This window comes from Pseudonocardia nigra (assembly GCF_019396355.1).
Lineage (GTDB): Bacteria > Actinomycetota > Actinomycetes > Mycobacteriales > Pseudonocardiaceae > Pseudonocardia > Pseudonocardia nigra.
Map to the genome: position 1 here is coordinate 1 of NZ_JAHKRK010000025.1, position 56,256 is coordinate 56,256.

General features: G+C 71.5%; 61 protein-coding genes and 4 tRNA genes. 47 read left to right on the forward strand and 18 right to left on the reverse strand.

Annotated elements, in window-relative coordinates:
* Positions 1–89: 89 nt before the first annotated feature.
* Together KME75_RS09155 and KME75_RS09160 are read right to left on the reverse strand one after the other, a co-directional pair.
* Entirely contained in the window at positions 90–845 is a 756-nt protein-coding gene (locus tag KME75_RS09155) for an NsdA family TPR-like regulatory protein (RefSeq protein WP_219414149.1), read from the reverse strand.
* A 136-nt stretch (positions 846–981) separates the two neighbouring features.
* A complete protein-coding gene (locus KME75_RS09160; protein WP_219414150.1) occupies positions 982–1,326 on the reverse strand; it encodes a helix-turn-helix domain-containing protein in 345 nt (114 codons plus the stop codon).
* 592 nt (positions 1,327–1,918) lie between these two features.
* Here KME75_RS09160 and KME75_RS09165 point away from each other — a divergent pair.
* From KME75_RS09165 to KME75_RS09260, 20 genes are all read left to right on the forward strand, one after another.
* A complete protein-coding gene (locus tag KME75_RS09165; protein ID WP_219414151.1) occupies positions 1,919–2,170 on the forward strand; it encodes a hypothetical protein in 252 nt (83 codons plus the stop codon).
* Positions 2,171–2,999: 829 nt separating this feature from the next.
* Positions 3,000–3,575, forward strand: coding sequence for a VldE C-terminal domain-containing protein (locus KME75_RS09170; RefSeq protein ID WP_219414152.1), 576 nt, complete (start codon positions 3,000–3,002; stop codon positions 3,573–3,575).
* A 140-nt stretch (positions 3,576–3,715) separates the two neighbouring features.
* Positions 3,716–3,940 carry a hypothetical protein gene (locus KME75_RS09175; RefSeq protein ID WP_219414153.1) on the forward strand — a complete coding sequence of 75 codons (225 nt, stop codon included), beginning with the start codon at positions 3,716–3,718 and terminating at the stop codon, positions 3,938–3,940.
* Between the two features lie 5 nt (positions 3,941–3,945).
* On the forward strand, positions 3,946–4,368 hold the full coding sequence (locus KME75_RS09180) for a hypothetical protein (protein WP_219414154.1): 423 nt from the start codon (positions 3,946–3,948) through the stop codon (positions 4,366–4,368).
* Positions 4,369–4,370: 2 nt separating this feature from the next.
* Positions 4,371–5,573 (forward strand): hypothetical protein, encoded by a 1,203-nt coding sequence (locus tag KME75_RS09185; protein WP_219414155.1) that lies wholly within the window; start codon positions 4,371–4,373, stop codon positions 5,571–5,573.
* A gap of 164 nt (positions 5,574–5,737) precedes the next feature.
* On the forward strand, positions 5,738–6,034 hold the full coding sequence (locus KME75_RS09190; protein ID WP_219414156.1) for a hypothetical protein: 297 nt from the start codon (positions 5,738–5,740) through the stop codon (positions 6,032–6,034).
* Positions 6,031–6,555 (forward strand): hypothetical protein, encoded by a 525-nt coding sequence (locus KME75_RS09195; protein WP_219414157.1) that lies wholly within the window; start codon positions 6,031–6,033, stop codon positions 6,553–6,555. Before KME75_RS09190 ends, KME75_RS09195 begins: the two co-directional genes overlap by 4 nt.
* Before the next feature lie 130 nt (positions 6,556–6,685).
* Positions 6,686–7,327 (forward strand): hypothetical protein, encoded by a 642-nt coding sequence (locus KME75_RS09200; protein ID WP_219414158.1) that lies wholly within the window; start codon positions 6,686–6,688, stop codon positions 7,325–7,327.
* 2 nt (positions 7,328–7,329) lie between these two features.
* A complete protein-coding gene (locus tag KME75_RS09205) occupies positions 7,330–8,841 on the forward strand; it encodes a hypothetical protein (protein ID WP_219414159.1) in 1,512 nt (503 codons plus the stop codon).
* A 40-nt stretch (positions 8,842–8,881) separates the two neighbouring features.
* Positions 8,882–9,202, forward strand: a complete 321-nt coding sequence (locus KME75_RS09210) for a hypothetical protein (RefSeq protein ID WP_219414160.1) — start codon at positions 8,882–8,884, stop codon at positions 9,200–9,202.
* 103 nt (positions 9,203–9,305) lie between these two features.
* Positions 9,306–10,166, forward strand: a complete 861-nt coding sequence (locus KME75_RS09215) for a hypothetical protein (protein WP_219414161.1) — start codon at positions 9,306–9,308, stop codon at positions 10,164–10,166.
* Positions 10,106–11,125, forward strand: coding sequence for an ATP-binding protein (locus KME75_RS09220; protein ID WP_219414162.1), 1,020 nt, complete (start codon positions 10,106–10,108; stop codon positions 11,123–11,125). The genes KME75_RS09215 and KME75_RS09220 overlap by 61 nt, the downstream gene beginning before the upstream one ends.
* A gap of 546 nt (positions 11,126–11,671) precedes the next feature.
* On the forward strand, positions 11,672–11,923 hold the full coding sequence (locus KME75_RS09225) for a hypothetical protein (RefSeq protein ID WP_219414163.1): 252 nt from the start codon (positions 11,672–11,674) through the stop codon (positions 11,921–11,923).
* Positions 11,920–13,107: a DNA polymerase III subunit beta gene (locus tag KME75_RS09230; RefSeq protein ID WP_219414164.1), complete on the forward strand. Its 1,188-nt coding sequence runs from the start codon at positions 11,920–11,922 to the stop codon at positions 13,105–13,107. The genes KME75_RS09225 and KME75_RS09230 overlap by 4 nt, the downstream gene beginning before the upstream one ends.
* An 82-nt stretch (positions 13,108–13,189) precedes the next feature.
* Positions 13,190–14,749 (forward strand): DNA cytosine methyltransferase, encoded by a 1,560-nt coding sequence (locus tag KME75_RS09235; protein ID WP_219414165.1) that lies wholly within the window; start codon positions 13,190–13,192, stop codon positions 14,747–14,749.
* On the forward strand, positions 14,746–15,039 hold the full coding sequence (locus tag KME75_RS09240; protein WP_219414166.1) for a hypothetical protein: 294 nt from the start codon (positions 14,746–14,748) through the stop codon (positions 15,037–15,039). Before KME75_RS09235 ends, KME75_RS09240 begins: the two co-directional genes overlap by 4 nt.
* Positions 15,036–16,034, forward strand: coding sequence for a bifunctional DNA primase/polymerase (locus tag KME75_RS09245; protein ID WP_246631770.1), 999 nt, complete (start codon positions 15,036–15,038; stop codon positions 16,032–16,034). The genes KME75_RS09240 and KME75_RS09245 overlap by 4 nt, the downstream gene beginning before the upstream one ends.
* Entirely contained in the window at positions 16,031–17,848 is a 1,818-nt protein-coding gene (locus KME75_RS09250) for a hypothetical protein (RefSeq protein WP_219414167.1), read from the forward strand. Before KME75_RS09245 ends, KME75_RS09250 begins: the two co-directional genes overlap by 4 nt.
* A 415-nt stretch (positions 17,849–18,263) precedes the next feature.
* Positions 18,264–18,437 carry a helix-turn-helix domain-containing protein gene (locus KME75_RS09255; protein WP_246631771.1) on the forward strand — a complete coding sequence of 58 codons (174 nt, stop codon included), beginning with the start codon at positions 18,264–18,266 and terminating at the stop codon, positions 18,435–18,437.
* On the forward strand, positions 18,434–19,777 hold the full coding sequence (locus KME75_RS09260; RefSeq protein WP_219414168.1) for a site-specific integrase: 1,344 nt from the start codon (positions 18,434–18,436) through the stop codon (positions 19,775–19,777). The genes KME75_RS09255 and KME75_RS09260 overlap by 4 nt, the downstream gene beginning before the upstream one ends.
* 121 nt (positions 19,778–19,898) lie before the next feature.
* On the opposite strand, the gene KME75_RS09265 is transcribed toward KME75_RS09260, so the two are convergent.
* The 4 genes from KME75_RS09265 to KME75_RS09280 all read right to left on the reverse strand — a co-directional run bounded on the left by KME75_RS09265 (position 19,899) and on the right by KME75_RS09280 (position 21,961).
* Positions 19,899–19,970, reverse strand: a tRNA-Val gene (locus KME75_RS09265).
* A 28-nt stretch (positions 19,971–19,998) separates the two neighbouring features.
* Positions 19,999–20,520, reverse strand: a complete 522-nt coding sequence (locus KME75_RS09270) for a TIGR02611 family protein (protein WP_308282662.1) — start codon at positions 20,518–20,520, stop codon at positions 19,999–20,001.
* Entirely contained in the window at positions 20,409–21,293 is an 885-nt protein-coding gene (locus KME75_RS09275) for an anti-sigma factor domain-containing protein (protein WP_219414169.1), read from the reverse strand. The genes KME75_RS09270 and KME75_RS09275 overlap by 112 nt, the downstream gene beginning before the upstream one ends.
* A complete protein-coding gene (locus KME75_RS09280; protein WP_219414170.1) occupies positions 21,290–21,961 on the reverse strand; it encodes an RNA polymerase sigma factor in 672 nt (223 codons plus the stop codon). Before KME75_RS09280 ends, KME75_RS09275 begins: the two co-directional genes overlap by 4 nt.
* A gap of 227 nt (positions 21,962–22,188) precedes the next feature.
* Between KME75_RS09280 and KME75_RS09285 the strand changes: the two genes are divergently transcribed.
* The 4 genes from KME75_RS09285 to KME75_RS09300 all read left to right on the forward strand — a co-directional run bounded on the left by KME75_RS09285 (position 22,189) and on the right by KME75_RS09300 (position 23,024).
* Positions 22,189–22,617 (forward strand): SsgA family sporulation/cell division regulator, encoded by a 429-nt coding sequence (locus tag KME75_RS09285; protein WP_219414171.1) that lies wholly within the window; start codon positions 22,189–22,191, stop codon positions 22,615–22,617.
* A gap of 103 nt (positions 22,618–22,720) precedes the next feature.
* A tRNA-Gly gene (locus KME75_RS09290) sits at positions 22,721–22,793 on the forward strand.
* Positions 22,794–22,876: 83 nt separating this feature from the next.
* Positions 22,877–22,948, forward strand: a tRNA-Cys gene (locus KME75_RS09295).
* A gap of 1 nt (position 22,949) precedes the next feature.
* A tRNA-Val gene (locus KME75_RS09300) sits at positions 22,950–23,024 on the forward strand.
* A 120-nt stretch (positions 23,025–23,144) separates the two neighbouring features.
* Here the strand turns inward: KME75_RS09300 and KME75_RS09305 are convergent.
* The 3 genes from KME75_RS09305 to KME75_RS44830 all read right to left on the reverse strand — a co-directional run bounded on the left by KME75_RS09305 (position 23,145) and on the right by KME75_RS44830 (position 25,453).
* On the reverse strand, positions 23,145–24,491 hold the full coding sequence (locus tag KME75_RS09305; RefSeq protein ID WP_219414172.1) for a site-specific integrase: 1,347 nt from the start codon (positions 24,489–24,491) through the stop codon (positions 23,145–23,147).
* Positions 24,488–24,667 carry a helix-turn-helix domain-containing protein gene (locus KME75_RS09310; RefSeq protein ID WP_308282660.1) on the reverse strand — a complete coding sequence of 60 codons (180 nt, stop codon included), beginning with the start codon at positions 24,665–24,667 and terminating at the stop codon, positions 24,488–24,490. The genes KME75_RS09305 and KME75_RS09310 overlap by 4 nt, the downstream gene beginning before the upstream one ends.
* A gap of 657 nt (positions 24,668–25,324) precedes the next feature.
* Positions 25,325–25,453 (reverse strand): hypothetical protein, encoded by a 129-nt coding sequence (locus tag KME75_RS44830; RefSeq protein ID WP_281424473.1) that lies wholly within the window; start codon positions 25,451–25,453, stop codon positions 25,325–25,327.
* A 1,126-nt stretch (positions 25,454–26,579) separates the two neighbouring features.
* On the opposite strand from KME75_RS44830, the gene KME75_RS09315 reads away from it, so the two are divergent.
* The 9 genes from KME75_RS09315 to KME75_RS09355 all read left to right on the forward strand — a co-directional run bounded on the left by KME75_RS09315 (position 26,580) and on the right by KME75_RS09355 (position 35,287).
* A complete protein-coding gene (locus KME75_RS09315; protein WP_219414173.1) occupies positions 26,580–26,897 on the forward strand; it encodes a hypothetical protein in 318 nt (105 codons plus the stop codon).
* Positions 26,894–27,163: a hypothetical protein gene (locus KME75_RS09320; protein WP_219414174.1), complete on the forward strand. Its 270-nt coding sequence runs from the start codon at positions 26,894–26,896 to the stop codon at positions 27,161–27,163. The genes KME75_RS09315 and KME75_RS09320 overlap by 4 nt, the downstream gene beginning before the upstream one ends.
* A complete protein-coding gene (locus tag KME75_RS09325) occupies positions 27,160–27,795 on the forward strand; it encodes a DUF8175 domain-containg protein (protein WP_219414175.1) in 636 nt (211 codons plus the stop codon). The genes KME75_RS09320 and KME75_RS09325 overlap by 4 nt, the downstream gene beginning before the upstream one ends.
* A complete protein-coding gene (locus KME75_RS09330; protein WP_219414176.1) occupies positions 27,783–28,910 on the forward strand; it encodes a TrbL/VirB6 family protein in 1,128 nt (375 codons plus the stop codon). The genes KME75_RS09325 and KME75_RS09330 overlap by 13 nt, the downstream gene beginning before the upstream one ends.
* Positions 28,907–30,394, forward strand: coding sequence for an SCO6880 family protein (locus KME75_RS09335; RefSeq protein ID WP_219414177.1), 1,488 nt, complete (start codon positions 28,907–28,909; stop codon positions 30,392–30,394). The genes KME75_RS09330 and KME75_RS09335 overlap by 4 nt, the downstream gene beginning before the upstream one ends.
* Positions 30,391–31,815, forward strand: coding sequence for a putative type IV secretion/conjugal transfer ATPase (locus KME75_RS09340; protein WP_219414178.1), 1,425 nt, complete (start codon positions 30,391–30,393; stop codon positions 31,813–31,815). The genes KME75_RS09335 and KME75_RS09340 overlap by 4 nt, the downstream gene beginning before the upstream one ends.
* A 95-nt stretch (positions 31,816–31,910) precedes the next feature.
* A complete protein-coding gene (locus KME75_RS09345; RefSeq protein ID WP_219414179.1) occupies positions 31,911–33,653 on the forward strand; it encodes a type IV secretory system conjugative DNA transfer family protein in 1,743 nt (580 codons plus the stop codon).
* Entirely contained in the window at positions 33,650–34,168 is a 519-nt protein-coding gene (locus tag KME75_RS45730; RefSeq protein WP_219414180.1) for a DUF4913 domain-containing protein, read from the forward strand. The genes KME75_RS09345 and KME75_RS45730 overlap by 4 nt, the downstream gene beginning before the upstream one ends.
* A 6-nt stretch (positions 34,169–34,174) precedes the next feature.
* On the forward strand, positions 34,175–35,287 hold the full coding sequence (locus KME75_RS09355; RefSeq protein ID WP_219414181.1) for a VldE C-terminal domain-containing protein: 1,113 nt from the start codon (positions 34,175–34,177) through the stop codon (positions 35,285–35,287).
* Between the two features lie 44 nt (positions 35,288–35,331).
* Here the strand turns inward: KME75_RS09355 and KME75_RS09360 are convergent, their stop codons facing one another.
* The 4 genes from KME75_RS09360 to KME75_RS09375 form a co-directional block, all read right to left on the reverse strand.
* Positions 35,332–35,856 carry a hypothetical protein gene (locus tag KME75_RS09360; RefSeq protein ID WP_219414182.1) on the reverse strand — a complete coding sequence of 175 codons (525 nt, stop codon included), beginning with the start codon at positions 35,854–35,856 and terminating at the stop codon, positions 35,332–35,334.
* A 521-nt stretch (positions 35,857–36,377) separates the two neighbouring features.
* Positions 36,378–36,566: a MerR family DNA-binding transcriptional regulator gene (locus KME75_RS09365; protein ID WP_219414183.1), complete on the reverse strand. Its 189-nt coding sequence runs from the start codon at positions 36,564–36,566 to the stop codon at positions 36,378–36,380.
* Between the two features lie 851 nt (positions 36,567–37,417).
* A complete protein-coding gene (locus KME75_RS09370) occupies positions 37,418–38,440 on the reverse strand; it encodes an ArdC-like ssDNA-binding domain-containing protein (protein ID WP_219414184.1) in 1,023 nt (340 codons plus the stop codon).
* A gap of 33 nt (positions 38,441–38,473) precedes the next feature.
* A complete protein-coding gene (locus tag KME75_RS09375) occupies positions 38,474–39,655 on the reverse strand; it encodes a bifunctional DNA primase/polymerase (protein WP_308282661.1) in 1,182 nt (393 codons plus the stop codon).
* A gap of 210 nt (positions 39,656–39,865) precedes the next feature.
* Here KME75_RS09375 and KME75_RS09380 point away from each other — a divergent pair, with 210 nt between their 5' ends.
* The 14 genes from KME75_RS09380 to KME75_RS09445 all read left to right on the forward strand — a co-directional run bounded on the left by KME75_RS09380 (position 39,866) and on the right by KME75_RS09445 (position 50,703).
* Positions 39,866–40,231 carry a hypothetical protein gene (locus tag KME75_RS09380; RefSeq protein WP_219414186.1) on the forward strand — a complete coding sequence of 122 codons (366 nt, stop codon included), beginning with the start codon at positions 39,866–39,868 and terminating at the stop codon, positions 40,229–40,231.
* Positions 40,225–41,088, forward strand: a complete 864-nt coding sequence (locus KME75_RS09385; protein ID WP_219414187.1) for a hypothetical protein — start codon at positions 40,225–40,227, stop codon at positions 41,086–41,088. Before KME75_RS09380 ends, KME75_RS09385 begins: the two co-directional genes overlap by 7 nt.
* Before the next feature lie 92 nt (positions 41,089–41,180).
* Entirely contained in the window at positions 41,181–41,711 is a 531-nt protein-coding gene (locus tag KME75_RS09390; protein ID WP_219414188.1) for an SAF domain-containing protein, read from the forward strand.
* A 4-nt stretch (positions 41,712–41,715) separates the two neighbouring features.
* On the forward strand, positions 41,716–42,462 hold the full coding sequence (locus tag KME75_RS09395) for a CpaE/TadZ family protein (RefSeq protein WP_219414189.1): 747 nt from the start codon (positions 41,716–41,718) through the stop codon (positions 42,460–42,462).
* Positions 42,459–43,847: a TadA family conjugal transfer-associated ATPase gene (locus KME75_RS09400; protein ID WP_219414190.1), complete on the forward strand. Its 1,389-nt coding sequence runs from the start codon at positions 42,459–42,461 to the stop codon at positions 43,845–43,847. Before KME75_RS09395 ends, KME75_RS09400 begins: the two co-directional genes overlap by 4 nt.
* Positions 43,844–44,737, forward strand: a complete 894-nt coding sequence (locus KME75_RS09405) for a type II secretion system F family protein (protein ID WP_219414191.1) — start codon at positions 43,844–43,846, stop codon at positions 44,735–44,737. Before KME75_RS09400 ends, KME75_RS09405 begins: the two co-directional genes overlap by 4 nt.
* Complete coding sequence (locus KME75_RS09410; RefSeq protein ID WP_219414192.1) at positions 44,734–45,603, forward strand: hypothetical protein; 870 nt, start codon at positions 44,734–44,736, stop codon at positions 45,601–45,603. The genes KME75_RS09405 and KME75_RS09410 overlap by 4 nt, the downstream gene beginning before the upstream one ends.
* A 25-nt stretch (positions 45,604–45,628) precedes the next feature.
* Positions 45,629–45,826 carry a hypothetical protein gene (locus tag KME75_RS09415; RefSeq protein WP_219414193.1) on the forward strand — a complete coding sequence of 66 codons (198 nt, stop codon included), beginning with the start codon at positions 45,629–45,631 and terminating at the stop codon, positions 45,824–45,826.
* 10 nt (positions 45,827–45,836) lie between these two features.
* On the forward strand, positions 45,837–46,226 hold the full coding sequence (locus KME75_RS09420; protein ID WP_219414194.1) for a hypothetical protein: 390 nt from the start codon (positions 45,837–45,839) through the stop codon (positions 46,224–46,226).
* The gene (locus KME75_RS09425; RefSeq protein WP_219414195.1) at positions 46,223–46,657 is read left to right on the forward strand and encodes a TadE/TadG family type IV pilus assembly protein; all 435 of its coding nucleotides are present in this window, start codon (positions 46,223–46,225) and stop codon (positions 46,655–46,657) included. Before KME75_RS09420 ends, KME75_RS09425 begins: the two co-directional genes overlap by 4 nt.
* Positions 46,654–47,073 carry a hypothetical protein gene (locus KME75_RS09430; RefSeq protein WP_219414196.1) on the forward strand — a complete coding sequence of 140 codons (420 nt, stop codon included), beginning with the start codon at positions 46,654–46,656 and terminating at the stop codon, positions 47,071–47,073. Before KME75_RS09425 ends, KME75_RS09430 begins: the two co-directional genes overlap by 4 nt.
* Entirely contained in the window at positions 47,070–47,876 is an 807-nt protein-coding gene (locus KME75_RS09435; protein WP_219414197.1) for a LysM peptidoglycan-binding domain-containing protein, read from the forward strand. Before KME75_RS09430 ends, KME75_RS09435 begins: the two co-directional genes overlap by 4 nt.
* Before the next feature lie 281 nt (positions 47,877–48,157).
* Positions 48,158–50,089 (forward strand): AfsR/SARP family transcriptional regulator, encoded by a 1,932-nt coding sequence (locus tag KME75_RS09440; protein ID WP_219414198.1) that lies wholly within the window; start codon positions 48,158–48,160, stop codon positions 50,087–50,089.
* 5 nt (positions 50,090–50,094) lie between these two features.
* Complete coding sequence (locus tag KME75_RS09445; RefSeq protein WP_219414199.1) at positions 50,095–50,703, forward strand: prepilin peptidase; 609 nt, start codon at positions 50,095–50,097, stop codon at positions 50,701–50,703.
* Here the strand turns inward: KME75_RS09445 and KME75_RS09450 are convergent.
* The 5 genes from KME75_RS09450 to KME75_RS09470 form a co-directional block, all read right to left on the reverse strand.
* A complete protein-coding gene (locus tag KME75_RS09450; RefSeq protein ID WP_219414200.1) occupies positions 50,649–51,428 on the reverse strand; it encodes a hypothetical protein in 780 nt (259 codons plus the stop codon). The genes KME75_RS09445 and KME75_RS09450 overlap by 55 nt on opposite strands.
* On the reverse strand, positions 51,425–52,039 hold the full coding sequence (locus KME75_RS09455; protein WP_219414201.1) for a hypothetical protein: 615 nt from the start codon (positions 52,037–52,039) through the stop codon (positions 51,425–51,427). The genes KME75_RS09450 and KME75_RS09455 overlap by 4 nt, the downstream gene beginning before the upstream one ends.
* 28 nt (positions 52,040–52,067) lie before the next feature.
* A complete protein-coding gene (locus tag KME75_RS09460; protein ID WP_219414202.1) occupies positions 52,068–53,513 on the reverse strand; it encodes a relaxase/mobilization nuclease domain-containing protein in 1,446 nt (481 codons plus the stop codon).
* Positions 53,514–53,521: 8 nt separating this feature from the next.
* Positions 53,522–53,971, reverse strand: a complete 450-nt coding sequence (locus tag KME75_RS09465; protein ID WP_219414203.1) for a hypothetical protein — start codon at positions 53,969–53,971, stop codon at positions 53,522–53,524.
* 703 nt (positions 53,972–54,674) lie between these two features.
* On the reverse strand, positions 54,675–56,108 hold the full coding sequence (locus tag KME75_RS09470) for a site-specific integrase (RefSeq protein WP_219414204.1): 1,434 nt from the start codon (positions 56,106–56,108) through the stop codon (positions 54,675–54,677).
* Positions 56,109–56,256 lie beyond the last annotated feature (148 nt).

The window sequence follows — 56,256 nt, forward strand, 5'->3', positions numbered from 1 at the left end:
GAGCTCCGCCACGGACGGCGGCAGCGAGTCCGACATCCGTCCATGATCGCGCCACCACGCCGACGATCAAGCCGCCACGCCGGGCCCGATCACGTCACCAACAGCTCCGGACGTACTGAATAGCTACCCTGCGCAAGGCCATGAATCCCTGCGTCATATGACATCCATGCAGCAAGCTGCGTAGCTTCGGCGGCTGCCGAGAACAGCGCGCGTCGCACGGTCTCGCTCGCGCCGGCCCGCAACAGTGTCGGCAGTTCGCCACGCAGGAACGTAATGAGGGCCTCGCGCGCATGTCCGCCCCCAAACTGATTGTCCATGCGGTCGAACATGTCGCGTGTCGAGCGAATCCGTATGACGTCAGACTTCCCGACTGCACCGACTGACTCAAGTCCGCGCCGCTGAGGCGACGATCCAACAATCCACGACAGCGACGCCTCGTTCCACGACGCAACATCGACGGGCGATGCAACGACGCTCCGATCAGAGCCCTGGTCCGCGGCGAGCTGCGACACCGTGTCGACTCCGCCCGTAGCGGTTCGCGGATAAGTCAGCCCAAGTTCCGGACCGACGTGTGAGCCGAGAGGAAATCCGACCTCATCTGCTGCGACCCGGCGACCAAGCCTCGTACTCAAGGCCGAGATGATGAACTGCCTGGTCTCTTCGCTGCGTGGGATCGAGCCGCCAAGCCATCGAGTGACGTAGGTGTGTGTGAACTCCTGTGTAGAGCCCCGCGCGCGGGCGGCACGTGTCACTGCACGCGCGAACTGCTTTCGTCCGCCGTCGCCGACTGGCCCCAGAAAGCCGGCATCGGTCATCAGAGCCGTCAGGCGCTCGTTCCCCGCCACGCGCGCTCACCTCCGTCGCGTCCCCCGAGTGCACAAGTGTGCCCCCGTCTGCGCCCTGTTGAGGCTGGATTCGAGAACCCAGTCTTGTTCTTGTGCAGCACGGCACCAGCGGATGGGAGGGCGAGGAGGTGACCGCTTACCGGCTCGCCGAGTCGCGATCGGCCTCCAGGGCTGACACGCGAGCCTGCAGGTCAAGAAGCTCGGCACGGATCGTTGCTAGGGAGTCTGCGTCCGCCGCTCCGTCGGGTCGGCTCGCCTGGCCCCGAAGAATCTCTCCCAAGTGCTCGGCCGGCCAGCCGAGCGCGACCGACAGGGCGGTGAGTGTACGAGGCTGGCGCCGCCGGGTGTTCAGCACATGGATGAGTTCACGAACCGTGGTCAGGGAGACCCCGGACCTCCCGGCGAGCTCCGTCATCGTCATGCCCCGCTCGTCGAGCCGGTTGGCGATCGCGGTCGCTACAGCCTGCCAGTCCTGGGTCAAGTCGCCTCCTGTCGGTGCTGACCTGCGGAGAGTCTAGCCAGGCAGGGCGAGGCCGCGCGTGGTTCGCGCTCAGACTGTTGACAACCTATCAATCTACGCTCAATCTGAGCGTGAAACCCTTACCGCGGAAGGACGAGATGAGCAACAGCAAATGGGACGGGGCCGAACTGGCGGACTGCGTGGCGTCTCTGGACGACGACGCCCGATCGGCAGTGCGTCGGCACTGGGAGCAGGTGATTCGAGAGGAGTGGGTTCCGCCGACGCGGCGGCCGCCCCGAGGTGCGTCCCTGGCCGAGCTGAACGAGCGCCGAGAGCGCCGTTCGGCACGTCAGGTGGTGGCTCGGGTCGCGGCGGTCCGTCAGATGGCGAGGCGGCTTCGTCCTGCACCGCAGGTTGGCGGCTCGCGCTGGTTCGGGCCAGGTGAGGCGGCATGAGCGGGTCAGGGCGGCGTAGCGCTTTCGGTTCGTGGTCGCATCCGCTGGCGGGAGTGGCCCGGCGGCGGTGTCGGAAGCTGCACCCGCGCACGGCTGCCGCTGTCGCTGTCGCGTGTGGGGCCTGCTGGGAGCGGGCGATCCGTGATGACGAGCGCGCGGTGGTGCTGTTCGGGTTGCCGCGGGAGATCGAGCCGGACCCGATCTACGTGGATGTGGTTGCGGTGGAGCTGGCGGTGGCCGGGCACCGACCGCGGCTGACACCTCCCGAGGAGGCCGAGGCGGTGGCGATCCTGCTTCGCCGAGGCTGGAGCGACACGCGGATCGCGGAGTGGCTGGGCATCCGGCCACATCGGGTCGTCGACCTCCGCTCCGAGGTCTCCGCGACCGGAGCCGGAACGGCAGTGGCGTGATGACTTATCACCGGGTCGCAACCAGCGACGGCGAGGCCTTTCACCTGAACGGCGAAGCCCTGTGCCTGATCCGCATGTGGGGCGGCCGCCCTCACCTCCACCGCCGGTGGTGGTGCGCGGTGAGCGCGGTTCGGGCCAGCCGGCACCGGCCGCGGCGTCAGCACCCGCGCTGCCCCTCGCGCGGCTACTTCGACGACCTCGACGACGCCCGCGAGGCCGCCGCCTGCGTTCGGCTCCGTCGCGGCGCCCTGCCGCCAGTGCGGCGGCTACCACCTCGAGCCGCCCCGGAAGGGAAGCCACCGATGAGCAGCACTGGCTACGTGTGCCCGGAGTGCGGAGAGCCGGCGCGCAACCGGCCACCGCGCTCGTGGACCCCGTCGTGGGGCCCGCGACCGCGGTGGTCGCACCTCGACGGCGAGCCACTGTGCCCGGTGATGGGCCACAGCGGCTACGAGCCGGCCGAGCCGGCCCGCGCCCGGAAAGCGGGACGTCGGTGACCAGCGACTACCCGCTCGCCCGCGACGAGCTGATCCGCCTCGTCCGGGTCCCGGCCGTGTCCTTGTTCCGCCGGGACCCGGCTTCCACACCCCGCCCAACCACCCGACCGAGGAGCGCAGCCCGCGCCCACCGAGTCCACCCCCTGACCTCCGAGTGAAGTGAGCAGCAGATGGCAACCACGACAGCTCGCCCGCCCACACCGGGCCGCGCCGTCGTTGTGCGCCCCGCCGCTCGTGTGCACGTCCGTCCAGCGCCCCGCCGACGCCCAGCACGGCGGCCGGCCCGTCGCCCGGCGTATCGCCGCCGCCACATCGGCAGGGTTCGCCAGCAGGTGCCGGGCTGGGTCATCGTCGCCGGGAGCCTGATCGTCCTACTGCTGCTCACGCGCGGCGTGGCCGAAGACCAGGACGTCACAGCGCCCGCCCCCGCGCCTCCCGCACCCGCCGCTGCGCCGTACACGGACGCCGCCAGCGGCTGCGTCCAGCCCGACCCAACCAGCAAAGGCTGCCTCACCGGCGCCACCCGCCACGCGCTCGACGAGATCGAACGCGTATTCGGCGGCTACCGCAAAGGCCCCAAGATCCGGTCCGCTGGGTGCTGGGACGAGCACGCCTGGAACCCGCGCAGCGACCACCCCAAGGGCCGCGCCTGCGACTTCTTCCCCACCCGCGCCGGGACATTCCCGGTCGGTGCCGAGCTCGACGCCGGGTGGGAGCTGGCGAACTGGCTCCGCACCAACGCCGGCGCGCTGCGGGTCCGCTACGTCATCTGGCAGGGCCGCATCTGGCAGTCCGGCCACGGCGACAGCGGCGGCTGGGGTCGCCGCTACACCGGCGGCGGGGTCTACGACCCGAACGACGCCACCGGCGGCCACTACGACCACGTCCACGTCAGCTTTCAGGCCTGACCCGCAGGAGCCCCACCCAGCCGAACGACCGCGTGCGCGACACCAGACAGCCCCGCCCGCCGGGATGACCGCAGGGCCCGGCGGGCGGGACCTCCAAACCTGACCCATCCCCCTCCCGATCCGACCGAGGAGAACCGATCATGGCCACCCAAACCCGAACCCCGATCGCGTCGATGTACTGGGGCGAACTCACCCTGCTCACCCGCGTCGGCCTCGTGCTGGCGCTCGTCGTGCTCCCCGTCGCCGCCGGGATATACGCGGACGTCGAGTGGAGCGCTACCCTCGGTGATCCGTGGGCCGGCATCGTCGGGTTCATCCTCGGCGGCGCGGTCGGTGTCCTCATCCGTCCTCGTCGGCAGGCGTAGCCCTGATGGACGCCTACATCAAGTTCGAGGGCTACTTCACCGAGCACATTCGCAACGGCGTCAGCGTGGGCTGTCCCACCGCGATGGTCAGGCTCGGCAACGACACCACCGTCGAGATTCCCCGCCCGTTCATCGCGATCGGCAACAACCTCGGCATCACGCCGGCGATCGAGCCGGACGGCGAGACCTCGCTCCGGATCGACGTCACCCGCTGGTCACCGCTGCGCTACGGGCACCCCATCACAGCCGGGTTTCCGTTCAACTTCGCAGGCCAGGAGCTTGCGGTCCGGGTTACTCGTGCGTTCGACGCAGACCCGAACACGAGCTGGCGGGATCCGGCCACCGCGATCAGGTTGTGGCTCCGGACATGGCTCGACGGACAGGGGCTCGGCTCGCCTCTCCCCGCGGGCACGGGAAAGCAGGCGTAGCCGTGCCCGTCACCGTCGAGAGCGCAGGCGCGCCACCGCGCGAGGAATCCCCGCTGCAGGCGTCGAAGGACGCGCGCCGACGTGAGCAGCGGGAGTACCGCGACGCCGCCCGGGAAGCTCGCCGGCAGCGCCGCACCGCCAAGAGGGCCGAGCGCCGCGCCGCGACCCGCCTACGCATGACCGACGTCGGCCACCAGGCCGCTTTCATCGCTCCGCTGCTGCTGGTCACCGGGTTCGCCGTGTACGGCCAGATCGACTACATCGTCGACAACCTCGCACCCCGCGACTGGGACCTCCTGTACCGGCTGGTCCTCGCGGTCGCCGCGGGTATCGCCATCGAGTCGATCTCTAACTATGTGCAGCTCATGGCCCACAGGTTCCGGCTGGCCGGGGCCACCGCTCAGGCGGCGAAGCTGTCCCGCGCGTCCTACCTCATCGCCGCCGGGGTCGCGTTCATCAACTACCAGCATTTCTGTGGCCCCAACCTCGCCCCCACTCCCCTGGCGCTCATGTTCGCCGCGTTCTCGCTCAGCTCGCCGTGGCTGTGGGGTCTTCACACCCGGGGTGTCGAGCACGAGCAGCGCGCCGCCGAGGGCACCCTGGACCAGGCGGGCGCGGTGTTCGCGGCGGAGCGGTGGCGCCATTTCCCGGTCCTCACATTCCGTGCCCGGCGCTACTCGGTGATGCACAACATCACCGACCCGGTGGAGGCATGGAATGCGTTCATAGCCGACTACCGGCGTGAGGTGACGACGCGATCCATCGAGCGTCGCCAGCGCCGCGCCGAGCCACGCACCACCGGCCTGCTGGTGCGGTGGCGTGGTGCGAAGCCTGGTGCGGCAGCTGGTGCGCCGAGCACCCCACAAGGTGGTGCGACGGGTGGTGCGAAGCCGACGCGGGCCGCGGACGGTCCCGCCAACCCCTCCGACACCGGCCCGATGGAACGCGCCTCGGTGACCTCACTGGCGCGCCGGCCCGCCCTCACCCCCTTCGAGCAGACGTCCATGCGGGACGCCGCGACCGACTGGGCTGTGGCGCAAGCGACCCGGACGGGGTCCGTGCCGGGGTGGCGCACGATCCGCAACGCGACCGACGACCGGACCGGGGCCCTGCTGTTCCCCGGGCTGTCCGAGTACGCCGCGAAGGGAGCGGCGGATACCGCGAAGGTCCGCCTCCCCGGTGGCACCGCGAGGGCTGCCCGGTGAGCGCCGCGAACACCCTCGTCCCGCCCCGGCGTCCCGGAAATTTGCCGCGGGCGGGTCGCAGAACGTGGGGATCGACCGCTACGCGCGCGCGTGCGGGCGCGTTGGCCCTCTCCGCCGGGCGGCCCTGGCGATCACCGGAAATTTCCTCGAGGCAGGAGGCGTGCATGGCAGGTCGACGACTCACCGCAGGGCGCCGTGGCCCGGACGGCCGTATCCGGGCGGTGGCGCTGGTCGAGCGGGCCAACCGCATCCGTGAGGCGGCGCGGGCTCGGTACGCCGCGGCGCAGACCGACGCCGAGCGGCTCGCCGCAGCGGTCGACTACGTCCGTGCCGCGGCCGCGGCGGCGGACCGCGCCGGCCTCGCTGAGGCCGGCGCCGTGCGCGCGGAGGCGACGCGGACGCTCATGGCGGTCGGGGACACGATCACTGGGCGTCTCGCCCGGCAGGGGCGTGCAGCATGACCACCACCGACCCACGGACCGCACCACCGACGCACCAGACGGGCCGGGCGCTACCGCACCAGCGGTCACCCCAGGCTCCGCACCAGCCTCTCCCCCACCCGCCGGAGCCGACGCACCGCATCGTCACACCACCCTCGCCCCACCCGGACCGCACCACCCCGGAGCCGGAGTGGGACGACCAGCCGCAGCGGCCATCTGACCGGCTGGGCGAAGCATTCGCCGGACTGCGGTTCGTGAGCAGCAGCCCCGGCAGCCTGCGCGACCAGATCGAATACGCGCGGGACGGCGCCTACACGACCCGGGCGGGCGGCCCATGGCGCACGGCGAATATCGCGTTTGCGCGGTTTATTGCTTCGCCGGGACTGACAATTTGCTACTTCATCGCATGGGCGTTTTTCACGCGACTGATGCGAACCGTCACGACTCTGGTCGTCGCCGTTCCGCTGCTGATCGTCCTCAACGGCGTACCGGTCGTCGGCTGGTTCGTTCCCGACTGGGCCGACGTCACCACCTGGTTCTGATCGGAGGTTGGCGATGGCTACGACAGTTCGCACCACCCCCCGCGCTGTGGGGGGTCGGGCTGTCGTGGTGCGCCCTGCTGCTCGTGTTCCTGTCCGCCGGCCGCCTCGCCGCCGCCCGGTCCGTCACCCGGTGTACCGCCGGCGGCGCATCGGGCGGGGCGGACAGCAGGTGCCGGACTGGGCGGTCGTGGCCGGCGCCCTGCTCGTGCTGCTGCTGGCTGGGCGCGGCGTCGCCGAAGTCGCTGCGCCCGCGCCTCCGCCCGTCGCCGAGGCGGGCGGGCTGGTGTGCACGACGGCCAACGGTCCGGGCGTCCCGGTCGCCGGGTTCGCCGGCCGCCAGCTCGCTCACGCCGCGGCGATCGTGGCCGCCGGGAAGGAGATGGGCGTCCCGGAGCGGGGGCACGTCATCGCGGTGGCCACCGCCATGCAGGAGAGCAAGCTGAAGATGTATGCCAACCGGGCTGTACCCGCGTCGATGTCGCTCCCGCATGAGGCAGTCGGCAGCGACCACGACAGCACCGGACTGTTCCAGCAGCGGCAGCGCGGCTGGGGAACCCTCGCGCAGCGGATGGAGGCCCGGGAGTCGGCGCGGCTGTTCTACGCCGCGCTCTTGAGGCTGCCCGGCTGGCAGTCCATGCCGCTGACCGTCGCCGCGCAGCGCGTGCAGATTTCCGCCCACCCAGACCGCTACGCGAAGTGGGAGGACGAGGCCGCCCAGGTCGTGGCCGCCGTCTCCTCCGGCATCGCCTGCACCCCTACCGGAAGGAGCTGACCGTGGACCCGGTCACTATCTGGATCTTCTGCCTGGCCACCGCCTGGTTCATCCGCCGCGCCGTGGAAGACGGCTACGCCGCCGTCCGCGGACGCACGTCGCCGCGGATCGCCCGCCGACAGGCCGCGTACGAGCTGGCGCAGCAGCAGGCCGCCGCAACCGGGACGCCCACCATCGGGCAGGCCGCGACCGGTCGCCTCGCCAACCGCATCGCGAACCCGCGTCCACCCGGCCCGTTTCGCCGGTACCTGTCGGGGCTGTGGGAGGACTCGTGGAACGACGCCGAGGAGCGCCGCGAGGAGAGGCGCCGGCGTCGGGCCGAGCAGCGGCGCGAGCAGGCGGAGCGCGACGCGGAGCAGCGCCGCGAGCAGGCGGAGCGTGAAGCGGCCGGCCGACCGGACCCGGACGACGCGCTGCGCACGCGCAAGTGCCGCGGGTGTGACGTGCTGGTGGTGGAGCCGCTGGAGTGGTGCGCCGGCTGCCAGTCCGCCGAGCGCCGGGTCAACGAGCCGCAGCCGGAGCCCGACCCGCGCCGCTGCACCAAGTGCCGCCACCTGGTCGCCGACGTCGGCCCGCTCGACGAGGTCGGCGAATGCCCGGACTGCCAGGCCGACACCCGGGACGACCTCGCCAACCAGGAACGCCTCGCCGACCTCGACGACGAGCAGGTCGACCGGCTCAACGAGCCCGCCAGCTGGAGGGAAACCACCGGCGGCGCACAACGCGACGGCGGCGACCACCACGAAGACCAGGACGGCGACGCCTACTACCGCCGCTGGGAGCAGCCCCACCCCCGCGTAGACGGCACCTTGCGCACCACCGTCACGTCGTGGGCGCAGGACAACGGGCGGAGGCGCTGGATCGTCACCGAAACCGAGTGGCAGTGGGTCGGCAGCAACGACGACGTGCTGTTCGAGGACACCGACGTGTCCGACAGCTCCGAGGACGGGCCCTCCGGCCAGCCATGGCCGACCCCCGACGACGTGCGCCGCACCGTCAACGACGCCAGCCCTGCCGATGCTAACGAGACCCCGCTGCTCGACGTTCTGGACGCCACCCTCTGCCCCGGCGGGTGCGGCACCTGGGTCGTCGGCGGCATGTGCCCCACCTGCGAGGAGCGCCGCGCGCTGCCCTCAGCCGAGACCCCGGAGCCGGACCCGGCCCCGGAAACCACCAGGAAGGACACCCCACCCATGAGCACACCCGCCGAAATCAACGGTGACGTCTCCAGCCCGCTCGACGCGCTCGCCTTCGCCACGAGCTGCCTCGACCTGAACGCAGCGATCATGAACGAGCTCGACGCCATGGCGAACAACCTCGAGGGCGAGGGCGTCGGCGCCGCGTGCATCCAGATCGTCCGCGACGCCTGGGCCGCGGGCGACCAGTTCGGCACCGCAGCCGCCGGCGCCCGCGACGAGTACGCCCGCCACGTCGCCACCCAGGCCGAGATCGCCGGCGACACCGAGCTCCGCGACACCGTCGCCGGCACCTACCTCGACGCCGCCCGCGCCTAACCCGCCACCGCCAGACCGAGCACCAGGGAGACAAACAACCATGACCACCACCATCAACGGCGCTGACGTGTTCACGCCGCAGGCCGCCGCCGACACCATGCAGGTTGTGGCAGGCGTGTACGCCGACCTGCAGGCATCCATCGAGCAGTCCTGCGGCAACCTGTCCAGCGCCGGCGTCAGCGGCGACCCGATCGACATGCTCAGGGCCATGTTCGACGCAGCCACGATCGCCGCCTCCGCGGCGCAGGAGTCCGCCGGCAAGTTCGATCGACACGTGCAGAAGGTCGCCGACACCGTCGGCTCCGACCCGTCCCTGGCCGGCACTCAGTCGGGCCACTACATGGACCCGGCCGCGCTGTAGCTGCCCGGCCAGCCCCCGCACCCACCTCTGGCCTGCCAGGTGGGCGACCGCTCGCGACGGAGCGGGGGCACACCCGACCTGCAACCCCTTGGAAGGGAGACCCGTGGACATCGACCCCGCCCGCGACCCGCGTGTCCCGGGTATCACCGCCGACACCACCCTCGGGGAGATCGCCAGCCTCGTCGCCGACCGCGACACCCCCCGGCTCAGGGAGCGCCCCGTCATCGAGACGGTCGAGGACCGGATCCGCTCCGATCTCGCCATCGCGGCCGATGCCCGCGCTCGCCAACTCCCCTACCTGGCCACCGCCGCGACCGGTGCCGCCGGCTATGCGGCGTGGGGCTGCGCCGAGCTCGCCACCGCCGTCGGGTCCCCCGGCGCGCACACCGTCATCGTCACCGGCACGTGGGCGGCCACCGCGCTGTCGCTGCCAGTGCTGCGGTTCATCTACCGCCACCGCATCCCTGAGGCGTGGCGGCGCCGGTGGTGGCTCTCCGGTGTCGCCGCGGCCGGGTGGGTCGACGTCGCCGCCGCGACGAGTCCCGCCACGTGGGTCATGACCGGTGCGCTCCTTGGCGGCGCGGCGGCGCTGTCAGCGCGGTGGGCCGCCGAGCACGAGATCCCGAACCCCAGCGCGATGCGCCAGGTCGTGCTGCCGGCCCCGCCGCCACCGCCCGCGATCGACACCAGCCGCGCCGCCCTGCTCGAGCAGGCGTGGTACGACCGCGTCGCTGACGGGCCCCGGCCGATCCTGAGCGGTGCGTGGCTCACGAGCCGCACCGAGCTGCCGAACGCGACGATGTGGATGGTGCAGACCGATCCCGGCAGCTTCACGTTCGACGAAATGTTCGGGAAGCGCCCGAAGATCGCCGCAGCGCTCGGGATCGGCGTGGCAAGGTCGTCTTGGAGCGCTACGGCAGCGGCGACAACGACGCAGAGGACGACGAGGGCCGTGCTTGGCTGACGATCGTCACCCGCGACGTCCTCAAGGATGGCGTGCCCTACGGCGGGCCCCGCTACCACGACGGCCGGATTCCGGTGGGGCTGCACGCCGACGGCACCGGCGAAGCCGAGTACGTCGCCGTCGACGAGGTCGGCGCCCGCTCTGGCCTCGTCACAGGTGACCCCGGCTCCGGCAAGACGGCGCTGCTCGAGGCGATCGCCATGGCCAAGCGGCACTCCGGCGTGTGGAAGGTCCTGTTCGGCGACGGCGACCCCGAAGGTGGGTCGTCGCCGACGCTGAACCGGATCGCCGACTGGCCGGAAGCCGGCCCGCATGGCGTCATGCGGCAGCTCCGCGCGGTCGAGGCGCTCATCAAGGTGCGGTCGCTGCTCAAGCCCACCCTAGTCGCCGCCGCCGGCGGGGAACTGCGGCAGATGCGGCCCGAGGAGGCCAGCACCGCGCACGGCGTCCGGGAGATCCGCCCGTGCCGGTCCTTCCCCGGCTACGTGTGGATTCTCGACGAGTTCAACCGGCTCGCGAACGACCCGGTGCTCAAGGAGGACAACTTCATCGGCCGGATGGAGAACGTGGTGCGGATCGGCCGCAAGTACGGCGTCGTTCTGCTGGTCGGCACCCAGTCGCTGCTCGGCGCGGACTACGGCGGCTCGACCCCGCTGCGCGCGTACCTCGCTGCCCGGAACGCCTTCATCATGCGCTCCACCAACCGGTCCGAGCAGCACACCCTGAACGGTGTCGCGGTCGCGCCCGGCACCTTGCCGAAGGGCGGCGGCTACGCGTACGCCGTCGGCTCGGGTCGGCTGTCGCTGCTGCGGGTGGCGTGGTCGCCCACCATGTCGGACTGGGCCGCCGAGTTCCCGGTCTGCACGGGCGACCCCGACTGGAGCTCGCGATCTCAAGGCACCGCCCGCAGGGCGACGACGATGCCGGCGCGGCGCTCGTGGAGCGCATGCAGCGGTTGACCGAGTGGCGTGCTGCCGTCCGCGCGGGGAAGGAGCCGGGCGACGTCGACGGTCAGGACGCCGAGGGTCGCAAGGTCGCGCCGGTGTCGGTGGGTGGGGCGTCGGTGCCGGCGCCGATCGGCGGCAATGTCATCCACCTGCGCCGACCCCCACCACACACCACGCCACCGCCGGCAACCGCACCTACCGAGGCATTACCTCCGAAGGCAGTCCAAGTGTTGACCGCGCTCTGCTCCCGACCAGGCCCGTGGCGATCGGCCGAGCTAGTGGAAGAAACCCAACTCTCCGGGCCTGACGTGTCGAAAGCACTCGCCGAACTCGTCAAGCGCAGTCTCGCGCACCGACCAACCGGAGTTCAGGGCGTGCATGCAGCTGGTCCAGCGCCAGGCACCGCGGCTGCCCGACTCCACCCGTCCGCGACCGCCGCCCCTGACCCACTCAACCGAGACCGCGACTAAGCGACCCCAGCAACAGCTGGCACCACGCCCAAGCGACGCCGACACCGGTGCCGCGACGACCCACCCATGCCTTGATCAGGAGCCAATTGTGAGTACCCGCAGCAACGCCACCACCCCCGCCGAGCCCGTCGAGCTGCCCGTCCCGGCGCCCGAGGTGGGGCCGGTCGTGGTCGTAGACCCCGAAGGCCGATGGGTCGCCGTGCAGTTCGACGGCCAACTCGGCGGCTACGGCCCCTGGCAGATCCTCGACCGCGACGGCCGCCTGACCCAGCGGTTCACCTTGCCCGCAGTGGACACCCCGCCCGCGCTGCCCTACCCCGCCGGCGGTGAGGCGGCATGACCCAGATCGTCCTCACCGGGGCGGTGCTGCACAAGGCCGCCGCGTGGGCGGTGCTGGCCACCTCGACCCGGCCCTCCGCGCCGGTGCTAGCCGGGCTGCTGCTCGACGCCCCCGACACCAGTATCGGCGGCGGCGAGGCGAGCGTCACCGGATACGACCTGCACACCCGCGCCACCGTCACCATCCCCGCAACGGTGCTCATCCCCGGCCGGCTGCTGCTGTCCGGGCGGCTGCTGGTCGCGGTGGCCAAGACCGTGGCCCGCGACACCGACGTCGCCATCACCACCGACCCGCACCTCGGCGTGCTCGTGCGGTGCGGGCGCGCGGAGTGGCACATGCCCGCCCTCCCCATCCAGGAGTACCCGACCCTGCCCGACCTCGGCGACCCGCTCGGCACCATCGACCCCGCGCAGCTGCGGCGCGCGCTGGGCCAGGTCCTGCCCGCCCTGGACCGCAGCTCGACCGCCCTGCCTGCGTTCACCGCCGTCAAGATCGAAACCGAACCCGCCGACACGGATGAGGCTGACCCAGTGCTCACTCTGGTCGGTACCGACCGCTACCGGCTCGCCGCCGCGACCATCCCGTGGCAGCCCACCAGCTCCGAAGTGCAGGTGGACGCGCTGGTGCCGTGGGGGCTGCTCGACACCGCGCTACGCGCCATCACCACCACCGGCGGCACCGGTGGCGGCGATCCGGACGAGCGAGTGGCGCTGTGCTGCACCGAGCGCGGGTTCGGGCTCGCGACCGGCACCCACCTGGTCACCGGCCGCCAACTCGCCGAGGAATACCCGGCGTGGCGGCGGTTCCTGCCCGAACCGGGCCCGCACCGCGCGGTGGTCGAGGTGGCCCCGCTCGTGCAGGCACTCGGACAAGCCCTCATCGCCGTTGACGACGCCCCCTACGTCCTGCTCGCCGTCGACGACGGCCGGATCGAGGTCTCCGCGACCGGCGGCCAGAGCACCGCCCGCGCCGCCGTGGCGGCCGAACTGACCGGCCCGCCGATCACCGTCAAGGTCAACGCCGGCTATCTGCGTGACGCGGTGGCGCTGCACGGCTGCGATCGCGTCGCGATCGCGTTCGGCGCCACCGGCAACAAGCCGCTGCTCGTGCTCGGCGACGACCCGGGCTACCGCCACACCGTCGTCCCGGTCCGGCTCGACACACACGAGCGGAGCGCGGCATGAGCCAGGACAACACGAGCGCAGGCGGCATGAGAGTGGCAGCTGCGGCGGCCGTCGGTCCGGCCAGCGGGCGGGAGGTCGAGCAATGATCACGATCGCGGACCTGTTCTGCGGGGCCGGCGGCTCTGGGCTGGGCGCGTCCGTGGTGCCCGGCGTGCAGCTGCGGTACGCGGCCAACCACTGGCGCGCCGCTGTGGAGACCCACGCGGCGAACTTCCCGGACACCGATCACGACGTCGCCGACATCTCGCAGGTCGACCCGCGCCGCACCCCACGCACCGACATCCTGTGGGCCTCGCCGGAGTGCACCAACCACTCCGTGGCCAAGGGCCGCCGGCGGCCCACGGTGCAGCCGGACCTGTTCGGGGAGACGCTGCCGGACGAGGCCGCCGAGCGGTCGCGGGCGACCATGTGGGACGTCCCGCGGTTCGCCGAGCACCACCGCTACCGCGCGGTGATCGTTGAGAACGTGGTCGACGCCGCCCGCTGGGTGATGTGGCCGGCCTGGTTGCAGGCCATGACCCTGCTCGGCTACCGGCACCGGGTCGTCTACCTCAACTCGATGCACGCCCCCGCGATCGCCGCACCCCGTGCCCCGCAGTCCCGGGATCGGCTCTACGTGGTGTTCTGGCGCGACGGCCAGTCCGCACCCGAGCTGGACGTGCGGCCCCTCGCCTGGTGCCAGGTGTGCGGGATGCAGGTGGCGGCGCGGCAGTCGTGGAAGCGCCCGGACCGTCCGGCGTGGGGCCGCTACCGCGCGCAGTATGTCTACCGCTGCCCCCGACCCGAGTGCCGGTTCTCGATCGTCGAGCCCTACGTCGACCCGGCCGCCGCCGCGATCGACTGGAAGCTGCGCGGGCAGCGCATCGGCGACCGCGACCGGCCGCTGTCGGCCAAGACGCTGGAGCGGATCCGGGCCGGGCTGGCCCGCTACGCCGGCAGCAGCTTCCTTGCCACGCACCGCGGCGGCCCGGGCGACATCCGCACGGTGCCGATCGGCAGCCCGACCCCAACGTTCACGGCGAGCGGCAACCACCACGGCCTCGTGGTGCCGGTGGAAGGCCGGGAGGGCAAGTCCGCGGCGCCGGTGATGGTGCCGTTGCGGACGCAGTCGACCCGTGCGGAGACCGCACTCGTCGTGCCGTCGGGCGGCACCTGGAACGAGGACGCCCGGCCGAGTAGCGAGCCGTTCCGGGCGCGCACCGCGGTGGAGAACGAGGGCCTCGCGTTCATCGCCGAGCTGCGCGGTGGCGGCTCCGACGCCCGCCACGTGCGGGAGCCCCTGGCCACAGTGACCGCCTCGGGAAACCACCACATGCTCGTCCGCCACAACTCGAGCAAGGGCGACGGCGGCGAGATGTGCACCCCGGCCACCGAGCCGGCGCGCACTCTCACCACCACCGGGCACCAGTCCCTCGTCGGCTGGCCGCGCGACATCCCCGCCGTCGAGGACTGCACATTCCGGATGCTCGAGCCCCGCGAGATCCAGGCCGCGATGGCGTTCCGCCGCGACTACCACGTGTTGGGCACCCGCCGCGAACAGGTCCGCCAGCTCGGCAACGCCGTCACCCCACCCGCCGCCGAATTCCTGATCCGCGCCGTCGTCGATTCGCTCGGCGGCCACTCCGCAGGAGGTGAGCGATGAGCACCGCGCAGGAACCCCTCGGCCCGCTCGACGAGGCGCCGCGCAACATCCGCCCGCCGTTCGACCAGCACCGGCCGGACATCGGGGATCTTGGCACCGAGCGGTGGCGGGAGCTGCGCCGCGCCGACGCCGTGGCGGCGATCCGCGAACCGCTGGCCGGGATTGACCTGGGCACCTACGACGAGCGGATCATCGAGTGGCTCGCCCACGACTACACACCGACCATCGGGGCGATCGTGTCGCTGCTGTACCGCGCCCGCCAGGCCGGCCGGGACGAGGCGACCCGATGAGCAACACCGCGATGAACAGCACGGCCAACGAGCGGGCACGGCTGCTGCGGGTCGCGCTCACGATCGCCGCCCGGGGATGGCCGGTGTTCCCGCTCCGGCCGGGTGGCAAGCGGCCTGCTCTTCATCGCGTAGACCGCTGCCCGAGCACCGGTGCGTGCGCGGCCGGGCACCTCGGGTGGGAGCAGCGCGCCACCACCGACCCGGACCGGATCCGCCGCGCGTGGAGCATCGGACCGGGCTGGAACATCGGGTTGGCCACCGGCCCAGCCGGGCTGGTCGTGGTCGACCTCGACGTCCCCGACCCCACCGACCCGAACGACGTGCCCCCGCCGCGGTGGGCGCAGCTCGGCGCCACCTGCGGCACCGAGGTCCTCGCGCTGCTCGCCGCGCAGGCGGGTCAGCCGTTCCCCGACACGCACACCGTGGAGACGCCGTCGGGTGGATGGCATCTGGTCTTCCTCGCCCCCACCGGCCCCGACGCACCCGCGCTGCGCAACACCGCCGGGGAGCGGGGCAACGGGCTCGGGTGGAAGGTCGACACCCGCGCCCACGGCGGCTACGTCGTCGCCGCCGGCTCGGCCACCCCGGCCGGGACATACCGGGTGGTCGACGCGCGGGACCCGGTGCCGCTGCCCGACTGGCTGGTGCAGCGCCTGCGCCCCACCCCGCCGCCCCCGCCACCGGTGGCACCGATGCCGGTGGGCGGGAGCCGCCACGACCGCTACCTGGCCGCCGCGACCCGCGGCGAGCGGCAGCGGGTGCTCGACGCCCCACCGGGGCAGCGCAACCACAGCCTCTACCTCGCCTCGGTGGCGCTGGGCCAGCTCGTCGCCGGTGGCGCCCTCGGCGAGCAGGACGCGCGCGCCGAGCTGCGCGCCGCCGCCGCCCCGCACCTCGCGGCTGGCGCCTACAGCGCGCTGCAAGCCGAGAAGACGATCAGCTCCGGCCTGCGGGCCGGTGCCCGACGGCCCCGCCGACTCGGAGACGCCGCATGACCAGTCCCACACCCCGCGCCCATCACCCCACCCCCACCGCGAGCGGCCCGCAGAACGGCGCTCAGCCCGCCCTGAGCGAGCCCCCAGCAGACACCACCTCGGCCGACCCGGCGGGCGCGGGCGGGGCGGACGTGCAGCCCACCGAGCCCTCGGCCCGCGCAGACGCCCTCCCTGGCCTCAACCCGAGCGACCGCGACAGCGGCGGCGAGGGTGCGCGGCAGCCGGTGCAGATCGCCAACGGCCCCGCAGCGGTACGGGTCCTGACCGCCGCGCTCGACGGCCGGATCATCCCCGACACCTTCGTCACCGACGGCACCCCGGTGGTGATCGAGGCCGTCTCCGGAGCACCCGGCCCACAGGCCGGCGACGAGAACGCACCACTGCCGCTGGCCATCACCCCGCTGCGCCCGCCCCTGCTCGGGTATCTTCTGGCCGAGCACGCCCACGTGTTCAAGTACGAGAAGACCAAGGACGACGCCTGGATCGAGGTCGAGACCAGCCCCTCGATCACCGTGCTGTCCGAGGTGCTGGCCCGCCGTTCCTGGCCCGGCCTCCCGCCCTTGCGGGGGATGATCGGCGCGCCGGTGCTGCGCCCGGACGGCACCCTGTTGCAGCACCCCGGCTACGACGAGGCCACCGGCCTGTTCCTGGCCTCCACCGTCCATCTACCCCCCGTCCCGACCCGGCCCACCGCCGAGCAGGTGGCGGCGGCGAAGGAGTTCCTGCTCGGGAAGTTCCTGCGCGACTTTCCGTGGCGCACCCCAGCTGACCGCGCCAACTACCTCGCGCTGCTCGCCACCCCGATCCTGCGCCCGTTCACCCGCAGCCTGTCCCCGTTCGGGATCGTCGACGCGACCATGCCCGCGTCCGGGAAGACGATCCTGACCGCCTGCCTGGGCATGCTGTGCGGGCAGCGGGTGCTCACCTGGACCGACAGCGACGAAGAGCTCCGCAAGGCGATCACCTCGGTCCTGGCCGATCAGGCGGGGGTGATCGTGTTCGACAACCTCGCCGAGGGCTCCGTCATCGATTCCGCGGTGCTGGCGCGGCTGGTCACCGAACGCACCTGGACCGACCGCCGGCTCGGCTCCAACGCCGCGATCTCCGCACCGAACGACCGGCTGTGGCTCGCGACCGGGAACAACCTGCGCACCGGCGGGGACATGGCCTCCCGGACTGTGTGGGTGCGGCTCGATCCGGACATGCCCCACCCGGAGGCCCGGACCGGGTTCTCCATCCCCAACCTCGATACCTGGATTCTCGACCCGGCCAATCAGTCCCGGGTGCTGTGGCACCTGCTCGTGCTGGTGCTCGACTGGACCGCCCACGGCGCGCCCGCGTCGACGTCGGTGCCGGCGATGCGGCAGTTCACCCGCTGGGCCCAGCAGCTCGGCGGGTTGCTCGAGCACCACGGCATCGGCTCGTTCCTGGCCAACACCGGCGACAACCGCGACCTCGACGACGACGCCGCCGAGTGGCGTGTCTTCCTGATGCGCTGGCACGAGCTGCACGGCGACCGCCACCTGACCGCGAACGAGCTGCGCCGCGCCGCCGAGGGCTTCGGCGGCAGCGACCCGTGGGATGGGACCTTCCCCACCACCGGCAGCGGCCAGCTCCTGTCGGTGAAGAGCCTCGGCCGGCGCCTCACCGGCCAGATCGGGCGCTGGCGCGGCGACATCGTTCTACGCAGCGTCACCAACCCGCACAACCACGGCCGGTCCTACTGGGTCGAGCACCGACCCGTCGAACCCCGATCCTCCCAGACTGCCGAAAGAAACCTCGCAAACCCGCAAACCGCTGGTACAGAGGGGTGACCAGCACAAAATGACTACTCAATCTTGCGGTTTGTCCCCGGGCTCAAACCAGCAAACCCGCAAACCGCGCGGTTTGCGGGTTTGGAACTCATCCTCCACAGCTCAAACCGCAACCACGAAGCCCCAGGTCAGATACCAGTTCTGCGGGTTTGCGGGTTTGAATCGCCACCGCTCGGCACCCACACGCCACACCGGCAGAGCACCACCGGAGCGCCGCCCCGACCGCCGCCCGACCGCCGTCACCGTCCGCGCACACCCCCCTGTTACAGCTTCCGACCCGCGAGCACGAGTCGACCCGCCCCAGCGATCACTTGAGGACAGCATGAGCGCGCCAGCAAGCTCGACCCACACTCCGCGCAAGGCCGAGGTCCGCGGAGCCTCCAGGACCGATCACTCCCCCTCCCTGCCTGCCCTGATGTCCGTGCCGGAAGCGGCGGAGTTCCTCGGACTCAGCCGAGCGTCGGCATACCGCTACGCCGAGGCCGGTCTGCTGCCCACGAAGCGGTTCGGCCGGCGGGTGTACGTCGTCCGTGCCCGTCTCAGCGATCTGCTGGAATCGAACGACGCGCCGGAGGCTGGCGCCGCATGAGCCGCCGCAAGAGGTCACCGCGCCGCGGCCAGGGTACCGTGTACCAGCGCGGCAACAAGTGGGCGTTCGCCTTCGACGGTCCTCCGCACCCGCTCACAGGTGAACGACAGAAGATCCGCAAGAGCGGGTTCGCCTCCGAAGACGCCGCGTGGGACGGCATGCAGGAGGCGCGCGCCGCCCTCGCCACCGAGACCTACGTCAAGCCCTCAAGAGCGAAGGTCTCCGACTTCTTCGAGGCCTGGTTCCCCTACGTCCGGACGACCACGGAGCCGACCACCGCGGCCAACTACGAGGTGCTGGCGCGCGCGTACGTCCTGCCGTGGATCGGAAGCAGGCCGATCCAGGAGATCGTGCCGTCGGTCGTCGCCGCGCTCTACAGCCACCTGCTGGCGGAGGGACGGCGGAGACGCGACACCAACTGGGACATGTACCGCGTGTGGCAGGACGCCCGCGCCGCGAAGCGGGAGATCCGACCGCGGGAGATCGCGGACAAGGTGGGCGTCACGTACGCGGCCGCCAGGAAGGCGGTACAGCGCTACGAGGCCGGGCGACTTCCCGGCAAGCCAGACCCTGGCCTGTCACCGAAGACGGTGAAGACAGTGCACATCATGCTGAGCTCGGCCATGGCAACCGCGGTCAGGTGGAAGTACCTCAGCGTTAACCCAACCGAGGGCGTGAAGCCGCCCTCGGTCGCGAAGCGGACACACAGCACCTGGAGCCCGATGGAGCTGGGTCGGTTCCTCGAGGTCGTCCGCACCGATCGGCTCTTCGGCCTGTGGGTGCTCGTCGCGTCGACGGGGATGCGCCGTTCCGAGCTGTGCGGCTTGCAGCTCTCGGCGCTCGACTTGGAAGCCCGCACGGTTCGCATGACGACCACCCGCGTGATCGCCGGCGGAAAGGCGAGCAAGGGCAGCGGCAAGAGCCCGGGCAGCCGCCGCCAGTTGGCGCTGGACAGGTTCACGACCCAGGTGCTGCGGGAGCACATGAGGCGCCTACGAGAGGAGAAGGAGGCGTTCGGCCACGGGTACCAGAACCACGGCCTGGTGTTCTGCTGGGAAGACGGGCGACCGATCTACCCAGACACGATCACTGAGCGGTTCAACCGCCTCGTCGAGCTGGCGCAGCTCCCACTGATCCGGCTGCACGACGTACGGCACAGCTACGCCACGATCGCGCTCCGCTCCGGCGTACACCCGAAGATCGTGAGCAGTCGGCTGGGCCACGCCACTGTGGCCTTCACCCTCGACACCTACTCCGCCGACGTGCCGGATCTCGACCAGCAGGCCGCCGAGGACATCGGCGGGCTGTTCCTGCCGCGCCTCGCGGAGGCGGACTCATGAGCGTCTGAGCGCCCTTTGGGCACCACTTGGGGCACCGAACACCCGATCCATCGCGCCGCCGCTGACCCGGGAAGCACGAAACCCTCCCTGTCCATGCTGGTCAGAGAGGGTCTCGCGGCTGTGGGCGATACTGGGATCGAACCAGTGACCTCTTCGGTGTGAACGAAGCGCTCTCCCCCTGAGCTAATCGCCCCTTGCTGTCTTGCGTTGAAGACCTTACATCACCCGAAGAACGGGCTCTGCAACCAGGTCCACTTTCCGAGCCCGACCCAGCCGGCGCCCAGGTACAGGGCGTTGAGCAGGTACAGCGTGGCCAGCACGACGAGGCCGGTGGCGGCCAGCACGGCGAGCCGGACGACGAGGGACTGGCGGCCGAGCCAATGCGTCCAGGCGTCGTACTTGCCGCGGGCGAACCCCAGCAGGCGCTTGGCCCAGTGGAACTCGGTGGCGAGGATCGCCAGGCCGGCGAAGACGACGAGCCAGCCCGGTCCCGGGTAGGGGATCATGACGACGCCCGCGGCGAGCACCAGGCCGCCCAGGACCGCGACGCCGACCCGGTAGGTGCGGCGCAGCGTCGGCTTCTCCTCGAGCCGGGCCCGGAAGCCGGGCCGCTGCTCCTTCTCGGTCGTGCTCAGATCTCCACCTGCCCGCTCGCGATCACACCGGACGGCGAGGCGGGAGCGGTGCGACCCTGTTCGATCGAGATCGCGTAGAGACTGAAGCCGTCCGCCTCGCCCACGGATCCTACCGGCCGCAGGCCCCGCTCGGCGGGGGCGACGTCGAAGGTGCCGACAGCCTGCGGCGTGGTGTCGTCCGGGCCGGTCATACCCCAGAGGACGTATGTGGTGTTGTCGGTGGCGTTCGGCTCGAGCCCGAGGGGCATGACCTGCCGCTGACCGTCCGCGACGAGCACGGCTGCGACCGTGGTGCCGTCCTCGGCGGTCAGCAGAGCGTGCTGGGCGCCCGGCTGGTCGACCATCCGGAGGAGGTCCTCGAGGCTCTGGGCCTGTGCGATCTCGGCGTCGCGCTGCTGCTCGAGCTGCGCGGTGCGCACGGCGAGGCCGCCGACGGTGAGGACGGCCGCCAGCGCGAGCGAGGCCGCCAGGATCCGGCGGCCGCGGCGGGAGAGCCACGAGCGGGCCCCGGGACGCCCATCGGCAGGCCGGGTGCGGTCACGGCGGTCCTCCGCCCGGTGTCGCGGGGCCGGATCGCCGGCACCGGCCTGGACGGGAGGCGGCGTCTGGGCCCTGGCGGGCGGTTCCGTCACCGACGGGTGCTGAGGCGTCTCCGCGGCGCGGGCAAGCAGGTTCTCGCGCAGCGACGGCGGCGGGTCGACCTGCTCGACGGCGGCGCCGAGCCCCGACAGCACCTCCTCGGCGTCGCGCACCGCCTCCTGGCACGACGCGCACTGCGGCAGGTGCAGCAGTACGGCCATCTCCTCGTCGGGTTCGAGCGCGTGCAGCGCCCACGCGACGGCCTGTTCGTTCATCGGGCAGGAGTCCTGGTAATCGTTCATCGAGCACCACCGGTGATGTCCGCGGTGAGCTCGCCGAGCAGCGGGCCGAGGACGCTGCGCAGCCGCTGCACCCCGGTGAACATGCGGGACTTGACGGTGCCGAGCGGTACCCCGGTGAGCGCGGCCACCTCCCGCTGGGTGTAGCCGCCGTAATAGGCGAGCGCGAGCGCCTGGCGCTGCTCGGCGGGGAGTCTGCCCAGCGCGTCGCGGACCTGGCTCGCCACGACCGCGCCCAGCGCGGCCTGGTCGGCGCCGGGGCCGGGTGGGGCCGACCACTCCTCGCCGTCCTCGGCGGCCGGGACCGTGCGGCGGCGGATCGCGCTCTCGCGCCGGACCGCGTCCACCGACTTGTGGTGGACGAGGGTGAGCAGCCACGTGCCGAACGCGCCGCGGCTCGCGTCGAACCGCTCGGGGTTGCGCCAGAAGGCGAGGAAGACCTCCTGCACCACGTCCTCGGCGAGGCCCTCGTCGGCACAGATGCGGCGGGCCAGGGAGTAGGCGGGCCGCCCGTAGCGGTCGTAGAGGTCACCCAGCGCCGACTGGTCCCCGTCGAGGATCCGCTTCACCAGCTGCTCGTCGGCAGGGTCGTGGCCGCGGGCCGCGGCGGAACGCGACGGTCCCCGGCCGCGCCGCTCAGGCGGGCCCGGGGTCTCGGCGACATCGGCCACCAGGGGAATCCTCACGTCATCGTCTTCGCCACAGCGCAGCGTCCGGTTCACCCTAGTCCGCGCGGCGCGCACCACGTCGCACGCGTCGGATCCGGGCGGGCACTGCCCCGAGCGGGTGATCTCGTCCGGCCGAGCGGAGGCACTTCGTCCCTCGACCCGTCACATCTTTGCGACACGGTCGTTTTTCCGCATGACGAACCCCGCGGGACCATGAAAGAGGACGCACGATGCGCGACGAGCACACGGTCATCTGCTCACCGGCGGTGTTCGAACTGATCGCCCCCGACGCTCCGGTGGTGCCCGTCAAGGTCGACTTGACCTATCACAGCCGCGACCCCTACGCCGTCCAGGCGTCGTTCCGCACGGGGAACGGCACGGCGGTCGACTGGGTGTTCGCCCGCGATCTGCTGCACGACGGGCTGATCGCACCCGCGGGCACCGGTGACGTACGGGTGCAGCCGATGCCGTCGAACCCGAACCGGGTGCAGCTCGAGCTGTCGTCGCCGTCGGGCCACGCCGTGTTCACCACGTGCGCGCAGACGCTCGGTGACTTCCTGCACCGCACCTACGAGGCGGTGCCGCCGAGCACGGAGTACTCGTGGCTCGACTTCGACGTCGCACTCTCGGACCTCCTGAACGACCCGGCGCGCGACTAGACGCAGGTCAGAGGCTCGACGCGCGGAAGGCGGGGGGCGGTTGAACCACCCGAAACCGCTGCGCTAGAGTTCTCCCATCACCGTAGCGGAGACGCTGCGACAGGCGGACGTAGCGCAGCTGGTAGCGCATCACCTTGCCAAGGTGAGGGTCGCGGGTTCGAGTCCCGTCGTCCGCTCGGAGGAACCTCGGGTCCCGTCGGACCTCCACGGATCGGATTCCACGGCATCTCTGCTCCACAGAGGCGCTCGGAGGATTTCCGGCGGAGTGGCCGAGTGGCTTAGGCAAGGGCCTGCAAAGCCCTGTACGCGGGTTCGATTCCCGCCTCCGCCTCGGGCGATTAGCTCAGTGGGAGAGCGCTTCCTTGACACGGAAGAGGTCACTGGTTCAATCCCAGTATCGCCCACCACCGCGGAGGGCCCCCTAACCAGCAGGTTCAGGGGGCCCTCGGCTTTTTTCGGGACGACGAGACCACGGCCGCACCCGGCTCCTGTAAACAGATCGGTAAACATCACCGATCCGTGCCCGTTCAGTCGGGCGGAGGCAGGAAGAGCCCGGCGATTCGCTCGGCCGCGTCACGGTCCAGCTCGGGGATGTCCGCGGTGTAGACGTCCAGCGTGAACGCGACCGTGGCGTGACCCAGTCGCGAGCTGACGATCTTCGGGTTCACCCCGGCCCGCAACGCCATCGTGGCGTAGGTGTGGCGCAAGTCATGCAACCGTATGACCGGCAGTCCCGCCTCGGATAGCAGGCGGCCGAACTGCTCGGTGACGGTGTCCGGGTAGATCGGCCGACCGTCCGGCCAGCAGAACAGCAGCCCGTGATCCTGGTAGTCGCTCCCCCACATGGCCCTCTCCTCGTCGAGAGCCCCGGCGTACTTACGCAGGGCGGCGACCGTCACGGCGTCCAACGAGATCAGCCGACGGCTACGCTGCGACTTGCCGGTCGAACGCTGCATCCGGCCGTCGGCGGTCACGTGCGTGGTCACCAGCCGCAGCGTCCCTGCCTCGAGATCGAGTGCACTGCGTTGAGCGCCGACGACCTCGGACCGGCGCATCCCGGTCGTCGCGAACAGCAACCACATTGCGTAGAGCCGGTCGTTGCGAACATGCTGCAGGAACGCGGCCAGCTGGGCCGGCGTCCACGTGTTGTGAGGGTTCTTCTCGGCCCGAGGCGGAGACGCGGAGGCCGCCGGGTTGTCGGCGATGTAGCGCCACGTCACGGCGTCTCGGAGGGCCCGTCGGAGCATCACGTGCACGCTGGCGACGGCCTGCGGCTTCAGCCCGCCTGTTTCGGCCGACGGGATACGGCCAGCCCGGTAGCGGCGGATCGCGTTTGCCGCGGCCGATCGGGTGACTCCGGCGTGGGCTGCCAACGCGGCCGAGGTCAGGTGCTCGCCGGATCTCGATGCGGACAGCCACCGCTGGTACATGACGGAGTTGGTGTCCGGGCGGGCGCGGCCGGACACCAGCAGGTGGCGATAGAGTGCGTTGACGACCGCTGTGTCCACGTCTTGGAGCGGCCGTGCACCGATCGAGGGAATGACGTAGGCCCGGGCGTAGGTCGCGTACTTCGCGAAGGTCGTCGGCTTCACGGAGGCCTGGATCGCGACGAGCCACTCCGTCAGGAACTCCTCGACCGTCCGGCGTGACGGCTCGACGTAGGTCCGGCTCCTGAGTTGCGCATTAACCACGGCGAGGGCGTCCCAGGCCGCTTGTTCGGTGTCGAAGCCAGACTTGGACCGCTGGCGCCGCTTGCCCGTCAACGGATCGGGTTCGAGGTCAACCATGTAGGCCCAACGGCCGCCGCGCTGATAGACGGTTCCTCGCAGACCCCGCGTGCTGCTGGTCCGCTTCTTCCGCGAGCGTCCGCTCATGCGGACTCGATCATGCTGCGGAGACGGTCACGTACCACGTAGATCCGGCCACCGAACCGCTTCACCGGCAGTAGGCCAAGCTCGACGTAGCGGTACGCAGAGGCTCGGCTGATCCCGAGCAGCTGGGCTGCGCGCGGCACGCTGATCAGTACCGGTAACCCGTCGAAGTCCTTCACACCGACCCACCTCGCCCCACCCGACGGCTCCAGGCGGATGCACCTCAGGCTGACGTTCGCCGTGGTCGGCCACGTGTCCACAACGTGGTCACCAGCTCGGCGGCCATGCCGAACGAGACCCGAGGTGGCTGGTATCACCGGTGTCCGGGTGTTCGGACTGGTGGTCATCATGTGATCACCGTGCAGCACCAGGGCACGACGAGCGGTGCTACATCGGCGAACTGTGGACAGGTCACCGCACATCAGCTCAAAGAACCCAGCCGCCTATCAACATCCGCTTGACAGCGGTCCGCGACTTGACAGCTACCGGCTGGCGTCTACCGCACGTCGAAGATGGTATCAGGGCCGTTACCACACCGAACGAGGCCGCGCCAGAGCCCACTACCGCTGCCGATCCGCTGGGGCGCGACCGATGTGCCGGATGTGGATAGGTCGAGCATCAGCTGTGTCATGACGCGCCGCGGTGCTGCCGGCCGTGGGAGCGCGGCGACCTCCACCACGAGAGCAACGCCAAGCTTGACGAGGGCGGCCCATACTCGGCTGGTGACGGCCGCCGCGGGGCCTGCACTTCTCCTTCCGCGGGCACGACCGCAACGCTGCCGCCCGCCTCACGATCTGTACCCACCGCCTTTCGATCACGGCATGCAGGTGCCGCCTCTACGAATGGCTCCCGAGGTCGTCGATGAGTCCCTTGGCGCGACCTGCGGCGTCGAGCGCCAGTCGACTCGTGCGGTCGTCGCCGGTGTCATGTAGGAGGCGGTGGATGAAGTCGAGATCGAGTTGCATGCGCAGGAGCTCCTGAACGAGCTCACGAGAGAGCCGCCCTGTGGGTGGTGTCGATGTCGGGGTCGTACCGCGCGACTGTTGAGGCCCGTGCCCAGCATCGCCGTCATCCCGATCGCCGGCGGCACGATCTGTTGCGTGCTGTGGCGCCAGCGATCGGCGATCGTGGGGGTTCCCCGATCCACCGCCGCCAGCCGATACATGTCCACTCCCCAGACGGTGGAAGCGGGGTGGTCATGCACGTGGTCCTGACGTGGCCAGTACGTGGTCAGCAGTCGAGGGCGGCCATCGCTGCACCCGTCCGGGCGGTGCTGCACCGTCGCGCCTGCGCGCGTTTCCTCGGCTGGTCGTGGTCACATCTGCCGCCGTTCAGGCTGGCCGCCTTGCGAGCGCTCCGGTCCCGGTCGCGCGTTGCCGACTGGCGGGCTGCGCGGGACGCCCCGCACCCTTCCTCGCCACCGGGGTGGCGGGGCGTGCGCCGTCGTCGCTGAGCACCCAGCAGAGCGGCTCGCGGTTGTTCTCGTGTGACCAGGCGGGCACTGGTCCGTCGGCCATTCGCCAGTAGGCCGGCTGCTGCGGACTCGCCTTCTGATCGCACATCGGGCAGACCAGCTGTTCAGGGTCGGGCCAGCGCCCGGATGCGGCGGCGGACACGGTCGAGATGATCTCGCGCTTGATGAATCCCATGCCGGAGCTCCTGAGTCGAGGCCAGACGCTCGAAAGCATTGCGGCGCGTATCGCGCAGGGCGTGGTCATTGCGTGGGTCATGGCGTGGTGCGGCGTGGTCGCTCGGGTGACCACGCGCGGGACCACCGGGAGACCACGGCGCTGGTGAGTCTCGGCGGCGACCGATACCGCCAACCCGGGAGCGCAGATCATGACCGGCAGGAGTGGGCATCCTCCGCGTTCGAGCTCACTCGTGGGCGGCGCGGGTGCGTTGGCGCCGACCGTGTCCGGGGTCGCGGGTGGTGTCGGCACGACCACCGTGGCTCGCGCGATCCGAGGGTTCGACCGTGGTGTCTTCACCGGGCGGCCGACCGACGTGCTGGTGTGTCGCGGTACGGGTGACTCGCTCGTGCGTGCCGCCCGCGCGGCGCAACTGATCGCGTCCGATGGTCAGCGTCCGCCGGTGGTGGCGGTGACGGCCGCGGATGCGTCCTGGCCGAGCCGTCCGGTCACGGCTCGGTTGCGGCTCCTGGAGCCGCACACCAGCGCGGTCGTGGTGCTGCCTTACGTGCGGCGGTGGCGGGACATGGCCACCCCGCTGGACGACCTGCGCGACCTGCTGGCCCGGCCGTTGACCGAGCTGCCTCGTCAGCTGCGCCGCTATGCGGCCACGGCGCGCGAGCTCCACACGGCGCTCGGCAGCCCGCCGGTTCCGCCCCGCCCGCCGACCCGATCTCGGGCCGTCCGGCCCGCTCCCTTCGTCGAGAGGATCCCACGATGACCGCGCCGCACGCCGCTCCCCCGAACCCCGCCCCGTCGCCGCCACCGGGCCTGGATGGCCTGGCCGACCAGCTGCTGGGCTGGATGAAGTGGGGTGTGATCTTCGCCGGGCTCGTCGGCCTGCTGATTTGCGCGATCATGCTGATCCTCGGGCGCCGTAATCGGTCGGCGACCGCCTACGAGGGACTGGTCGGGTCCGCGTGGATCCTCGGCGGGCTCGGTCTGGCCTCGGTGGCCGCCCTCATCGTGGGCGCGTTCCAGCTGTGAACGCCCGGGCCACGCAGTGGCGGCGGAGCGTGCTCATCGGGGGCGGGCTCGCCGTCGTGATGATCGCGATCGGGGCGATCGGCTTCCTCACCCGCGACAAGCCGGCACCGACGACGCCGGTTCCCGGTCCGGTCGAGCTGAGCCTCGTTCCCGGCGGTGCCGCCGTCGAGTCACCCTCGCATGGGCCGTGGCGGCGCGATGGCGGGCGCAGCGCCGGGTTCGCCCATGACGCGCTCGGGGCTGCGATCGCGGCGAGCAACATCGCACCGCGCATCACCCCGGCCGCCGGTATCGAGGTCGCCGAGGCCACGCTCGCCCAGCAGTGCTACGGCGACACCACCACCGCGATCACCCAGCTGCGGGCCGCGCTGCCCCGCCCGAACTCGCCCTCCCAGGACGCGCTCGTGCCGCGAGCGCTCTACTACCGGGTTCTCGCCGGCGACGCCACGGGCGAGCAGGTCGTGGTGTCGCTGCTGGCCGAGACTCCCCAGGCCCGGGTCCTGGGAGGGCTCTCCCGCGTCGACGCGACGCTGCGCTGGTCCGACGGGGACTGGCGCCTACGCGTCCCGCTCCCGCGTCCTTCGGTGCAGGACGACACCGCCGGCTACACGCTGCTCGGGTGGACGTCGTGACCGCCGCGCCCGCACAATCGCCGCCGCAGGAGTGCGGCACGTTCGACCTCGGCTGCAAGGCCGGGGAGGCGATCTCCTCGACGTTCGATTCGCTGGTGAACCAGGTCGCGGAGGGTGCCGCGGATCTCGTCGTCACCACCTCGACGTGGTGGGCGGAGACCGACAGCGTCAACCCGGCCGATTCCGCGGTGCTGGCCGCCCAGGACGTCACCGCGCCGCTGGTCGCTGTGATCCTCGTCGGTTCGGTCCTGGTCCAGGCCATCCGGTTGATCATCTCCCGCAAGGGCGAGCCGCTAATCTTCGTGGCCACCGGCCTGTTCCGCTATGCCGCCGTGTCCGCGCTCGGGATCGTGCTGTTGCAGAGCGCGCTGCGCGCCGGTGATGCCCTGGCCGCCGACCTGCTGGGCGACGCCGCGAACAGCTTTGCGCTGCTCATGCGGGACGCGTTGACAACGAGCAACGCCGGAGCGTTCGTCATCCTGCTGGTCGCGGTACTCGCCGCGCTGCTCTCGCTCGTGCAGTGGGTGCTGATGGCGATCCGCCAGGCCGGGCTGCTCGTGCTGGCCGCGCCGCTGGCCGCGTCCGGATCGCTGACCCGCTCGACACGCGGCTGGCTGGAGAAACTCATCCCGTGGGTGATCGCCCTGGTCGCCTACAAGCCGGCTGCGGCGTTCATCTACTACATCGGCTTCTCCTACCTGTCCACCACGAACTCGAACGCCCCCGGCGAGATCTCCACCATGCTCACCGGGTTGATGGTGCTCGTCCTCGCGGTGATCGCCATGCCGATCATGCTGAAGTTCTTCAGCTGGTCCGGCATCCAGATCGGCGGCGCCACCGGGGGCGGCTCCGGGTTCCTCGGCGCCGCCGGTGCGGTGGCGATGGCCCGCGGCTACGGCCAGTCCAACGCGGTCCGCCGCGCCGCCGCCACCGAGGAGTCCGGGCCCGGGTCGCAAGGCGTGCGCCCGGCCCCGCGACCGCCTGGGGCAGCACCCTCGGCGGCCCGCGCCGGGCTCGGTGTCGCCGGAACGGTCATCGCCGCAGGTGGTGCCGCTGCCCGCGGTGCTGCCGGGCGGATGAGCAGCGGACCACCCGAGGCAGGTCCGCCGCGATGACCCGCCACGACACCGACGCCACCGGCCCGCGCCTGTACGGGAACTGGCGCGCCGAACGCGGATGGGGCATCGGCAGCCTGTCCACCAGCGCGACGATCACCCTGTTCCTCGCCATCCTGCTGCCCCTGCTCGCGGTCTCGACCGCCCCGGGCGCTGCCCTGCCGCTCGCCGCGGCGGCCGCGGTGGTGGTCGCGGCCGTCGTCATACGCGTCGGTGGAACCAGCGCCGCCGATGTGCTGACCCGGCGGGTGCGGTTCCACCGCGCCCGCGCGGCCGGGTGGACCGAGCTGTCCGCCGGGGTGCTCACCGAACACCCGCGGGGCGTCGATCTGCCCGGGGTCCTCGCCCCGCTGGTCCCCCTCGGCGTGGAGGACGGCCGGGGCGGGCGGCACGCCCTGCTGTGGAACCGGCGCGCCGGCACCCTTTCGGCCGTCCTGCGCTGCTCCCCCATCGGCCTCGACCTCGCCGACCCCGACCAGACCGACGCCTGGGTGGCGTCGTGGGGCGCGTTTCTCGCCGACCTGGGATTCCAGCCGCTGGTCCGCCATGTCGCGGTCACCGTCGATACCGTCCCGTCCAGCGGCGCGACGGTGCACGACCACGTGGCGCGCGAGCTTGACCCCGGCGCGCCCCCGCTGGCCCGGTGCGTGCTCGGCGAGCTCGCGCAGATCACCCCGGCCACAGCGGCAGCGGTCGACGTCAGGGTGACGATCTGCCTCGACCCGAACCGGGCCACCCCGAAGCCGGACGACCTGTTAGCCGCCGCCATCGAGGTCGCCCGCTGGCTCCCCGGCCTCGAGACCGCCCTCGGCGCGTGCGGTGTCGCGGTGCTCGGCCGCGCCGGCGTCGGCTGGCTCACCGGACGCATCCGCGGCGCCTTCGACCCCGCCGTCCACTCCGACGTGACCCGCACCGGCGAGGCCAGTGAGGTGCTCGCCTGGGCCGACGCCGGGCCTGTCGCGGCCCGCGAGAGCTGGGACCACTACCGCCACGACAGCGGCCTGTCGGTCAGCTGGGGACTGCGGGAAGCACCACGGCAGGCGGTCGGGGCGAGTGTGCTGGCCCCGCTGCTCGCGCCCGGACCGTTCGCGCGCCGGTTGACGTGGCTCTACCAGCCCTATCCCGCAGACCAGGCCGCCGCGAAGGTCGAGGCCGAGGTCACCTCCGGGCAGATCCGCCGCGCCTGGGCCGCCCGAACCCGCCGCGACGAGACCCAGCGGGAACGCGACGACCGCGATCGCGCCCTGCAGTCCGCCCGCGAGGAGGCCGAGGGCGCCGGTGTCGGCCGCTTCACCGTCTACATCACGACCACGGTGCAACACGACGGCGACCTCGACGCTGCCGTCGCCGACGTCGAACAGCGCTCCGGGCAGGCGAAGCTGCGCCTGCGCCGCCTGCACGGGTCGCAGGCCGCCGGTTTCGCCGCCGCGCTCGGCCTTGGAATCGACCCCGCCGAGCTCATTGCACACCGAGGAGGCCGATGATGAACCCCGCCACGCACGCGCGGCCCACCCGGCGGGGCTGGGGATGGCCGGTCCGCGGCGGGGGCCGCGCCGCGCACGTCGAACCGGGCACCGCGTTCGCCGGCACGACCAGCCAGCTGTGCGGGCTGTTCCCGTTCGCCGTGTCCTCCGGATCGGACGTCCGGGGCGTGCCGGTCGGGCGCCACCTGCACACCGCCGAACCCGTCGGCCTCGACCCCGCGCACTGGCTGCGCGCCGGGCTCGTGTCCAACACCGGGGTCTGGGTGCAGGGCCAGCCCGGGATCGGGAAGTCCTCCATCACCAAGCGGATGGTCACCGGCCTGGTCGGGTTCGGGATGCGCGCCGTCATCCCCGGCGACGTCAAAGGCGAGTACACCTCACTGATCGACGGGCTGGGCGGGACCGTCTGGCGGATCGGACGCGGCATGCACACCCTCAACCCGCTCGACGCCGGCCCACTGCACCACGTCCTCAAGCAGGCCGTTGGCAGCGAACGCCAGCGGCTCACCGAAACCATCCGGGCCCGGCGCCTGTCCCTGCTCGAGGCGCTCATCTCGATCGTCCGCGGCCGCGACGCCGACCCCACCGAGCGGCGCCTTCTCGGCGCCGCGCTCGACCTCGCCTCCGGCGCCGATGAGCCGGTCATTCCCGACGTCCTCACGGTCCTCACGGCCGGAAGCGGCCCGCTGCAGGCCATCGCCGCGTGCGCTGGTCCCGCCGAATACCGCCGCCTCACCCGCGAGCTCACGAACACTCTCGGGCTGCTGTGCGAGGGCGCGATCCGCGGCCTGTTCGACCGCGAATCCACGGTGACGGCCGACATCAACACCCCGGCGCTCTCGCTCGACATCAGCGCCCTCGACGCCGACGACGACGAGGTGGTCGCCGCGGCGATGCTGTGCTCCTGGGCCTGGTCCTCCGGGCTGATCGACGCCACGAGCGCCGACGGGCAGCCGCGCAACGTCGTGCAGGTGCAGGACGAGCTGTGGCGGGCCCTGCGCGTCGCCCCGGGGCTGGTCGAGAAGTCCGACCGCATCACCCGCCTCGGCCGCCACCGCGGCGTCGTCTCGTTCCAGGTCACCCACTCCCTCGACGACCTGGAAGCGCTGCCCACCGAATCCGACCGCGCGAAAGCCCGCGGGATGGCGGCCCGGAACGGCATCCTGCTGCTCGGCGGGATGGCCGAAAAGGAGCTCGACGGGCTCGCCCGCATCACCTCGCTCACCGACGGTGAGCGCAGCCTCATCACCTCCTGGGCGGCACCGCCCACCTGGCACACCGGCCGCGCGCACCCGGGCCGCGGCAAGTACCTGATCAAGTCCGGGCAGCGGATGGGGCTGCCGGTCGCGCTCACCCTCACACGTACCGAGGCGGCGCTGTACGACACCGACCAGGCGTTCCGCCGCGGGGCAGTCTCGTGAGCCGGCCGCCCGGCGGCGCCCTCCGCGAGGCCACAGCACCGCTACTCATCATCGGGGCGGTCGGCTTCCTCGCTCTGCTGGCCTGCGATGTGTGGGTGGCTGTCGGCCTCGCGACGAAGATCGGGGCCGGACGCTGGTCGCCGCCTCCTTTCGACCTCGCGCTACCGCTCGAGCTCGCCCGCGGAGCCGGGCAGCTCCTGCCGGCCGACGCGTCCCACCCGGTCTTCACGAGCACGCTCATCGCCCTCGTCGCGGTCGAGGTCGCCGGGATCGTCTCCGGGGCGGTCCTGCTGATCCATGCCCGGCCCGGCGACGTCCGACGGCACCTCCTGCGCCGGCACCGTCTCGGAGACCTCGCCGGAGCGGACGCGGATCGCAAGGCCCGCGAGCTGCGACCGTCACTGGACGAGAACGAACCGCTTGCCGGGACGGACCGCGGGATCCGCCTGCTGCGCATCGACGGCCGCGACGTCTGGATGTCGTGGGAGGACGTCGCTCTGATCATCATGGGGCCGCGGTCGAACAAGACGAGCGCGATCGCGGTGCCGGCGGTGCTCTCGGCACCCGGGCTGGCCGTGGCCACCTCGAACAAGGCCGACCTTTGGGCGCTGACCCGCGGCATGCGCGGCAACGCCGGCCCGGTCTGGACCTTCGATCCGCAGCAGATCGCCTACAGCCCGCAGACCTGGTGGTGGGACCCGCTCCGATCCATCCGCGAGGCATCCGACGCCGGCCGCGTCGAGGCGGCGGCCCGGCTCGCCGGGCACTTCATGGGCACCATCGGCGGCACCCGGCGCGACCCGTTCTTCCATGCCGCCGGGGAGCAGGTCCTCATCGGGACCCTCCTGGCCGCAGCACTGTCCGGCGGAACGCTCCGCGACGTCCTCGATTGGCTCCAGCAAGGACGGCGCGACGCGATCACCGCCCTCGACCGAGCCGGCGCGGGCATGGAAGCCGCCGACCTCGAAGCCAGCCTGGGCGGAGCCGAGGTCACCACGAAAGGGATCTTCCAGACCGCCCGCACCGCCACCAAAGCACTCACCTCCGAGCGCATCCTGCGCTGGATCACGCCACCCGCGACTTGGCGCGAACCCGGCACCGACGGGGACGAGCTCGATCCCTGGACCGTGCTCGCCCACGCCCAACGCGGCCCGGCCACCCTCCACCTGCTGTCCAAGGAGGGCGCCGGCACCGCCGCACCCGTCGTGGCCGCCCTGGTCGACCGGATCCTCGAGGTCGCCGAACTTCTCGCCCAGGCCCGAGGCGGCCGCGTGGACCCGCCCGTCGTCGCCGTTCTCGACGAGGCCGCCAACATCTGCCCGATCCGGCAGCTGCCGCAGCTCTACAGCCACTTCGGCTCCCGCGGCCTGCAGGTGATGACCATGCTGCAGAGCTACCAGCAGGGCGTCGGTGTCTGGGGCAACCAAGGCATGGACGCGCTGTGGTCCGCCACGACGATCAAACTCGTCGGCGCCGGCGTCGACGACCACGCCTTCCTGCAACGACTGTCCGGACTGATCGGCGACCACGACGTCGAAAAGGTGGCGGTCAGCCACGACCGGACCCGCGGCCCGTCCCGCCAGTACTCCACCGCACGCCAACCGATCCTCCCCGCCTCCGCGCTCCGGGCGATGCCCAAGACGCAGGCCGTGCTGCTATCCACCGGACGCCCAGCCGGCCTGGGCGAGCTGCGCCCCTGGTACCGGGAACGCGCAGCCATCGACATCGACGCCTACGCCGCCACCGCCCTTCAGGAGCTTCGCGCCGCCGCCGTCGACGCCCTCGGAGCGCGCAACCCCGTGATTTCGCCCCTCAATGAGGCAGGAGCCATGCCGTGACCGAGGACTCTCATCGAGCCACCACCGAGCTGCAGGCACGCGTCGCCGCGCTGGAAGCCTGGCGTGCCCACCAGTCCGACCTGCTCGACGAGCTCATCAACGGCCGCAGCGAACCAGCGGACGCGCCGCTCAACCAGGAGCCCACCGAGCCGACCGAGCCGCCCGAGATCACCGAGCTCGACGGCGACGCGCTGATCGAGTGGGTGCACACCACCGTCACCCCGGTCATCGCCCGCCCCCTCCGCGGCGAGATCAAATGGTGTCCCCAATGGTGGGAACACCCCGAGGCCGTGTTCCGGTTCGCGGCACTGCAGCGCGCCTGGACCGAGCTGGCCGGCGAACCGGGCGCCGCCCTGTCGATCTGGATCCGCGACCACCTCGACCCCTGCCTGCGCGAGCTGCTCAACCCGCTCGGCCCGTTCGCCGACTGCGGCCACAACGAGCGGTACCGGGCGATCAACGCGCACACACCGCTGGCCACGCTCCCCACAACCGATCCCGCCGACATCCAGTGACGCGACGTGCGCACCACCGCCGGCCCCGTCTCGATCATCGCCGCCCTGCTCCTGGCACCCATCCTCCTGATCGGTCTGCTGGTCGGGGGTGCCGCGCTCATCAACCAGCCCGGCGCGACCGTCGACCGGGCCAAGATCCCGCCACTCGCCGCCGACCTACTCCCCGAGCTCGAACGACTCATCGCGACCAGCTGCCCGGACCTCCCCGTGCCCTGGGCGGTGGCGCTGGCCCAGGTCGAGTCGAGCTGGAACCCACAGGCGTTCAACCCTGACGGGCGAGCAGCCGGGCTGTTCCAGATGACCGAGCCGAGCTGGACCGCGGCCGGCGGCGCGCCATGGCCGCAGACGCCGCCAGCGGCGGACTCCGACATCATGCAGCCGCTGCCGCACCTGCAGCACGCCATCCCCTGGATCTGCGACAACCTCCGCACCGTCACCGCACACGTCACCGCCACGAGGAAGCCGATCGATCCCCTCGACGCCCTGCTCGTCTGCCACATCGCCGGGTGCGGCCGCGTCCTCGAGTCGGCGTCGGGCACCCCGACCGCAGGGGAAGCTGGCTGCGACGCAGCCTGCGCACGCACCATCGGGCACTACATCTCCACCGTGCACGACACCGTCACACGGTTCACCGCCCCAGCCGGACCCGTGCCGATCAACGACCTGCCCCGACCCACCGCCTTCGCCGGAAGCTCGCGGGGATGCGTCGAACCCGATCCTCAGGGGCGCGGCTGCCTCACGCCCGCCATGCGCCATGTACTCGATCAGCTCCTCGCGACGTTCGGCCCTCTTCGCTCATTGACCTGTTGGGACGAGCACGCCTGGAACCCCGACAGCGACCACCCGCACGGCCGCGCCTGTGATCTCTTTCCCGCTCGCCCGGGAGAGTTCCCCACGGGAGACGCGCTCGTGAGCGGATGGCGCATGGCGAGCTGGCTGCGTGCCCACGCTCGTGATCTGAAGATCAGGTACGTGATCTGGCAGGGCAGGTTCTGGTCCCCGACGACACCCGACCGGGACGGTTGGGGCCGCCCGTACACCGGCGGCGGAATCTACGACGTGCAGGACCCGACCGGAGGGCACTACGACCACATCCACGTCAGCGTCGCCCGAGAATGATCATTATTTCGTCGGATACAAGCAGGGCGGTGCCCCGCGGCGTGCTAACCGACCAGCCACAGGAGGCGGACGCGACCGCTGCGCAGTTCCCGCACGAAAGCGATAATCAGGCCCACGGACACGGTGACCACCAGAGCTGACATCCACAACCAGATCGTGCCGTCCGCGTGCGCGGGTGCGGTGTCGAGCGACGCAGGACGTGGCCCCCAGCGCTCGGTCAACTCTTTCCGGCTCAGCTCCGTCGTGCGCGCCCGGAGGAACTGCGGTTCCTCGGCCGAGCGGTAGATGGTGACCTTCAGCGCGTCGAACGCCGCCGCCTCCGCATGCCAGGCGGCGGCGGCGAGCACGTCGACTGACCGGCTCGCGGGCAACAACTCGGCGCGCCCGGGGCTCTCGCCGTGGATGCACTCCCGCGCAGTGATCCAGAGGACGTCCCGTTCATCGATCTGCCGATGTTCGGCCCTCGCGTCCGCGCAGCCGGCCACGACTGCGGCCTCGATCGCGCCAGAAGTGCCGCAGGCTGAGACGAGCGCGACAAGGCAGGCGATGAGCACGCCGAGCTTCATCATTTGCGTAGCATGACGGCGTCTCCCCAGGCAGAGCGGCTTCCAGCCTCCGCCTGTGGACAACTTTGAGGGGGAGTCACTAGCACCTCGTTGGCCGGCTCGTCGAGCCATTCTCTGGTGCGGTCCGGCGTGACGTGGAGCCCGTACCGGTCCCAGCGGAGCCACCCGTGGTCAGCCAGGTGCCGTGGCGTGTTCGAGGACGTCCCAGATCCGACGGGGCCCGCCTGGACGACGTGACGGCCAAGGCCGGGATCGTGTCGCAGCGCCATGAGCTGCCGTGGCCGGGCAGAAACTGCCGGACATACAGGCGCCTGATCCTGGTCAGCTCGACCGAGCCGCACGTCCGCGCATCACTCCCGCCCGTCGCTGACCGTCCAGCTCGACGGCCAGCGACGCGTTTGGGAGATCGGCGGTGTCGAACCGAACGGCCGTGCCCGCCGCTCGAAGCGCGTCCACGACAAGGTCGCGGTGGTATCGCTGGTGCTGGCGCTGATGATTCGGAGAATGTTCCCGAGTTGGGACGCTCACTCGTCCGGTGGTTGCAGCTCACGGAGCTGGCGGCGGACGTCTTCCAAGATCCACCGACGATGTCCGGAAGGCAGGGTCATCTCCGGGGTGACGTAGCCGCGTTCGGCATACCGGACAAGGGTACGAGTCGAGATGCCAAGCCGCCGCGCCGTCTGCGCCGTGGTCAGCAACTCCCGCTCCGCCATGTTGACGACGTTAGGTCACTAGCGGTCTGAGCTGCCGGTACTTGGCTGACTCGCGGGGTTAGTCATCATCTGGCCGAGTTGGCCGACTTTGCTCTACAGTGTGGCCGTCTGCCCACAACGCAGGCGGCCCCGACCGGGCGCGGGAACGCCCGGTCGGGGCCTTGATCCACACTGCCAAGGAGTGCGGACCCGTGCGCACCGTACAGAGATCGCCCGACCCGTTCACCTCACTCGCCGTCGCGCTTGCCGAGTGGCCCTCACTCGTCCAGCGCGTGCTCGCCGCCCACCCCGCGCGGAGGTCCGGCAACGTCTGTCCCGGTTGCTCCATGCCGGGCGGCCGGACCAGGATCAGCGCCCCGTGCGGGCCGAGGAACGTCGCGCTCCTGGCGCAGCGCATAGCGACAAGGGGCCAGTCATGAATCACTACTGGCCTGGCGCACACCAGGACAGCCCCCCGCACCGACCGGTGCCGGTCCACCGCCACCGACGCGTGCAGCTACTGCTCACCCTCGTCGGTTTCCTGCGCGTCCGCGTGTGCGGGCTGTGCGGGTCGCTCGTCGTCGCCGACGCCGCGCACCAACACGAGCGCGTCCACAGTGTCGAGTTAGGCACAGCCCGAGACAGGCAGCGCTGAGACAGCCGCACTGCCAGGATCACCTACCGACGGCCGGGAGGTTTGCTACCCCCGGCCCGTCGGCCTGTCCGGGACGGCCGTGGTGCACGCGGGCCGTGCACGCCTACCCGCAGGTTCTCGAAACGGCACGCATGCTCGCGGGGACAGAACGGCGCCAGTCCGACACTCTGGTGAGCTTCGTGAACTGGCTCGGCGTCTCGCCGTAGGGCTTCCGCTTCTAACGCTGAAGCGCGATCGCCGCTGTGGCCGGGGAACAAATCAAGCTCGGCTGCGCGCGCTCGGTTGGCCGGTGCGCGGCGCCGATGCGCCGAGCATTCTGCTGCGTCCCGGCCGCGGCCGTCTTGTCGTTTCGCTGCGGGAGCACGGCACCGAGGATCTCGGCCGCGACCCGGTGGACAGTCGCCGCGGCGGCGCCGATCACTTCCGGGTCACCGCGGCTCCATCCGGCGACGTACGGTACGGCGCTCGCGGTGCTGTCGAGGCCACACGCTGTCATCACGACGTAGGCGATCGACTCCGCCTCGGTCTCCTTCTGTGCCCGGCTGATGTCGCGGGAACCGTGGTCGGCCAGGACGTGCCCGAGCTCGTGAGCGAGGACTTCCGCAGCGTGCGCACCGGCGATGTCGGGCCGGACCGAGACCATCCTGCGGCGGTGGTCCGTCCAGCCGTGCTCCTCACCATTCGCCGGATGCCGCGTCAGCGCGTACCCTCTCGCCGCCACGAGATCCGCGAGCGCGTCCCATACGCCGGGCGCGTCGTCGCCTGTAAGCCAGCGCGGTCGTGGCGGCTGCGGAAGCGGTTGACCGTCGGTCTGGGCGAGATCGAAGACGTGCGCGACCCGGACGCCGTACATCCGTCGACCTGGCGCCATCTCGGCTCCCTCGTCGGCGCCGTGCGCGACGAGTTCCTCGTCGGTGATCCGCCGTTTGATCGGCGCGAGGATCGCGAACCCACGCTCCCCCTTGCGCACGGTTCGCCCGAGCTTTCGCCACGTGTTGAATCCGGCGACCTGACTCAGCGTCATGCCACGCTCCTGAGCCTGCATCCAGAGCAGAAGCATGTTGCGCGGGCTGTAGGAGTGGAACTTGGCCGCCGAGCGCAGCATCGCGGTCCATTGCTCACCGGTGGTCAGTTCTTCAACGGCGGTGACCAGGCGTTGGGACAGCGCGTCGACTCGTGCTGCACGCTCCTCAAGGGTCAGCCGGGCGGCAGACTGCTGGCGGCGGGGGGCTGGGGGCATGGCGGATCTCTCCTCGATCCAGCGGCGGCAGGATCAGCGCGTCAGGCTGTTGGGCCGGCCGCGGTGCGGTCCAGATCGGACTCCGGCGACCGTCGCGCGTCGCAACGCGGAGCCGATGGTTCGTTCGACCTCGGTGGCGTCGAAGCCGCTCACTCCCACGTGGCCGGCAGCCGCAGCGCCGAGCGCCGACCGGACGTCGGCCTCGGGGAGCTGTCCGGCCGCGACGAACCGCCCGAGGCGGGCAGCAGCGCGGAACAGAACGTCGTTGCGCGTTCCGACGGGCGCGTGCGCCACGCGCTCCGCTTCGCCGCGCACTGCTGCCGCGACGTATGCCGAACTGGGCTGCAGCATCGGGAGGTTCGGAGTGCGGCCCTGTGCCCGGGGACGAAGTCGATCGAGCAACCAGTCGGGCAGCGGCTGCGGTTCGGCGGCGCAAACGACCCGATAGCGGCGGCCTTGGATGATCGAACCTGGTCCCACGACGTATCCGCCGGTTCCCCGCGTGTCGATGTGTGTCCCGAGCATGCCTGCGGTGTTGCGCAGGTCGACGCCGTCGGGCAGCCGGAAATAGAGGTGCTGGCCGCCCGAGGGGGTGTTCACGGTCCGTGTGTCACGAGGGATGGACGCGTCGGCCTCGCGGGCGATCTCGGCGAGGACCTGACGCCCGTGGGGAAGCCCGATCCGGTCCGGCGCATCGAGGTCGACGACGAGCACGGAGGAGTCCCCTCCAGTTCTGACGCCAATGTTGAATGGTGCCGCTCGCCACCAGTGACGGACGAGATCGGGATCGCGCGTCGCCCGGTCCTGCCAGCCGCGGCCGAGCGCCGGGAGCTTGCTGCATGGCCGGAGTGGGAAGACGGCCATGCCCTGCTCGACGATGCCCAGCGCGGATCGCACGAGATGCCGGTCGCGTGTTGATGCCTCAGTCATGTCGCCTCCGTCCCTGCGATGCGACACGCTCCCCCCGGGCGTCGATCGGGACGTGGTCCCTGGTGGGCGACCACGATCGCGACGACCACGGGCGGCGTAGCTGCCTGTGGTCATCACGTGGTTCCTCCGAGCGAGGTTCTCCGAAACGCCCACGGCTCGATACCCCGTCTGGTAGGCCAATCGCAGGCACGGAACTACGCAGAGGCAGCACGACGGCACAGCACTCAGCGCTGACCACGCGGGGGACCACGGATCGACCACGCCCCGTACCACGATCGACGACATGACTTCAGTCAGGTGGTCATGATGAAGACGCCCTGCCGCACGACCCCGGCTCGCACCGCTGCCGCTGCCGTCATCGCGGCAGGCCTCCTGGCCGCAGCATGCAGCACTTCGGTGGCGCCGGCACCGCCGCCGGCTCCGGCGCCCGAGCCTCCGAGCGCGGAGGACGCCGCCGGCAGCGCGGGTCTCGCCGTCTACGTGGAGTACTGGCGGGTGACCGACGCAGCCCGGGCCGCACCAAGTTCGCGCGACTGGCGCACGGAGATCGAGACCGTGGCGCGCGGGCAGGCCCTCGACGCCGCGCTTCAGGATGTCGAGAACTATGCGAGCCTGCCGGCCCACACCGTCGGCGCGATCAGCCGCGATCCGTCGGTCACCGACGTCCAGCCGAACCGCGTCATGATCCTCGACTGTGTGGATCTCGGCGACTCCCGGCTGATCGCCGATACGACCGGCGAGGTCTTGGACGACCTCGAGAACCGCGCCGAGCGATTTCGGCTACGCGCCGAAGTCGTCGCAGACGGGAGCGCAGGCTGGCGCGTCACCCGGACATCACCCGCCTTGGACGAGTCGTGCTGAGGCACGCCGCGTCCGTCAGCGGTATCGCCGCTCTGCTGCCGTTTCTCGGGATGACCACCGTGCATGCTGATCCAGGCCATTGCACCGTGGTCGACGGCGCGGGCCGCTGCCTCGTCGAAGCAGCTGATCCCGCCCGGCCAGGGGGTCCGCGGGACCGGGAGGGCCAGCGGCGTGACGGTCCCTCGGACCGACCCGAGACACGGGCGGGGTCCGGCGAGCAGGTTGAGCCGACCGATATTCCGGAGTTCGTCGGCGTGCCCGTTCTCGGACCGGGCGGCCGAGTCGGGGCCGGCGTCGAGCAGGTGCGCGACATCGCGTTGCCACCGGAGGCGGCCGACAACGTCACGCCCGTCGACCCCGCGGTGCTCGCCCAACGTGCGGTCGAGCTCCTGACGCTGCAGCCTCCCTCGTTACGGATCTCCGCGACCGACGTCGCTTTCGTGGGGGTTCCGATCTGGATGTGGGTCGAACCCGGTGCGGAGACGACCGGGCCGATCTCGGCCACGGCCACAGCTGGCACGTCCGAGGTCACTGCCACGGCACGGCTGGCCGGCGTGGAGTGGGCGATGGGGCCGCCGGGAGCGGTCGTGCGCTGCGACGGGCCGGGCACTCCCTGGTCGGGACAGGCCGGTCCATCGCCCGACTGTGGCTACGTCTATGAGCAACGGTCGCTGCCAGAGCGCACCGGCGGCACCGGAAGCTGGTTGATCACGGCGACCGGTATCTGGCAAGTCACCTGGGAGGGCACATCGGGCGGTGCGCCAGTGGACGGCGAACAAACCGTCCGCCTCGCCTCCGAGCGGGCCCTGCCAGTAGGTGAGATCCAGGTCCTGGTCAGCAATGGCGGGGATCGATGAGCGCGGGATCGTTGCAGCGATCGCCCACCGATCCTGTCCTCGTCACTCCGCCGGTTCGTCAACGGCGGTCGTCACGCCTCTTGCTGCTCGGCGTGACGCTGGGCGTGGCCGGCGCGCTGCTGGGCTGGTTCGTCTACCAGCAGGCGAACGACCGCTATCCCGTGATCGCCCTCGCCCGCGCGGTTCCGTTCGGTCAGCCGATCGAGCTCGCCGACCTCCGTGAAGCCTCACTTCCGCGCGGAACCGACCTGAGCACGATGCCGTGGGCCGAGGTCGACCGCGTGATCGGGCGACTCGCAGCCACCGACCTCTACGCCGGCCAGCCACTCCCGCCGGACGCCGTGCGACACGCGCCGATCCCTGAGGCAGGGCAAGCGGTCATCGGGATCCCGGTCGCGCCCGGCCAACTTCCGGCGACCCCACTCGAACCACACGATGAGGTGCTCGTCATCCGCTCCGATGATGCGTCCAGCACGGTTCGCGCCACAGTCCTCCGGGTCGGGGATTCGGACACGTCGGGGCGACGGACCATCGATCTCCTGGTCCAAGAGGGCCTCGTCACCAGCCTCGCTCACGCCGCAACCGATGACCGAACACTCCTCGTCCTCGTCGCCAGGCGGTGAGCTGGTGCTGATCACACTCCTGTCGGCGAAGGGCAGCCCTGGTGTCACGACCGCGGCCCTCGCCCTGGCCGCGGAATGGCCCTACACCGCCGTGATGATCGATGCCGATCCCAGCGGTGGCGACGTGGCTGCCGGCCTCGGCCGCGGCAGCTGGCCGCCGGCGTCCACTCTGATCGGGCTGGCCGTCGAGGCGAGGCACACACCGGTGGAGGCTGCCCTGCGCCGGCTCGTCGTCCGGCCCGCTGCGCATTGCCCGCTCACTCTGGCCGGTCTCACCACCCCGGAGCAGTCCGCTGCGCTGCCCTGGCAGCAGCTCGCGGTGGGGTTCCGGGCCATCTCCGACGCCGATCTGCTGTGCGACGGCGGTCGGTACACGCCATCCGACGGCGTCGCGTCGCTACTGCATGCCAGCGATCACGTCGTGCTGGTGACCCGCTCGGCGTTGCCTCCCGTCCGTGCGGTGGCGCGGCTCGTCCCGGTCCTGCGCGATGAGGTCCTCGCCGCCGACTGCCTCCTGTCGATCCTCGTCGTGGGCGGGGGTCGGCCCTACGCCGCCTCGGATATCGCAACCAACTGCGGTGCGGCTCTTCTTGGCGAACTCCCGCTTGACCCTCGGGCTGCGTTCGTGTGGAGCGAGGGCCAGAGCCCGCGACGAGGATTCGGCCGCAGCCAACTGCAACGCGCAGCGCGTGACATCGCCGCTCGTCTCGCATCCGACCAGCCGGCCATGGCTGCCGAGGGGCTTCGATGACAGCGCTCGATGTGCCCACCGGCGCTCCCATCGACCACGCCTTGGTGCAGCGCCTGCGGGGCACCGTGTTGGCGAGGTTGTCCGAGCACCCCGGGCGGGACGAGCTCGACCCGTCCGACCAGCGACAGCTCGTTCACGGGTGGATCGAGGATGAGCTTGGTCTGGAGGCCCGCCGACGGATGAACGCAGGACATCCCCTGCTGTCGCGAGCCGATGAAATCGGGGTCGCCCGCGCGGTCGAGAACTTGATCTGGGGCCTCGGACGCCTGCAGGCGCTGCTGGAGCTCCCGGACGTGGAGGACATCCACGTCATCGGCGCCGATCGTCCCATGCTCCGCATGCGAGACGGCGCTGTTCGCCGAGCTCCGGAGCCGGTCGCCGATTCCGACGACGACCTCATCCAACAGCTCCAGCACATCGCTGCGCACCACGGTGCCTCGGAGCGTGCGTTCTCCCCCGCGCAGCCCTGCCTGAACATGCAGCTGCCTGACGGTTCGCGGTTGGCTGCCATCCGCGACGTGGTTCCGCGGCCGACCGTCACGATCCGACGCCACCGGCTCGTTGACGTGACCCTGCCAGACCTCGTCCACACCGGGATGCTCTCGACCGGGATGGCCCATTTCCTCCAGGCGCTCGTCCGCGCGCGGCGAAGCCTGCTCGTGACGGGCATGCCCGCGGTCGGCAAGACGACACTGGTCCGGGCCCTCGCCCGGGAGATCCCACCGAGCGAGCGCGTCGCCACGCTCGAGACCGAGTACGAGCTCGATCTGCATCGCCTGCCGCGCTCGTCGCCGTTGCTGATCGCGATGGAGGCCCGCCCCGGATCGACCGAGGTCGACATCGCAACCGGACGTAGGGCCGGCGAGATGACGCTGTCCGAGCTGCTGCACCAGACACTGCGGATGTCGGTCACGCGGGTGATCGTCGGCGAGGTCCGCGGCGACGAGGCTCTCCCGATGCTGGAAGCGATGAACGCCGGCATGCCCGGATCGATGTGCACCCTGCATGCGGGCTCGGCGTCGGACGCTTTCGAACGGCTGGTGACCGCCGCGCTCAAGGCCGCCGGGCGGGGCTGGTCGGACAGCTTCGTGACCCGGCTCGCCGCGCAGGGCATCGACTACGTGGTGCACCTTCGCCATCTCGAGCACCCGTCACTCGGGGGACGCCGCCGGTTCGTGTCCGAGATCGCGGAGGTCACGGACGTGAACGAGGCCGGCGCCGTAGCCATGAACCGCGTCTTCGCGCCCATGCATACCGACCCCCGCGGCCGGTTCCAGATGGCACCACAGATCCGCTGGCCCTTCGACGAGGCCGGGGTGTCGCTGGAGTTCCTCCGCGGCCCCGGCGTGGACTCCTGGCCGGTCTCGCCCCGGGGCACGCGATGATGGGTCTTCTCGCCGTGATCGCCGGAGCCGCCCTGGCAACCGCACCGCTGGTGGTGATCGCCGCGTTTCCTCCACCCGTTCCTGGCCCGGCGAGCGCGCCCGGCGCGCTGCGACGGCGGCTGCTGGCAGCCCGCACTACCGCGCATGCGCCGGATCGCACCCGCAACCAGCAGCGAGTCCGGGTGCTCGGCTGGTCGCTCTGCGGGATCGGCGTCTGGGTCGTCACCGCGTGGCCGGCGGCCGGGACCGCCGTCGCCGCCGTGGGGTTATGGGGGCCGTGGCTGCTCGGATCCGCTCGGGTGACCCGGGAGCGCATCGACGGGCTCGAAGCGCTCGAGTCGTGGTGCAGGCGGATGGCGGACACGCTCGCAGGCGGTGGCGCGGTCGGACTCGCTCAGGCGGTGACGGCGACGGCGCCGCACGTCGATAACCGGATCGAGAATGCGGTACAGCTGCTCGCAGGCCGCTTGCGGGACGAACAGACCAGCCTCCAGGTGGCCATGCGCGAGTTCGCAGATGCCCTTGATGACCGGGTCGGGGACACCGTCGCGGCAGCGCTTCTGCTGGCGTTGCACCAGCAGAGCGCCGGTGTGGCGCGGGTACTGCGCCAGCTCGCCGACAGCGTCGCGCGCGATGTGCGCGCCCGCCGGCAAATCGAGGCCGAGCGGGCGGAGTCGCGGCAGTCGATCCGCATGCTGCTGCTCATCCAGGCCGCGGTCCTGGTGATGCTGGCGCTCGTCCCGAGCTTCGCCGCGCCTTACAGCACCCCGCTCGGGCAGGTGGTGATGTCGGTGTTGCTGGCCGGGACGATCGCGCTGCTGATCTGGATGCGTCGGCTGGCAATCGGACGTCGAGCGCCGCGCTTCCTCGGGGCGGGGGTGCGGCAATGAACGTGACACTGCTTCTCGCCCTCGCGGCGGGGCTGCTCGTCGGACTCGGTGCTGCCCTCGCCGTGTCCGCGATCGGTCGGGGACATCCGGTTCTCGCTGATGCGCTGGCGGCGCTCGACGAGCGGACGGCCGGGCCGTCGACACCGCAGGGCCGGGCCTGGCTGTCCCTGTTGCGGCGTCTTCCGGGCGCGGTACCGGCGGCGGACCTCGAACTGCTCGGTTGGACCCGCGACCGCTTCCTGCTCGGTCGGGCCGGCGCCGCGGCGACCTACTGCGCGGCCGGACCGGCCCTCGCCCTCGTGCTCGCGGTAGTCGACGTCGGGCTCCCGATCGCCGTCCCGGCTGGCTTCACGCTGGCCGGCGCTGTCGTGGGGTGGAGTGGCTATGCCCGGCGAGTTGAGCAGCGGGCCGAGGCCGCGCGCGAGGAGCTGCGCTTCGCACTGGTGTCCTACCTGCAGCAGGTCAGCCTGCTGCGTCGCGGTGGGGCCGGTGTCGCCACCGCGCTCGCACTCCCGGCCCGGCTGCTGGACGACGGATGGGCAATGCGGCGGATCGGCGAGGAGCTGGATCTCGCCGAGCGGTCCGGGCAGATGCCGTGGGACGGGCTACGACGGTTCGGCGAACGCATCGACGTCAGCGAGCTGGCCGACCTGTCCTCGATCGCAGCGACCGCCGGGCATGACGGAGGCGCTGTTATCGACACCTTGCTGGCCCGAGCCGAGAGCCTGCATGACGAACTGCTCGCCGACGAGCACGCCGACGCACATCGAGCCAGCGGACAGATGAGCACCCCGGGCGCCGTTCAGGTGTTCCTGATCTCGGCGTGGGTGCTCTTTCCGGCAGGTGCCGCCCTGCTGGCGATCTAACGGTCAACGAGAGGGAGTGCGAAAGATGAACTGGACGGGCCTGAACCTGCGCATCACCGAGCTGGTCGCGTGGCTGCAGCAGCGGCTGGAACCGGCCGACGAACGCGGCGGCGGCCGCAACACCGACGAGGGCTTCCACATCTCCGGTGGAGCGATCGTCGCCGGCGCCATCGCCGCCGGTGTCGGCGCTTTCGTCGCGAAGAAGCTCGGCGCCCTGGACTGATTGGCGCGAGATGGACGCCGACGCCCACGACACCGGCGGTGCCACCGGGGTCGAGATGGCCATGCTGTGGGCCGCGATGCCCCTGATAATCGCGGCCGTCGTCCAGATCGCCCTGCTGTTCTACGCCGGTCAGCTCGCGCTCACGGCAGCGGAGGATGGGCTGCGCGCGGGCCGCTACCTCGAGAACCCGTCGCCACAGCGGGCGCAGGAGGACGCCGAAGCGTTCCTGCGGCGCGCCGCGGGCACCGCTCTCGGCGTGCCTGTGGTCGCAGCGGAACTCGACGCCGACGCCGGGCTGTTGCGCGTCCGGGTCTCGGGTGAGGCGCTGTCGCTGCTTCCCGGAATCCGCCTGCGGGTGGAGAAGGAGGCGGTCGGGCCGGTGGAACGGATCGTCCCGTGACCGCGCCGGACCCAGCCGGCGAAGCCGGTGGAGGACCGTCTGTCGAAGCGGCGGTTCTCGCCGTCGTGGTCGGTTTGCTGATCACGCTGCTGATGGCGGTCGGGCGGCTGTCTGCGGCGGAGTCGGCGGCTGATCATGCAGCCCGTACCGCCGCGCGTACCGCATCCATCCTGCGAGACCCCACCGAAGCGCGGGCCAGAGCAACGACGGAAGCAACCCGCGTGCTCGACCAGCAGGGCCTCGCGTGCGACGAGCTACGAGTGGCCGTGGATATCCCCGCCGCCAGCCCCATCGGCACGCCCGCCGCCGCCCGGGCCGTCGTGACGTGTGCCGTGCGGTGGTTCGATCTCGGGCTGCCGGGGCTGCCCGGCACACATGAGCTTTCCGCCGAGTTCTCCAGCCCGGTCGACAGCTACCGGGAGCGGCCGTGAGGGGCGAGCGTGGGGGCGGCGCCGTCAGCGCCCCAATGGCGATCTGCGTCCTGGCCATGATCGTCGTCATCGGGCTCGCGCTCGACGGAGTCCGGGCCGCGCAGGGCCTCGCCCGCGCCGACGCGCTCGCGGAAGAGGCCGCCCGCGCGGCCGGGCAGGCTCTCGACCCGGCATCGCTGACCGGAGGAGCCGCGGCGGTCGACCCGAGCGCGGCCGCGGACGAGGCCCGTGCGTATCTCACCGCAGCCGGTGCGCGCGGCACCGTCACGGTCGTCGCTCCGGACCGCATCCGCGTGGAGGTCACGATCGAGCGCCCCACGGTGCTGCTCGGCCTCATAGGACGCACCGTGATCACGAGCCGCGGGTCGGCCGAGGCTGTCCTGGTACCGGTGATTCCCCAGGGGGGTGCGCCATGAGAGCGATCCGTGTTGCTGTCTCGGCCGCCATGCTCGTCGCGATCGTCGGTGGTGTTCCGGTCGCCCTGTGGGTGACCGCCGGGGAGATCCTCCCGGCGACGTGGCCGGAATGGCAGGACGTGCTGGCCATGCTCGGCCGCCCGGACGACGGCCGTCTCCTGCTCGGCTTCCTGTACATCGTCGGGGTCGTGGCGTGGGCGCAGCTGACGTTATCGATCGTCGCCGAGTTCGTCGGGGTGCTGGCGCGGCGGCCGGCGTTACGGATCGAGCTTCCCGGTTTCCGGATCAGCAGGACGTTCGCGGCGCTCCTGGTCGGCTCGCTGCTCAGCGCCGGCTCGGCGTCCGCGTGGGCCGCGCCGGTCTCCCCCACCGCGGTCGCTGCACCGCTCGCGCCCGGGCCCGGAATCGGGCCGAAGGGCCAGGTTGAACCCGAGGGCCCGGTATACGAGGTCGCCGCCCGGGACACGCTGTGGCGAATCGCCGAGCGAGAGTTGGGCGATCCGCTGCGCTGGCGCGAGATCTTCGATCTCAACACCGGGCGGGTCCAGGCCGATGGCGGACGGCTCACGGAGGCCGGGCTGCTGCACGTGGGGTGGCGCCTCGTGCTCCCAGCCGACGCCGCTGTCACGAACGCCACCGGGGAGGTCACCGTCGTCCCGGGCGACACCTTGAGCGAGATCGCCGCCGCCGAACTGGCGACCCGACACGGACCTCCGAACTCTTCAAGATCAACCGAGGCCGCGCACAACCTGACGGGGCGCAGCTGGTCGAACCGGACCTCATCCGGCCGGGCTGGACGCTGATCCTTCCCGACACGGAGGCGCCACCCACCCCGCCCGAGCCTCGACCCCCGGCGACGCAGACCACGCCCCCCGTGTCCCGCCCACCGTCCCCGACCACCACCGCGGCCGAGCCTCCCGAAATCACCCCAGGCCGCCCTGACACCGCGAAGGACGACGAGGCCGAAACCGCGCTTCCGGTTGTCGTTGCCTCTTCGGCACTCGTCGTGGGCGGCCTCTTCGGCGCCCTCGCCCTGCGCCGACGCCGGCAGCTCCGCGCCCGAGCCGCCTATCACCGCATCGCTGTGCCCGACGATCACAGCGGGCGTATGGAGTGGGTGGCCGAGCAGAGCGATCCGTTGGTCGATCCGGCGTTCCTCGACATCGCCCTGCGCGGGCTCACCCTGAGCGATTGGAGCGGGCTCGAGCCACCCACCCTGCGCTTCGTCGTGCTCGGCGCCGACCAGGCGACGCTGACGCTGAGCACCCGCGCCTCGCTACCGCCGCCCTTCGAGGCGATCGGCGATGCCGACCATTGGTTGCTCGACGCCACGGCCGAGCTACCGCTCGCCGCGGACGAGGCCGGCGGGTTCTGTGCCCCGTACCCGACGCTCGTCTCAATCGCGACCAGCGTGGACGGACAGGCACTGCTCGTCGACCTCGAAGAGCTCGGCGTCGCCCACGTCACCGGGGAACTTGCACGCGCCACCGGGCTACTGCGGCATGTAGCCGCCGAACTCGCCAACGCCCGATGGGGCGAGGACATCGAGGTCCTGCTCGCCGGGTTCGGATCGGAGCTCGTGCCGCTGAATCCAGAACGCCTCACCGTCGTCCCCGACCTCGCGGCCGGGCTCGTCGCCGCCCGGGCTCGGATCCGCGACGCTCGGGAGAGCATGGATCAGCACGGCCTGGGCTCGGTCATGGAGGGCCGTCTACGCCCGGTTGCGCCCGATGCGTGGGTGCCGATCATCGTGCTCGCCGCCGGCGCCGCCACCGAGGCCGATCGAGCCGCCGCCGAGGAGCTCGCGCCCATGATCGACGATGCCGGACGGTGGCCGGTCGCGCTGATCACGGCCGGCATCACCCGCGCCGGCCAGGAGATCCACATCGCGGATGACGGCATGCTGCTGCTGTCCGGCGCCGGCGAGGGGTGGACCGCGGAGCAGATGAGCGCGTCGGCAGGATCAGACCTTGCCGCGATCCTCGCCCCCACCCTGGAACCCGACCTGCCCGCTCGCCCAGCCACCGAACCGGAACCGTGGGCGAGCGGGATGACCGAGGACGGTAGCCTCGACGCCCCACAACCGGATGCCGATCCTGATCCTCGCCCTCGCCCGCTGGCGGCGCCGTCCCAAGCTGACCCGGAGGCGGTGCGGCGGCTCGCCATCGCCGACCACCAAGACCCCGACCTGGACGCGGACCTCACCTGCTGGCGGGCAGACGGCTGCCCACCCGTTCCGCTGATCGGCATCCTCGGCGAACCGGTCGTCCGCGCACCGGGCGACCTGCCGTCGCGACGGACGAGTTGGTTCACCGAGGTGCTGGTCTATCTGGCGCTGCACCCGCTCGGCGTCACCGTTCAGACCGGCCTCACCGACCTGTGGCCGGACGGGCAGAAGGTCACGACAGCCACCGTCCGGCACGCCTTCTACGGCGCCAGGCGTTGGGCCGGTCGCGGCCTCGGCGGCGACCCCGAGCGGGCCTTCGTCAGCGAGTTGCAGGGCGATGGCACCTATCGGATCAGGGGTCATCTCCTCGACTGGGATCTGTTCCGGCGGCTCCGCAAACGCGCACAGGCCCGGGACGCTGCCGGCCACCCCGGTGCGGTCGGCGACTACGAAGCCGCGCTCGGGTTGATCCGCGGGCCGGTGCTGCACCCGCTGCGGCCCGGCGGGTACGCGTGGCTGAACAACCACGACCAGCGCCACGACCTGCAGATCCCCGGCTTTCTCGTGGACGCGGCACACGAATTGGTCGACCTCGCACTCGCCGACGGTGACACGGCGCGAGCCCGCGAGGCAGCCGAGTTCGCCCGGGTCATCGACATCGACACGGTGTTCGACCGGCCCCTGACCGACCTGATGCGCGTCGCGCACGCCGAGGACCAGCACTCGGAGATGGAGCGCTACGCCGCGATCCTGCTCGACGCCCGCGGGTTCGAGGTGCCCGAGGAGTTGCCGCCCGAGACGTTCGCGGTGCTGAACGAGCTGCTGCCGAACGGTCCCCGCCGACCGTGACGAACGTGGTCGCGGTCGCCGTGTGCGCCGGGATGCTGCTCGCCCCGACCACCCTGCGGCTGATCCGGGACAACCTGCTGATACCGCGGCCGGTGGCCACGGTCGAAGCGGCCACGGTGGCGATGCTCGTCGGTCTGCTCACCGCCACCGCAACCGACCACGGACGCGGCCCGCAGCTGCTGCCGCTGATCGTGCTCGGCGTCGCCGCGGCCACGGTCGACGCCGACGAGCGCCGGTTACCGAACCGGCTCACCGCGGCCCTGTTCGCGGCCACCGCGCTGGTCATCGCCACGGACTGCGTCAGCACCGGCAGCATCGCTCCCGCGGTACGTGCCACCACGGCTGCGGGCATCGTGGTCGCCGGTGCGCTGCTCACCAAGACGATCCACACCGCCACGATCGGCTGGGGCGACGTGAAGCTGCTGCCCAGCCTGGCCGCCACGCTCGGCTCGTCGCACGGCGACGCTGTCTATGTCGGCCTCGCCTACTGGGTGGTGCTCATCATCGCCGCTGCCGGGCTCACGATGCTGCTCCGCGACGGCCGCCCGGTTCTCGTGCCCTACGGGCCGGCGTTGTTGGCGGGAACCTTCGGCGCGCTGTGGGTAGTGACCTGAGGGCCGATCCCACACAGGTGACGCGACGCCGGCGCCGAACGCTGGGGCCGCGCGGGGCCGGTGGCGCGCGCCGGTGCCTGCGGTGGCTCAACGACCAAGGGGCCGTCCAGGTCGACCCCGGCGAACCGGCCGCGGATCGCCGCGTCGACGCGACTGTTCAGCCCGCGCAGGTGGCGGGCCACCGCTCGGCTCCGGTTCAGCGTCGGATTGAGGTTCTCCACGAACGCGGCCAGGTCGACGCGCTGCGACAGGGTGGGCAACCGTGCCGGGCGGTCGCGCACCGCCCAGGCCGTCAACTCCTGAACGGGTTGCGTGAGCACGTGGTGGCGGAGCGCGTCGGCGACCGCCTTGCTCGATACGACAGCACCGACCGGACCGATCCCCGGCACCTGCCCGACCACCGCCCACCCGCGCCGACCCGTCGACTCGAGCGAGACGACCTCGGCCTGCCGTGGCCCCGCGCTCATGATCTCCCGAGCTGCGCGATAGGTCCCGGTGTCGATCGGACAGGGCAGATCCTCCGGCCGGGACGGGCCGGTGACGCCCAGCGCCTGGTCGAGCGCGGCCCGACCGCCGGCGAGATCACGCAGGGCGTTCCATCGCTCCTCGCGGCTGCCGGCCGCCCGGTGCCGGGCCAGCCCCTCGGCGAGGAACGTCGCGATGTGCGCGATCTGATACATCTCGTAGCTGGGCAGGACCAGCAGCGGATAGTCCGGGCTGCTCATTGCATCCACCCCTGCCCCAGGCTCGGCGCCCGACGAATCGGCGGCGCGGCTCCTGCGACCGCAGCGGCCCTCCGCGGGCTGCGACTGTTCGTGTCACCGACGGGCGGGAGCGCGCGAGCGGCTTGGTCGAACGCCTGCTCTCGACGCGACGCCGAGCGCGGTTCGGGCAGGACCGACGAGCTCAGCACCTCGGCATCCCGGAAGGCCATCTGCGTCGAGGCGAACGCGCCCAGGTCGCGAACGTCGAACACGACCCGCCCCAGCTGGATCCGCAGGTGACTGTGCTGGCCGGGCGGTCGCACCAAGCGGCCAGAAGCGGGCGGCCTGCCCTGGGCGTCGATCACCACGCCCGCGTCGAGCACTCCGCCCGCGTCTTGGGCAGCGCGTTGTGCCTGTGCGCGTGGGAGCCTGGCCGCGTCCATGGAATGGCGTCGCCACACCTTCGCGAACGTCACCGCGGTCTGCCGCTCCCGCAGGTAGATCAATGCGCGCCCGATCCGGACGCTCACCACCGCGCTGTCGGTATCGGCGTGATGCGCGACCACGGCGGTGTCTTGGATCCCGTGCAGCGTCAGCACAACCCCCACGCTCTGCCGCTCCCGCTCGTACACCCCGGGCTCCCTCCCCGATACAGGCCGGTCAATCCCCGGCCTCCCGTGAGGGTCTCGGCTGCGGTGGCCTGACCCGTGGTTCCGCGCGGCCCCGGCCGTGGTCAGCAACCTCGACGAGATGACGTGCCACGACCCGATCCGGGGCAACGGGTGGCCACGCCGCCGACCACGCGGCGACCACACCGGCCGCGGCCTCCGCGGCCGCCGCCTGATGCACCCGGCCGCGCTCGCGCTGCCACGCCGCGATCTCCTGCATCAACGCGGCCAGCGCCACCGCCAACGCCACCCCACCCGCCACCTCATCGCCCGTCGCCAGCCTCCGATGCCGGATCAACCGCCGAGCGACCCGTCGCAACTCCCCACCGGCCGCACTCGGCGGGCTCGCCACGCCGCGGGAAGTCCGGGCCGCACGATCGAACAGATCCGCCGCCTGCCCAAGGTCCCGCCCGTTCAACGACAGCCCACGCACCGCGGTGACCACGTCACCGGTCGCGTGCACGACGTCCTCGATGCCATCCCGGCCGTCGCCGGCGCGGCCGGCCGCGATCGAGCGCCGCGCCCGGTCCACCCGATGCCGCGCCGCACTGAGAACGTCCGCGACCTCAGCCTCGTCGCCCGGATCCGCAGCCCATCGCCGACGCAGCTTCGGCAGCGACAGGTCCGGCGCGAGCTTGCTACCCGAGTAGAAGATCGGGTAGCCCGCCGCGGTGCGGTCGCCGGGCCGCGCGACTTTGTAACCCAGCGGGTCTCCCGACGGGGCATGCCGGATCTCGACCAGATACCCCGCCTCACGCAACGCCTCGCCGAACGATGCCACGTCATGGCTCGCCACCGCCGCCGCTTTCACCGCCCGGACCAGCTCCACCCGCGCAGGCAGCCGCCCCTGCCGCGCCGCCTTGTCGATCTCGCCCCGCACCGGCGCCCGAGCCGCCGTGCCGTCAGCCGCCGCGGTCAACGTCAACCCGAGCCGCCGCTCAATGGCCCGCGCGGTCTCCCGCAGCTTCGGATAGTCGCGGTGCGGCCAGAACCGCCGCCCGGTGTCCTGCCTCACCAGCACCACCGCGATATGGATGTGGTCCTCCGCGTGCCGCACCGCCACCCAGCGCGGACCACCGGCGTCACCGCGTCGCGCGACGCCGGCGCCGTGTAGCAGCTCACGAGCGATCTCCGCCCACTCGCCGTCGGACAGCATCCGGTCGCCCGCCGCGACCCGGGCGGAGCAGTGCCACACATAGCCGCGCTTGCCGGTCGCGTCCGCCTCTTCGGGCAGGCCCGCCGCGATGGCCGGTGCCCGCAGTGCTCGGATCAACGGGCCCAGCTCGAGGTCCCACTCCCCCGGACCGGTCGCCCTCGGCTGCCAGCCCACGTCAAGCCCGTCCCAGGTCGCGATGATGCGGGGCTGCCGATGCTCCTCGCCCCGGCCCGGTCCCATGAGATACGCGATCAATCCACCCGGACGCCAGCCGTGCACCACCTTTGTGATCAACGCTGCTGGTCCCGCTCGGTGGCCGCGAGCGCGTACTCGATGAGCAGATCCAGGCGCCGCAATGCCTGTTCGGCCCTTACCCGCTGCGCGTCCTCGGCCCCGAACTCGCGGATCGATTGCACAACCCGCTCCAGCTCGGCGCGCTCCTGGACGAGCTCACGAAGCGTGTCCCGCCACCGCATCGGCACAACAGATCGGTTGCGGTCCGCGACACGGACCGCAAGCTCCCCCAACCACGCGCCGATAGCCAGCCCGTCGCGCCTTGCGCAATCGCGCACGGCGGCGAGCTCGTCCTCCGAGAAGCGAACGGCTACTTGCGCGCGGCGAGGCGCCGGAGCGTACACGCGCCGGCGCAGGGTCGGATCGTGTTCCTGCCTTGTCACCCGCAACAGCGAATCGGTCGACGTAGACGGCGGCGTGGTCCTGGTGTTCGCGCCAGGATCCATTGCGCATCGCACGCTGCTGCCGATCGGTCCCCGCCACCTGCGCGGACTGGCCGCGGGAACTGAAAGCAAGGTCTGCCTGGGACTCGAGCCGCTCATCCAAGGCGACGCATCTACCGACCTCGCCGGGCGCCGTCGTCCCCCGGTCTGCATCGTCACCGGCCGCGACAACCGCCCGCGGACCGATGCTTCACGACCCAGGTAACGATCTCCCCAATGACGGTCAGGCCCGTCCTGGTAAGCACCCCCACTCGGGGAGTCCTGCAGCTGGCTGATTAGGTCACGAGCGACAGCTTGTCACCATCGCGTGACACGCGGCCGACGGATGCGACCGACGTTCACAGCCACCGACCTCGGCTGATCCCTGCTTGTCGGAGCTTCTCGGTACGAGCAGCCGCCCGCTCTTCGGCAGCCTCGTTTCAAACGACGCGGCGCGGGAGAGGGCTTGCACCACACGTGGGTCATGCCGTGGCCCGTGTGCGTTGCCGTTGCCCACTGGCTCCTGCTGGGCGTGGTCACGCTCCGATCGGCACCGCGGGCGTACGGTTTCAGCCATCGGACCCTCGGGCGCAGCGACCAACGCATGTGGTTGCTGTTCGACGCCCTGCCCCGGAACGCCCCCGTTCCGGACCGACCACGCTTTGACCACGCGCCGGAAGCATTGCTTCTGGCATATCTCGCTGCAGCGTCTCCCGCGGGTTCAGCCTCACTGAACGTTCTCGCAACGGAACCCGCCGCAGTTTGCCACTTCAGATTCGAGTTGGCGTGCGGTTCCGGCGAATCCGAGTAGCAGCGGCCTCGACGGCCGGGGGTGTGATCCGGTGTCAGTGCTGTCGCGGGTGCGGCGTTGCGGACGCGTTGAGAACGGTGAGGCAACACCGGGCCGCGTCGTTGACGACGTCGCGCGCGTGTCACCAGGGCGGATTCGTTGAGTGTCGCTTGTCGTCGAGCAGCGTGGTGGTGTCCTCGATGGACGCTCGAGCAGGCTTCGGGCGATGTCGGCGTAGGCGATTGCGGTCGAGAAGCTGAGGTGGAACACCACCGCGAGGTGCAGGGGGTCGGCCCCGACCGCGAGGGCTTCCTGCAGCACGCGGTCGCCGCGGATGTGCTCGAGTTGGACCCCGTGCAGCAGCAGGTGCCAGGTCAGGTAGTAGTCGGTGATCGGTTCAGTGCCGCTCGCGGTGACGGTCGAGATCAGCATGTGCCGGTTCGGCGTGTGCGGCCAGTGGTGGTGGCGGTGGCGCAGCCAGGCGGCGAGCACGTCGTGCACGAACGCCGAGAGCTGTTGGGGGTGACCGCCGAGCCGGATGCGGCGACCCGGCAGGTCGATGTCGTCGAGGGTCAGCTCACGGATGGTCTTCGCGCGGGCGGCGTGCACGGCTGCCAGGGCGACGATCAGCCGCTGGGCCGGGGTCACCGCGACGCGCCCGACGGCGGCGATCTGCGCGTCGGTCATCGGCGCCAGCGTGCGCACCGGGGCGGTGCGACCGACGTGCAACCGGCGCGTCGGGTCGGCGAAGACCAGCCGCCGGCGTTTGGCGAACCGGAACAGCGACCGCAACGCCACGAACGTGCCCGCCCGCAGGTGCCCGCTCAGCTCGTCCAGCACGGCGCGAACGTCGTCCTCGGTGACCTCACGCAGCTGGCTGCGGGTGGCCGACCAGGCCAGCACCGGTGGCCGGACTCGTCCGAGGTAGGCATGCAGCGTCGACTGCGACCGCGGCCGGCTGCGCGCGTCGCCGTCGAGCAGCACCAGCAACCACGCCCGGACCTCATCGCGAAAACCCACCGGGAGCTGCTCGCATGTGTGGTCGATCCATGCCCGAATCGTTGGCACGGTGTCGTCGACGAGCAGGCCGAACTCGTCGAGGATCTGCCCGATGCGCGCGATCCGCGGACCCCTCGACATTCCGGTCGCAGCGCGGATCTGACTCAGCCGGATCGGCCGAATCGGCCGGCCGTCGGGCTGATCGCCGAGCACCGCGCGCAGGCCGGCGACCACGCCGTCGAGAGATCTGCTGCTCCACCCCGCGGCCTGCGCGAGTTCGAACGCTCGCGCCAGCACCGCCCGCTGGGCCAGCGAGACGACCGCCTCGCTGTCCAGGTCCTCGAGTCGGTGCTTGGGAACGTGGCGCCGCATGACCGGTGGACGGCATTCGTGGCAGTGCACTCGTCGTCGGCCGCGGCGCCGGCCAGGGCTGCGGTCCACCGGCCCGCCGCAGCTGCGGCAGGGTGAATCGTCGCCCCCGGAATCGGCCCCGACCTCGCTGCTGGCCTCTCGGGTCCGG

What these genes read in the sequence shown, in the direction of transcription:
- KME75_RS09175 (WP_219414153.1), top strand. Translation starts at nt 3,716, where the DNA reads ATGGCCACCCAAACCCGAACCCCGATCGCGTCGATGTACTGGGGCGAA.
- KME75_RS09180 (WP_219414154.1), top strand. Translation starts at nt 3,946, where the DNA reads ATGGACGCCTACATCAAGTTCGAGGGCTACTTCACCGAGCACATTCGC.
- KME75_RS09190 (WP_219414156.1), top strand. Translation starts at nt 5,738, where the DNA reads ATGGCAGGTCGACGACTCACCGCAGGGCGCCGTGGCCCGGACGGCCGT.
- KME75_RS09195 (WP_219414157.1), top strand. Translation starts at nt 6,031, where the DNA reads ATGACCACCACCGACCCACGGACCGCACCACCGACGCACCAGACGGGC.
- KME75_RS09210 (WP_219414160.1), top strand. Translation starts at nt 8,882, where the DNA reads ATGACCACCACCATCAACGGCGCTGACGTGTTCACGCCGCAGGCCGCC.
- KME75_RS09230 (WP_219414164.1), top strand. Translation starts at nt 11,920, where the DNA reads ATGACCCAGATCGTCCTCACCGGGGCGGTGCTGCACAAGGCCGCCGCG.
- KME75_RS09235 (WP_219414165.1), top strand. Translation starts at nt 13,190, where the DNA reads ATGATCACGATCGCGGACCTGTTCTGCGGGGCCGGCGGCTCTGGGCTG.
- KME75_RS09240 (WP_219414166.1), top strand. Translation starts at nt 14,746, where the DNA reads ATGAGCACCGCGCAGGAACCCCTCGGCCCGCTCGACGAGGCGCCGCGC.
- KME75_RS09245 (WP_246631770.1), top strand. Translation starts at nt 15,036, where the DNA reads ATGAGCAACACCGCGATGAACAGCACGGCCAACGAGCGGGCACGGCTG.
- KME75_RS09250 (WP_219414167.1), top strand. Translation starts at nt 16,031, where the DNA reads ATGACCAGTCCCACACCCCGCGCCCATCACCCCACCCCCACCGCGAGC.
- KME75_RS09255 (WP_246631771.1), top strand. Translation starts at nt 18,264, where the DNA reads ATGTCCGTGCCGGAAGCGGCGGAGTTCCTCGGACTCAGCCGAGCGTCG.
- KME75_RS09260 (WP_219414168.1), top strand. Translation starts at nt 18,434, where the DNA reads ATGAGCCGCCGCAAGAGGTCACCGCGCCGCGGCCAGGGTACCGTGTAC.
- KME75_RS09275 (WP_219414169.1), bottom strand. Translation starts at nt 21,293, where the DNA reads ATGAACGATTACCAGGACTCCTGCCCGATGAACGAACAGGCCGTCGCG.
- KME75_RS09285 (WP_219414171.1), top strand. Translation starts at nt 22,189, where the DNA reads ATGCGCGACGAGCACACGGTCATCTGCTCACCGGCGGTGTTCGAACTG.
- KME75_RS09305 (WP_219414172.1), bottom strand. Translation starts at nt 24,491, where the DNA reads ATGAGCGGACGCTCGCGGAAGAAGCGGACCAGCAGCACGCGGGGTCTG.
- KME75_RS44830 (WP_281424473.1), bottom strand. Translation starts at nt 25,453, where the DNA reads ATGCAACTCGATCTCGACTTCATCCACCGCCTCCTACATGACACCGGC.
- KME75_RS09320 (WP_219414174.1), top strand. Translation starts at nt 26,894, where the DNA reads ATGACCGCGCCGCACGCCGCTCCCCCGAACCCCGCCCCGTCGCCGCCA.
- KME75_RS09335 (WP_219414177.1), top strand. Translation starts at nt 28,907, where the DNA reads ATGACCCGCCACGACACCGACGCCACCGGCCCGCGCCTGTACGGGAAC.
- KME75_RS09340 (WP_219414178.1), top strand. Translation starts at nt 30,391, where the DNA reads ATGATGAACCCCGCCACGCACGCGCGGCCCACCCGGCGGGGCTGGGGA.
- KME75_RS09360 (WP_219414182.1), bottom strand. Translation starts at nt 35,856, where the DNA reads ATGATGAAGCTCGGCGTGCTCATCGCCTGCCTTGTCGCGCTCGTCTCA.
- KME75_RS09365 (WP_219414183.1), bottom strand. Translation starts at nt 36,566, where the DNA reads ATGGCGGAGCGGGAGTTGCTGACCACGGCGCAGACGGCGCGGCGGCTT.
- KME75_RS09370 (WP_219414184.1), bottom strand. Translation starts at nt 38,440, where the DNA reads ATGCCCCCAGCCCCCCGCCGCCAGCAGTCTGCCGCCCGGCTGACCCTT.
- KME75_RS09375 (WP_308282661.1), bottom strand. Translation starts at nt 39,655, where the DNA reads ATGTCGTCGATCGTGGTACGGGGCGTGGTCGATCCGTGGTCCCCCGCG.
- KME75_RS09400 (WP_219414190.1), top strand. Translation starts at nt 42,459, where the DNA reads ATGACAGCGCTCGATGTGCCCACCGGCGCTCCCATCGACCACGCCTTG.
- KME75_RS09405 (WP_219414191.1), top strand. Translation starts at nt 43,844, where the DNA reads ATGATGGGTCTTCTCGCCGTGATCGCCGGAGCCGCCCTGGCAACCGCA.
- KME75_RS09410 (WP_219414192.1), top strand. Translation starts at nt 44,734, where the DNA reads ATGAACGTGACACTGCTTCTCGCCCTCGCGGCGGGGCTGCTCGTCGGA.
- KME75_RS09415 (WP_219414193.1), top strand. Translation starts at nt 45,629, where the DNA reads ATGAACTGGACGGGCCTGAACCTGCGCATCACCGAGCTGGTCGCGTGG.
- KME75_RS09420 (WP_219414194.1), top strand. Translation starts at nt 45,837, where the DNA reads ATGGACGCCGACGCCCACGACACCGGCGGTGCCACCGGGGTCGAGATG.
- KME75_RS09435 (WP_219414197.1), top strand. Translation starts at nt 47,070, where the DNA reads ATGAGAGCGATCCGTGTTGCTGTCTCGGCCGCCATGCTCGTCGCGATC.
- KME75_RS09450 (WP_219414200.1), bottom strand. Translation starts at nt 51,428, where the DNA reads ATGAGCAGCCCGGACTATCCGCTGCTGGTCCTGCCCAGCTACGAGATG.
- KME75_RS09465 (WP_219414203.1), bottom strand. Translation starts at nt 53,971, where the DNA reads ATGGATCCTGGCGCGAACACCAGGACCACGCCGCCGTCTACGTCGACC.
- KME75_RS09470 (WP_219414204.1), bottom strand. Translation starts at nt 56,108, where the DNA reads ATGCGGCGCCACGTTCCCAAGCACCGACTCGAGGACCTGGACAGCGAG.